The organism is Alteromonas sp. K632G (assembly GCF_017653625.1).
Classification (GTDB): domain Bacteria; phylum Pseudomonadota; class Gammaproteobacteria; order Enterobacterales; family Alteromonadaceae; genus Alteromonas; species Alteromonas naphthalenivorans.
The window spans coordinates 1-57671 of record NZ_JAGGDM010000008.1; the positions used below are offsets into that span (position 1 = coordinate 1).

Sequence of the window (57671 nt, forward strand, 5' to 3'; positions counted from 1 at the left end):
TTTTACTTTTGGCGAAGCAAATTATAACTCTTTACCATGCTGCTCAAAAACCAATCACGAAAGATCAACACGCCTTAGGTACTGGCGTTGAAATTAATTACATCCGCGGAAGCCGAGAAGAAAACTTCTTCATTGAAAAACGCTCCGTGCCTTTAACAAACCAAACAGCAGAGCCCCTTAAGGTTTATTTTGCTTTAGAAGATGCCACGTTTACCTTCAATTTAAAGCCATTAGACACATTGAACACCAATACGCCGTCGGTGTATGAAAGCACTGCGCCTATTTTGGCAATGTCTGACTTAGAAGGGAATTACAAAACCTTCCGTGATTTCCTTATTACCCATAGTGTTATAAATGAAAACCTTGAATGGCAGTTTGGTGAAGGCCATTTAGTGCTAGTGGGCGACATGGTAGACAGAGGATTTTCTACTACCCAATTGCTTTGGTTCATTTATAAGCTAGAACAAGATGCCCAAAAAGCGGGTGGGGTGGTGCATTATATTATTGGCAATCACGAGCTGAAAAACCTTCAAGGCAATTTTAAATCGGCGGCCAATAAGTATATTCCCATTGCGGGCTTAATTGGCAAAAGCCAAGCCGATTTATTCAGTCACAATTCATATATAGGGCGCTGGCTTGCCAGTAAAAATACCATTGAAAAAATTAATGGCCATTTGTTTGTACATGGCGGTATTCATGAAGATATCGCGAACCTTGATTTAAGTTTGCAACAGATAAACAACAAGTCTAAAGCTTATTATCGACAAATGTATTTCCCAGGCGTGGCTGACAAGGTAACAGAATCGTTAATTTCAACCGAGACTGGACTGGCGTGGTATCGTGGGTATTTCAAAGGTGACGCCAGCAATACATCTATAAAGCAAACATTAGATAAATTTGATGCTCGCTCAATAACGGTAGGTCACACCTTGCAGTTTAAGGTAAATAAGCAATTTGATGGCCGGGTGTTCGCGATAGACGTAAAGCACCCTAATGACTATCGAGGAAGTTTTCCAACAAAACATTCTGAGGCGTTATTTATTGAAAGGGAAAACTTTTATCGGCTTACAGAAACCGGCGAAAGAACAGCTTTATAAGTATGTGGGGATAAATAAGGGGGCAGAATACATTTTAAATTCCAAAGTAGTCTGCCCCTTTTTTATATGCCTATTTAATTGTTACCGTTGCGTCACTTACCCATGTTTCGCTGATGGCCTTATCGTCTTTATTTACTAAATATGCCCTTATCGTCACAGGGTTTTCATTAATTTGTTTGTAATCGAACGTTAGGCGCCATTGGTTTGTGCCTAGTACCGGATAAACACCAATAGGTTCAATTATTTCGCCATTGCTCGCTTCAACAATAGGCTTAACGCCGCTATCTCTGTTTAACCCTTCGAATACTGGGCCTTCAAAGTCGATAACCATTTTGTTCACACCTTCGGGAATAGGCTGACCCGGGATTCCGCCCAAACCCTGTCGGGTATTCGTAACTCGGGCTAATTCATTGGATTTTGGATCGAGCTCGCGCCATTCGATATCATAAGAAAAGGTAAACTCATCGCCTTTTTGAGCGGGTTTCTCGGGCACCCAATAGGCAACTATATTGTCAAATGTTTCGTCTTGCGTTGGGATCTCAATTAACTGAACAGCACCTTTGCCCCATTTTCCACGAGGCTTGACCCAAGCTGATGAACGTTTGTTGTAGAATACCCCATCGTCTTGGTAGTTGTTGAAATCACGATCTCTTTGAATTAATCCAAAGCCTTTGGGGTTTTCATCAATAAAGCTATTGGTCGACACCGACTTAGGATTATTGAGAGGGCGCCAAATATGTTGACCAGCGCCAGTGTGAATAGCAACGCCGTCACTATCGTGAATTTCAGGGCGCCAATCTTTAGCAACAGTTTTGTCTTTTTCTGAATACCAAAACATACTGGTTAACGGCGCTATGCCTAAACGTTCCACATCTTCCCGCATGTACAAATTCGCGGTAACAGATGTAACATGACCTTTGGCGTTTTTATTGTCTTTGGTTAGGCCGAATCGGTAGGCGCCCGTGATAGAAGGCCCTTCAAGCAATGCCCATACAGACAGATCTTCGCTGTTGTTTTCTGCCGGACCAACCCAAAATGCTGAAAATCGAGGAAATTCTTCCGGTTCGCTCATTCCAGTATTTATCGCAATACCTCGCGCTGATAACCCATATTGCCCTTGCGGCCCGTCGGTACGAAAATAAGAAGCACCCAGAAAAGATACCCAGTCTGGCTTCATACCTGGTCGCATAACTCTAAAGCCTGCATACCCGAAGCCTTCGGGGAGAGCGTGAGCAGGGCTATCAGCAGGCATATCAAAAAGCGCGTTACTGAAGGGAACCTCTTGAACAATATTTTTACTGTCTCTGATGAAAATTTTGACTGGCTCGGGAAAATATCGTCCAGGGTAGAATAATTGTACCGGTGCTATTTCACCACTCGGGTATAAGGTTTCGTCTTCTTTAAAGCGTATTTTCCAGTGTTGATCGTAAGTGATTTTATTAATTAATTCGGGCGCCGGAACGTCGGGAGGAGTATAGGGTTTACCAGCTGATGTTTTAGCAAGGGTTTTTAAGTCTTCGAAGGTAAATTTTGTCTTGTCTGATGCTTGTGCCGCATGTAACGACATGGAGGCAGAAAAGATAATTGCGATGAATAACATCAACTTCATAAAAATTTTCCAATCTATTGAGTCTAGTAAAATGAATTTGCTGTACGAATTCCAGTGGTAAATTATTCAGCCAGTCCGAAACAGACAACGATAATAAGAAGGAGTTCTTATAATCACCTTTTGCCCTGTCCAGTAAATGCTTGATTGAGTTGAGTGAAACCCGTTCAACACGCACATGTTCCACGAGTCTCAGGTTTTTAGGCGCTAGTGCAAAAGCAATGGTTTCTATTTTATTGATGACTAAGCTGACTGAATAACTACTTCAGCTTCATAATTTAGGATCTTAAATTAAGGGGGCAGCACACATTTTCATTCAAAAATATATTCTTACCTGTTCTATTCCCCATCGTTTACTAACGTAAAGTATTTATAAAGACGATTGTACCTTTGACCTCAGCCCTCATAATCCGTGGTCATGCGTAGCAGGCTAACTGAAAAATTTACGCACATTATCGAACCAGATTTCAAAATTTTTTATTAATACGCACTAACCCGATAAACGGTTAACAAAGGCAGTCGAATGCAATTACAAAAATCTCCTTCTTTTTACTTTTCTATACTGCTCGTTTTGATCACTCTTACCTTATCAGGTTGTAACTCTGACTCGTCTGACAGCACTTCGAGCGAAGAAACGTTAGAAGAAACTTCAACTGACGATACCAGTGATGATACGTCTGACGGTACGACCGACGAGGATGGCTCAGATACTGAAGTAACAGAATACGCGACCTCGAATGCAATTGGCTTGCTGTTGAATTCTGCAGACGCCCAGAATGGCTATACATTGTTTGGCGGGCAGCGCTTCAGTACCACTTACCTAATTGATAACTGTGGTGAAATGGTGCAAAGCTGGTCTTCTGACTACAGCACCATGTCTTCGTACTTACTCGAAAATGGCAACTTACTTCATACAGGGCGTTTGCAAAGCGCTGTGAATTCAGAGTTTTTGAGGGGAGGGGGCGACTCTGGTCGTGTAGAAATTATTAACGAACAAGACGAGCTTCAATGGTATTACGAATTTAACAGTGACACGCAGTTTATGCATCACGATGTCGAATACATTGAAAGTACCGGCACGGTATTGGTTATGGTGTGGAATAAGCATAGCGCTGCAGAAGCTGAAGCAGTTGGCTATTCAAGGAATCATGCGCTGTGGAGTGAGCAGATTATTGAGCTAGATCCAACAGTAGAAGATACCGAAGACGCTATTGTTTGGCAGTGGGATTCATGGGATCACATTGTACAAGATGAAGATTTAACGATTGAGAGTTACGGTGTTATTTCAGAGAACCCACAGTTAATTGACATTAATTTTACCGGCATAGACGTTGAATATGAAGCCGACCCTATTCATATGAACGCTGTTACCTATAACGAGAAGTTCGATCAGATCATGATCAATAGCCGTAACTACAGCGAGTTTTGGATTATTGACCATTCGACCACTACCGCTGAAGCGGCTTCCCATTCAGGTGGAGCTAGAGGCAAAGGTGGAGATATTTTATATCGTTGGGGAAACCCTCAAACTTACGACATGGGCGACGCCGACGACCAAAAGCTGTTTTTACAACATGATGCTTATTGGATAGATGATGACTATACCGAAGGTGGTCAAGTCATGAGCCTCAATAACCAACCAAACTATTACGGTAATAGCAATTATTCCACAATTAACGTGGTGGATACGCAAGTGAGTGATGCCGGCGATTACACCTTAAATGACGATGGAACTTACGGACCTACAGATTTTACTTGGACATATGAAGCTGATAATCCTACCGACTTCTACGCTACCAATATTTCCGGTGCGCAGCGATTAGATAATGGCAACACAATAATAGATGAAGGTACCACAGGCACATTTTTCGAAGTGACTTATGATGGCGAGGTTGTCTGGAAATATGTTACTCCCGTGGATGAGACCGGTGTACTTACGCAAGGCGATACACCAGGAAGTAACTTTGTTTTTCGCATAAATAAGTATCCTACGGACTACATCGGGCTTTCTTACTACAGCTTAAGCCCCAGTGGCGCGATTGAAAATGGCTCTGACTATTCGTGCGAACTGTTTGAATAAAGCGCTGTATTTACACAGATTGGGTCAAAGTACATTGGTAGTTTTTAAAGTACTTTGACCCTTATAGTAGCCCCTTATATTAGCCCCTTTTTTTTAACCTACTCAATCTATACACAGAAGACCTTATTGTAAGGCACGATTACCGTCACCCCTATCATCAAATACCTCATCGAATAGTCTATCCACACGTGATAGATGAAGGCTAGTACGCCGAACAAAGTTTCAAAATTCGATATTTACATAAATCAATGAAGTCAAAAAGACAGCCGCTGCAGAAAGCTAGTAAATAGCTTTAATTCTTCCTATACTCATTTTTTGGGCTTTTTCCGCAGTAGTTTTCAGGGAGCATTACCGCCTAAAAGCGGTAATTTATAATACGGGCCGTCAGATCAAAAGCCTGACGATGCTCTAAAAATCAATCTAATCTCGAAAACGGAGTTTCACCCATGAACAACCCTCGCCATCTGTTTATTGGTACTGCCATAGCAATATCACTCTTACTGGGCGCCTGCGCCCAAAAACAGGAAAATCCGGCTCCACACACCGCTGAACTAAAGGTTACTGACTTAGAAAAGCTAGCGGCCACTGACGCTCTGCGCACCCTAGCCGACGACGTATGGGCCGATTATCTAGAGCAATATACTTACTACCGGTTGCAGGAAGGGTTGCCTATAAGTAGGTTCGAGGACCTGACCTTGCAGGAATACCGCAAGGAATTGCTACAGAGTCAAAAGTACCGTGCAAGATTGGAAGAAATCGACAAACGGGCTTTGTCGGGTGATGATTTGATCACTTACGAAATACTGGCCTTCCAAAATCAAGAAGATGGCGCTAATGACGACGATTACTGGTTGACGTTTGATATAACAGCCTACCAAGCTCCCTATTTGTTTCGAACCGGCCAGCAAGCCTTAGCAGTGCAACCCCTCAACAGCGAATCTGAAGCACAGCATTATCTGAAACTGGTAGGTGAACTCGCCGATATGATTGACCAGCTTGTTGCCAAGGTTGAAGGGCAGGTTGAACGTGGTATTTATTTACCAAAGCCAGCTCTACCTTCCACCCTGCAGATGTGGGAAGGTATGCAGCGTGAGTTACCTGAGACCATCAGAGTTGATGAAGCGCGACTGGGTGGGCTTTCCATGGATGAGAAAGCCCGGTTCAATAAGGCGCTGAAATTGTTAATTGAAACTCGCATCGTGGGCGGTTTCGACAAGCTATTGGCTGCTTTGGGAGAAGAATACGAAGCCAATGCACCTGAAAGTGTAGGCCTCTCTCAATATCCGAATGGTATTGATGTGTACAAAAGGCTGGTGAGACAGATGACAACACTTAATCTTTCTCCAGAAGAAATACATCAACGAGGAAAAGCAGCGGTAGAGGACATCTCGAAACGCATGGAAGCCATTCGAGTGCAGCTTGGATTTGAAGGGACTGCCCAGGAATTCTTGCAGCAACTGAAAACTGACCCCAGATTTATCGCAGCTGATGCCGAAGAAGTTGAACAAAGATACTTAGAGTACATACGCCGGATTGAGCCGATGTTGGGAGAATATTTTAAAACATTACCAAAAGCGCCTTATGGCGTTAAACGACTTCCGCTGGCAGTCGAAGCTGGAATGACCTACGGTTATTACGGTGAACCTAGCGCAGCAGACCCTGTTGGCTACTATTATTACAATGCTTCGAACTTGTCAGAGCGGAGCATGGTATGGGCGGGGGGGCTTATATATCACGAGCTGTTACCCGGTCACCATTTCCATATTGCTACACAGGCAGAAAATAAATCACTGCAGAAATTTCGCCAGAACTCAATAGATAATGCCTATACCGAAGGTTGGGCAGAATACGCAGCCAGTCTGGCAGAAGAAATGGGCCTTTATGCGACACCTGAAGAATTATACGGTCGCTACATCGGGCAAATATTTCTGGCAGCCCGCCTCGTTGTCGACACTGGCATGAATGCGCTTGGCTGGTCATTGGAAGAGGCTCGTGAATACATGGCTCAATACGCTATTCAGTCAAAAACTGAAATTGCTTCTGAGACATTGCGCTATTCAACCGGTATGCCCGCCCAAGCTCTTGGCTATCGTATCGGTTACGAAAAAATTTGGGAGCTTCGTAGACATGCCGAAGCAAGTCTAGGCGACAAGTTTGATATTCGGGAGTTCCACCACATTGTTTTATCGGACGGCTCAAAACCGCTAGCGGTACTAGAAGCCAAAGTAGAGCGCTATATCGCGGCTGCACGATAAATAACGGAGTCTAAATAATTGGGGGGTCGAGTACATTATAAGTTTTTAAAGTACTCGGCCCCTCTTTACGAACCTTTTCTTCGGACTTTACTTTGCTGTTTGCGTCGCTATACCCACTTCACTATTTTCATCGATTTTTCAAAAGATTTAGTCAGCTTCGTACTGCATTGGATTAACTATGATTTGTTGATTGCAAAGGCGTAAAAGGGGGATATCAATTGAACTGTCTGAGTAACCTATAATTGTTTCGTATTCTTCAAGGTTATAGCGCATTTTGATGCGTTCAACTTTATTAGTTTCATAACAATGAAACTTGCTGACCATACCTCCAGCGAGCCGAGTTTCTTCAGAGCAAGCGACCTCCAGCTTTGGGATACAGAGCTTTGCAATAATACGCTTAACCATCCACTCTGATGCACCACTGACAATTACTACTGTGTCATTATGTTGGGTATGTGAAATTAACTTGTCAATCGCGTTTTTATATATGACGGTAGCGTTATTTTCCAAATAACTGTTAATAAAGCGCTTGCGTAATTTAGCTACCTTTTTAGGAGACATGCCACACGTAACTAGCCACAGAAGCACAGAGAAACCAATAAACTTTGTTTTATTCAGTATCAAAAAGGGCAGGGTGTAAGGTAGCGCGAAGAAGCATAATACAAACCGAATAGGATTGCGTTGCACCATGAACTTCATATACTCGGCGCCGGTATCTTTGTTTATTATTGTTTTGTCAAAATCAAACAATATTAAATTCACGGTGCTAAGTATTCCCTTAATTTGACTACATGAGTCTTGGTAGCTATTCCACAAATAACGATATTCCACAGTTTGGACAAGTATAATTTGTGAATGTGAACATGCTCCATAACATTAAACTCAAAACTAATGCGATTATTCCGATACTAAGTCTTATTTCTTTAAGACTAGAAAAGGTAAATAATAAAAGAACAAATACACAGCCTCAGGCAACAAATACTAAGATCCATTTTTTCTTCGTTTTTGAAACTCAATTGCAATTTCAATGGGAGTCAAAACTATATACCTATGACGCTCAAGCTAAACGGAAAATACGACGCGTTTTGGCCGAAGGCCAGCGAGTAATTGCCCTTACTAGCGAAGAGAAGTTTGATGCATCTGCTAGCGGACATTTCTAACATCACCTCTATCTAATTCTTTTTTTTCAACGCGTACCAGTTTTCTTTAAAATATACCAATGAACCCATGGCTACTGCGAAAGGGATGAGCACTGGATTGTTTGATATGTAGCTAAAAGCTAATATAGGGAATGCCGAAGCGATAGCAAAGCCCAAACGTTGGTTCCTTGTATAGCGCACTTTTTTAAACTTATTTGCTTTCAATAGCACCTGCTGAACAAACAGAGCTGAAACGATAACTAGTATTATAATTACTTGAAAAATGCTAATTTCTTCCATGATATCTCCTGTTGATTTGCTTGTTATATGGCAGCTTATTTAAACCACTTTCCTATGTCTTCTTCACTAGCTGATGGATGTGAAAATATACCTTCATCTAGCGCTGCAACAAAAGAGTCAGCATCTTTTGGGGTTAAACCAGTATCTGCATAATTTAACACTTTAATATTGTCGACCAATGCGAAAGGCTGTGTATTATACATTTGGTATAGTTCCATAGGTTCTGACATTCCCTTAGCCCAAGCTTTGATAAAATAAACATCTTGCTTACTGCCGTTTTCTAGGGTTATTAATCCATCTTGAACATATGCCCAGCTATCAGACTTTTGTGACAAAGAATGTAAAAATTCTTGTCCAAGAATAACCGCATTTTGTTGTGTGACAGCTTCAAAGGTTTTAATTTCTCGGTTTTCACCTAGATAGTAAATAACTAAAGGAACTAATAGCTCACCTTCTTGTAAATCACTGCCAATCAAAACACTATGTGCTAATACTAAACCTATAATTTTCCCTACTGCTTCAGATATCAACATGTACCCCTTGCCACATAACAGTTTACTAGACTCCAAACCAGTCTGTTTTAACACACTATTATGGTTTTTTTGATTTTATCTATATTTCCAGATTACCTGCTAACCCCTCAAAACAATAAAGTCGAATGGCGTTTTTTGCTCACGAATTAAAGGTACAAAAACGGTATGTTCGGGGCTGAAGGAGTATTTGACTCATTTACTTTGTATTATGGTGTAGTAAGTTTAATTTAGCTAGAAGACCATAAAAGTACTACAAATTAAGCTCTATAAATAAAAGCGCTTAGGTAAGACAAATGACAAGTGGCATCTATGGCGAAAGGTACGCTAAAACATATTTGTCTAACGCAGAGTGCATAGAACGGTTATATATTCTTCGCGTATGATTGAAGCGTTCCAAAAGGGATAGGGAATCGCTATTAGCAAATAAATAAAGCAGCAAAAAATATAGCTACAATTAACTTACCTGCATCAAATTCACCCAACGCTGTCACCTGCATTATTAACAAGTGCAGCGTTAGGTAAGCCTAAGCAATAAACTTCAGCTAGCTATAAAAACAAAGATAAGCAGTAGGTGTTTCAATTTTTACATCGAAAGAAAGGTTTGCATCAATAGTAAACTCTGTTCCCGTTTTGAACGACTGCCAGTCGCTTGAACCTGGAAGTTTAACGGTCATTTCACCTTCCATTACTTTCATTACTTCGTGCTGACTGGTGTTGAAGGTGTACTCACCTGGCGCCATTACGCCTGAAGTACAGGGGCCATTTGCTGACTCAAATGCAATTGAACGAACCTTGTCATCAAAATAACTGTTTACTGTAAAAGACATATGCGCTTTCCTTTTATTGAAAATAGAAGAGCGAGCATTGTGCAATAATTAAAGCTGAATGGCTAACCTGTGATTTTCTAAGATATTCTCATTCGCAAAATAAGCCGGCATTAAAAAGGCATCCAGTTATATAAAGTGCAAAATTAGTCATTAAAACCACATGAAATATGTGTAATTGGCTAGAGACTCTCAAGCGCTGTGGTTATACTAGCTCACAATCGCATTTCCAGAGGTTTTACAGCAATTGAGCACAATGAGTTTGCCACGTGTGGTGCCCCAGCAGAGTCTTTTAACACATTATCAGACATATCTAGAACAGCTTGCTAGTACCGCTTTTACCGGCGATGTTGAGTACAGCTATGCCAGCCGTCTTGCTGTGGCCACCGATAATTCGGTATATCAAAAACTCCCTCAAGCTGTGGTATTTCCTAAAAGCGTTGCCGATTTGCAAGTATTAGGCAAGCTGGTTAACGACCACCCGCTAGTGAAATTCTCGGCGCGTGGCGGCGGCACAGGCACTAATGGCCAAAGTTTAACCGACGGCATTGTGGTTGACATGTCGCGTTACATGAATCAAATTTTGGAAATCAATGTTGAAGAGCAATGGGTTAAAGTACAGTCAGGCGTAGTAAAAGATGCACTGAATGACGCCCTTCGCCCCCATGGATTTTTCTTTTCCCCTGATCTTTCTACTAGTAACCGCGCTACGGTAGGTGGGATGATTAGTACCGATGCGTCGGGGCAGGGCTCGTTGGTTTACGGTAAAACCAGCGACCATGTATTGGGCTTAACTTCGGTGCTGGCTAACGGTGAAGTATTAAACACCACACCAATTAGTGTGCAAGAAGCGAAAGAAATAGCTGACACAAACGCAGATAACAGCGCCTATGTGGGTATTTTACGCCAAGTACTTGCTACTTGCGTAGATAAACGCGATGCCATTATTGAAAAATTCCCCCGTTTAAACCGCTTTTTAACCGGTTACGATTTAGAGCACGCCTATAATGAAACCGAGCAGCTTATAGATGTGAGCCGCTTGATTACCGGCGCTGAAGGCTCGTTAGCTATGGTGGCCGAAGCTAAGCTTTCTCTTACGCCCATCGCGAAACATAAAGCCTTAGTTAATATTAAGTACGATACCTTTGAATCGGCGCTTCGCCATGCTCCCGAAATGGTAAAAGCAAATGCCACGTCTGTTGAAACGGTAGACTCAAAAGTATTAAACCTAGCTAAAACCGATATTATCTGGCACTCCATTGCCAATTTAATTACCGACGTTCCACACAAGGAAATGTTGGGCTTAAATATGGTCGAGTACAACAGCAACGATGAAGAAGAAATTCGCACCCGCATTGCCGAGCTAGAAGCCAGGCTTACCGCCGCTGCCGAAACCGGCGAGGGTGGGGTAATTGGTTATCAGGTTACGTTTGATAAAGCGGATATTGGTAAAATATACGCCATGCGTAAAAAGTCAGTTGGCCTGTTGGGTAAAACCAAAGGTGTGCAAAAGCCTATCGCTTTTGCAGAAGATACTGCAGTGCCGCCTGAAAATTTGGCCGATTTCATCATGGAATTTAGGGCTCTGCTAGACAGCCATGGTTTAAAATACGGTATGTTCGGGCACGTTGATGCAGGTGTGTTACACGTACGGCCAGCTCTTGATTTATGCGATGTTGAACAAGAAAAGTTGATGCATCAAATATCAGATGAAGTAGTCGCGTTAGTGGCTAAATATGGCGGCTTAATGTGGGGCGAGCACGGTAAAGGTTATCGCAGCGAGTATGGTCCCGCCTTTTTCGGTGACATGTTATTTACCGAATTGCGTAAAATAAAAAGCGCATTTGACCCGCTTAATAAAATGAACCCAGGCAAGGTGTGTACGCCTTTAGATAGTACTGAGAGCTTGGTAAAGGTTAGCGATACGAAACGCGCAACATTCGATAGAACTATTCCTACTACGTTTAAAGAAGCTTTTGCGCCTGCCATGGAATGTAATGGTAATGGCTTGTGCTTTAACTACGACACTACGTCACCTATGTGCCCATCGAGTAAAGTGACTCGTGATAGACGCCATAGCCCGAAAGGCCGTGCGGGCCTTATTCGTGAATGGATACGTTTGCTCGCGAAAGATGGAGTAGACACTAAAACACTAAGTGCTGAACAATTCGATACGTCTTGGTGGCAGCGCTTTAGTAATAGCCGAAACAAACAAGACGATTTTTCTCACGAAGTGCTAGACGCCATGAATGGTTGCCTAGCCTGTAAGTCGTGTTCAAGCCAATGCCCGGTGAAAGTAGATGTACCTGATTTTAGGTCGAAGTTTTTATCTATTTATTACCAGCGCTACATGCGCCCAATGAAAGACCATCTTGTGGGAAACATTGAACGCATGGCGCCAATTATGGCTAAGTTCTCGCCCGTGGTTAATTTGTTTTTGAAACGAAAGTGGATGCAAAACGGTATTGAGAAAACCATTGGCTATGTAGACACGCCTATTCTATCTGAGCCTACGTTGGCGAATAGAGTAAAAGGGAAAGTGGCTACTTATAACCACGACGCGTTATCTAAGCTAAGTGCCCAAGAAAAGCAAAAGACGGTGTTGATAGTGCAAGACCCTTTCACCAGCTATTACGATGCGAGTGTGGTTGAAGATTTTGTTACCTTAGTGAATGCCCTTGGTTTTACACCGGTAATGTTACCGTTTAAACCGAATGGCAAACCAGAACATGTAAAAGGCTTTTTAGCTAAATTTGCGAAGACCGCAAAAAATACCGCAGGCTTTTTAAATGAAGTGGCGCAGCTAAACATTCCTATGGCAGGTGTAGATGCGTCTTTGGTGTTAGTTTATCGTGACGAGTACACCAAAACCTTGGGTAAAGCCCGTGGTGATTTTCATGTGTTGGCAGTGCATGAATGGCTTGAAACGGTACCCAGTGATGTATGGCAATCGACAAGCAAAAAGATAGGTGTGTCAGAGCCTTCAGCGAAGACTTCGGATCAGAATTCAGCGCAGCCTTCAGCTCAGCCATTAGCACTGCTAAGTCACTGTACAGAAAAAACGGCGTTGCCCGCATCTGAAAAGCAATGGCAGGGTTTGTTTGCTAAAGTGAATCAGCCAGTTGATATTGTGGCGGTAGGCTGTTGCGGCATGGCGGGAACTTACGGCCATGAAGCCGATCAAAAAGAAAAGTCGTTAGCCATTTATGGGTTAAGTTGGGAGCAAGCGGTCAAACGTTATCCAGCAGATGCTATTCTTGCCACTGGCTATTCATGCCGAAGTCAGGTAGCGCGTATAGAGCAGTTTAAGCCGAAGCATCCTTTACAAGGTCTGTTGGCCTGTGTTTCATCATCGCAGTAGCCTAAACTCAACATCAACCGACTACGTAAAAACTAAAAATAAAACGAAATAGATCAGAGAATAATATGACAGACAATACACCACAAAATGAAATGACCGATCAGCAACGCAGTGAATGGGTGCGTGAGCAATTTCAAAAAGCAAACAAACATCTCGCCGAAAATGGTGTGCTATACGAATCAGTGGTGACAAACGAAAGCCGTTATTTAGTACCCTATTTAGCAGTATGGAAAATCAAAGATACTAATAATGCATTTTATTGGGTGATGAGTGGCGATTTGCCTACCGACTTTATTCCTGAGGCTACGGCGGCTAATGCTCGCGAAGCGATTAAACACTTTGCAATGTCGTGGCAGTTGAAGGCGGCAAATTTACGCGAGTCAGACAGTGCTGATGCATCGTCGTTGGAGTATGCGGAATTATTAGAAAGTAGAGCAGAAGGCCTGCACGCCATACAAAACCAAGATGAACTATGGCAAGGCGTTTAAGCTAACCTTTATTGATGCAATGGCTAATGTGATAGTTAATGCATTTGTGAAACATCGGGGAATGGAAAACGCTCTACAGGGCATTGCATGCGCTGACGTGCTACGCCACCGTCCATAAACACTTGCCCTTCGGGCTTAAAGCCTAAGCCTTGATGGTACGACACACTATCAAGGCTGCAGCTTACTTTTAAAATAGTGACGTTATGGCGATTGGCGACTTCTATTAAAGCCGCAAACAGCGCACGATAAACAGACATGTTTCGGTAACCGCGCTTCACTGCGATCCTGCCAATTTCTCCACACTGAGTTAACCGCCCCGTTGCAATGGGTTGGTTAGCTTCTTCACCATCTTCCAAAAGCAGTACATGAAAAGCGCTGGCATCGCGCTCATCAAATTCACTGTCTTGGGGTACTCGCCATTCCAAAACGAATACATCTTCCCTGATTGCTTTAAGTCGATGCTTATCCCTTGCCCAATCGACGTTCTCTATCGTATAAGCCATGTGGTTGCGTTACGCTTCTATCCATTCCCAGTAACCCTTATTTACAAGTGTAGTTAATGTTGCTAAAAACGCAAAAGAGGGTAGATCAGGCAGGATTTCGGCAAAAAGTACGTCGTTGTTCAATAAAAGCTGAACCCATTGCTCATCTTCTTTGTTATAACTGAAACGTTCGCCGTTAACATAAAAGAAGCGACCTTGGTGAGAAGGTGTCGTGTTTTCAGTATCTGTTGCAATGAGCGCACGTACTCCAGGGGCGGCTGCAAACTCCACACCTTCTTCAAACCCTGCGGTAATTTGGCTATCAGTATATAAATACTCAGGTGGATACTCTGGAAGGCCTTGTTCACTTAGTGATTCAAGCAATGCATGGGTGAAGTCATCGGAATTAATCGCTGTGATGAGCTGTTGCTTTAACGCGGCAATATCACTAGATTCAACTACTGCCGAAGGCATTGACAACTTTCTACCTGAATCGGTAAATCGCACATTAATGTCGCTGGTTTCTAACATTAACGAAAGGCTATCGGCGAGCTGACTGGTTTCAGGGGCACGAAAGCCTACAGAGTAGGTTAAGCAGTCTTCCAACGCTTTGCCATCATGAGGCCAACCCGGCGGAATATACAGTACGTCACCTGGGTTTAGTACTTCATCAATAATAGGGTCGAAGCCTTCAATTTGACGAAGTTTAGGGTGTGGGAATACTTCTTTGTATTCTCCAGGCTTACCTACGCGCCAACGACGCTGACCCTTTCCCTGCACTAAAAATACATCGTATTGGTCGATATGCGCGCCAACACCTGCATTTTTAGTGGCAAAACTTACCATTAGGTCGTCTAAACGCCAATTTGGAAGAAAGCGGAAGGGTTCAAGAATGTCAGCTACGTCATGTACGTACCTGTCTACACTTTGTACAAGTAGTGTCCATGCACCTTCGCAAACGGCTTCAAAATCATGAATTGGCCCTTGATGAACTTTCCATTCGCCTGCGCCATCCGCTGGGTTGCCACTGGTATTTTCAAAGCTTAGTAGTCGGCTATCTATTTCTTCTTCTTGGGCTAAGCCGGCCAAATCGTGCTCATCGATAGGATCTTCAAAATCTTGAAAAAAGCCACGTAATACAACAGGCTTTTGTTGCCAATAATGAGATAGAAAATGTTCTATATCGAATTCTTTCATTAAGTAATCTCCACGCATCTATGGGGGTATTATCGTTTATTCTATAAAGGGTTACTAGCTTAGTGTGTATTAGTAAGCCGGTGTTCGAAGGCGGCCAATTCACCAATTTTGCTATCAATTAAAATGGGGCAGAATTTAGCTTGGGTTTCAGCGGTTAAATGAGAAAATGTACTATCGCAAACGGTAACAGCATTCCCTTTGCAATGTTGTTCTAGCATAGACGCCAAATTAACCGTGTTGCCCCACACATCGAAAATGCCGTGCTGTCTTCTAGGCATGCCAGCAGTAACAGGGCCTGCTGCAACGCCGATACGAATTTGGCAAGGCCAACCTTCTTTTAACGCAAAGATTTTAAAGGTGGCGGTAACAGCAAGCGCAAACAACACGCCGTTATTTATATGATGTGCACTTTTTTGTTCGCCTTTTTGTTTGCCATTTGAAGCACTTAAAGGAGGAAACATACACAGTTCGCTAACCGCCATGTATTCATCGCCATTCGTTTTTACTGGGTACATTTTATGGGCAGCGGCTAACACATCAATTTGGCTGTAAAAGGCATCCAATGCCTCTATCACTTTTTGTTCTCCAAACAAGGGGGCCAGTGTTTGATAACCTTTTATATCTGCAAATAACACACAGGCCGAGGAGAAGCTTTGCCGCATTAGCCCGGTCGAAAAGCCTGTTGATGCACTACTTGAAAACCTACTTAAAGGAGTATTCGGAACATGGCTCAAAGGGGGAGTAAAAGCGCTTGTAAGCTTGGCGGCAGGGGTTGCTTTTATCAACAATTGCCGTGTATGACGGTAGTTCACAGCAAGGTGATGAAGGTGGCGCCGGCTATGAGCATGCAAGGTCAGTATAAGTCCCACGCTGGCTAGAGTTAGGGTAATACTATTGCTACGACGAATAGCGCCTTGCCAACCGTGAAGTGAGTAGCTAAATAGGCCATCAATAGCACAGAATGTTAGGGCGAAAAGCAACCCCCAGTAAAGTCGTGGACGTTGCTCATGCTGGCTAAATACCCCCACACAGCATAAGCAGCCAATCAATAAAAAGTGCTGAATGTACATGTCGCCACGCCATAGGAATGTCGCTAGCACAATATAGCTGTAATAGCTGGTTAACAGCAGTGTACGGGCCCGCGTTGGCAGGCCTTTGTTGCACAAATATAGCGTGGTAAATGCACAAAGAATATGAAAGGTCAGATTCCACCACAGTGCAATATGGTGTGCGCTGTAGTGAGCATACGCCATCAATAGCGGTGTTTGTAACAACAAGCACAGGGCAAAAAAGCGTGCAGTTGCGTGAATTATTGCCGCTTTTGAATGAAATGTTTTGTGTGTAAGCATGCCTAAATCCCAACCATAAAAAAACGCGGACTGGCCGCGTTTTTAAGTGTATGGAAAAGGCGATGCCTTTATAACTGATCTACTAGCCTGATTGCATCACCAATGTAGCTTGCAGGTGTTAATGCTTTAAGGTCAGCTTTTGCTGCTTCTGGCATGTCTAAGTTATCAATAAACTCAGCCACGATTTCAGCGTTAACCTTTTTACCACGGGTCAACTCTTTCAATTTCTCGTAAGGCTTTTCAATACCGTAACGACGCATTACCGTTTGAATTGGCTCAGCTAGTAATTCCCAGTTGTTATCAAGTTCATTCAACAAGCTTTGCTCGTTAACTTCTAACTTGCTAATACCTTTAAGGGTAGCTTGATAAGCGATTACCGCATAACCTACACCCACACCCAAGTTACGAAGTACGGTGGAGTCGGTTAAATCACGCTGCCAGCGAGAAATAGGAAGCTTCGCGGCCAAGTGATTAAAGATAGCGTTAGCTAGGCCTAAGTTACCTTCCGAGTTTTCAAAATCGATAGGGTTAACTTTATGCGGCATGGTTGAAGAGCCAATTTCACCGGCAATGGTTTTTTGCTTAAAGTGACCTAGAGCAATATAACCCCACACATCACGATCGAAATCGATAAGAATGGTATTAAAGCGGGCTACTGCATCAAACAACTCGGCAATATAATCATGCGGTTCAATTTGCGTGGTATATGGGTTCCACGATAAGCCTAGCGATGTGACAAACTTTTCAGACTCGCTGTGCCAGTCTACATCAGCGTAAGCAGATAAATGGGCATTGTAGTTACCTACGGCGCCATTAATTTTGCCTAAAATTTCAACCTTAGCAATTTGTGCGCGTTGACGCTTCAAACGCATTGCCACGTTAGCCATTTCCTTACCCATGGTAGAAGGAGAGGCGGGTTGGCCGTGAGTACGTGCCATCATTGGAATATGTTGGTATTCCTTGGCAAGTGCTATTAAGGCATCGATAAGTTTGTCACAGTAAGGTAGCAACACGGTATCACGGGCTTCGGTAAGCATTAGGCCGTGAGAAAGGTTGTTAATATCTTCAGAGGTACATGCAAAGTGAATAAACTCGTTCACAGCAGATAATTCGCTGTTGCTAGCCACTTGCTCTTTTAGAAAGTATTCAACCGCTTTAACATCGTGGTTGGTGGTGCGCTCAATATCTTTAATGCGCATAGCATCATCAACACTAAAGTTAGCCACAATAGCATCTAATAATGCGTTTGAGGTATCAGAAAACGCAGGAACTTCTTCAATTTTAGTGTTCGCCGATAGCATTTGCAGCCAACGTACTTCCACTTCAACACGGTATTTCAGTAAGCCGTATTCGGAAAAAATACTACGTAATTCTACGCTTTTTCCAGCATATCGACCATCGACAGGGGAAATTGCAGTTAACTGACTCAGTTCCACCTTCAGCTCCTTAACTAGTTTATCAGCCTGAGCGCCTTTACAGCGCTATTTAAAATTTGTTTTCTGCGAAACAAAATGTTCCGACGTTTACCACCCATTTGACGCCACATTACCGCGGCGCGCACGCCTGCAAGTAATATAGCGCGAACTTTGTGCTGCGTAGCCGGTTGGCCAAGATGATCCGGATTACCCGCAATTTGAATACGCGGTGCTAATGGACTAATAATATCGCTATATATACTGGCCAACGACGACACAATTTGCGGGTTTTGAAAGTCTACATGCGCCAATTGACGCTGCACGTGAGAAATACGCTCTGCCAGTTCTTTCATGGCGGCAGGTTTACGTGCAAGTTTTCTTTCAAGACCAAGAATGCTGGCAATATAACGGGTCAGCTCGGTGTCTTTGCTCTGTTGTTTATCTGATAACTGTGCGAATAAGGTTTTATATCCTACTTCAAGGTTACTTAACTTGCCGAACACTTGCTGTGGATTTTCAGGATCGGTAACCAATATACTGGAAAGACTCGCTTCCACCGCTTCGTCGTTTGCGGTGCCTTTTCTTGCAAGGCTTTGCACAAGCGCCGCCGATTGGCAAACGCCAGCCAAAGCTAAATTATTTTCTACGTCGGTATCTAACATTAACGGATATAGCTCTCAATAATTCCGCCGCCTAAACACACTTCATCTAGGTAGAAAACGGCAGATTGACCAGGTGTAACCGCTTTTTGCGGCTCATCAAAAATAACTTCAATCATATCATCATTGATTGGCGCGATTGCGCAGGGGATATCAGTTTGACGATAACGAGTTTTTACCACTGCTCGCATAGGTTCTGTAATAGTAGTACGGTCTACCCAATGCAGTTGTTTTGCCACCAAGCCTTTAGAGTATAGGCGAGGGTGGTCGGCACCTTGGCCTACAATTAATACGTTGCGTGCTACGTCTTTATCTACCACATACCAAGGCTCTTCACCGTATTTAGCATGGCCACCAATGTGCAGCCCTTTGCGTTGTCCTAGGGTGTGATACATCAAGCCTTCATGTTTACCAATTTCTTCCCCTTCCGCGGTTTCAATAATGCCGGGTTGGGCAGGTAAGTAGCGGCCTAAAAAGTCTTTGAATTTACGCTCACCAATAAAACATATGCCGGTAGAATCTTTTTTATCGTGGGTGATTAGCCCTTGTTCTTCTGCAATTTTACGTACCAGTGGCTTTTCAATATCGCCCACAGGGAACAAGGTTTTCGCTACGTGTTCTTCACCTAGGGTATAGAGGAAGTAGCTTTGATCTTTGTTTTCATCCAACCCGCGCAATAGCTGCCACTTGCCATCTTGATGGCGGCGACGCACGTAATGACCGGTAGCAATATAATCTGCACCTAAGTCTTCGGCAGCAAATTCAAGGAACGCTTTAAACTTAATTTCCTTGTTGCACATGATATCGGGGTTAGGCGTTCTGCCTGCTTTATATTCTTCTAGGAAATACTCAAATACGTTGTCCCAGTATTCAGCGGCAAAATTGATGGTGTGAAGCTCAATACCTAGTTTGTCAGCGACGGCTTGTGCATCTTTTAAATCTTCGGCGGCTAAGCAATATTCATCATTATCATCTTCTTCCCAGTTCTTCATGAACAGGCCTTCCACCTGATAGCCTTGCTGTAACAACAAGTAGGCAGAAACGGAAGAGTCGACGCCGCCGGACATTCCGACGATTACTTTTTTGCTCGCGTTTGATTCAATATCAGTCACAACGTAGATAACACTCATTTAGGTTGATTTCAGGGTGGCGGATTTTACCAGATAAAGCCCACCAATTCACATAATAAAGCGATTGTGTTCAATCGTTTTGCTTTACCGACAGATTTTAGTGTCGGGAAGCGTAAATTGGTCGTTTAAAAGCGTATTTCAAGCGCCGAGTTTAAAAATTCAATAAACCAAAAAGCTATAACTAATAATGAACGTAATCATAGTGAGGTCTCATCGTTATATTGGTCTATTAAATAGCGAAACACACAATTGGGCGTTTGAATAAGCGTTTGAAGAAATCGGCATTGTTTTAGCGTCAATGTTAGAAACACACGTATTTGCCATTATCGATGCCATCAATGGTCCAATTGCCCACGCGATGGCGCACTAAACGCAATGTAGGAAAACCAATGTGGGCGGTCATACGCCTAACTTGGCGGTTCCTGCCTTCACTGATTGTGATAGATAACCAGCTAGTCGGGATAGCTTGACGAAAACGAACTGGCGGGTTTCTGTCCCATAATTCAGGAGGATCTATAGCTACAACTTTGGCTGGTTTGGTCATGCCGTCTTTAAGCTCTACCCCGTTACGCAAGGCGTCTAGCGCAGCCTCGTTAGGAATGCCTTCCACTTGCACCCAATAGGTTTTGCTGGTTTTGGCCTCGGGGTGTGCCAATTTATGTTGTAGCTTTCCGTCGTTAGTCAGCACCAATAACCCTTCGGAATCTCTGTCTAGTCGACCGGCAGCATATACCCCTGGTACATCAATATAATCCTTAAGGGTTTCTCGGCCGTCTGCATCAGTAAATTGAGACAGTACTTGAAAAGGTTTGTTGAAAAGTACGATTTTGCTTTCGTTTGCCATGGTGTGAATAATTACTCTTATTCTTAGGATGCCTTCTATCGCTAAAGCCTACCACAATGCGCGAAAAACTGCCCGAGTAAGACAAAGCTAAAACAATAAAGGGCATAAAAATGTGCGGGAAATTCGGCGAAATTCAGGCAAGTCGTCGGTTAAGACAATGGTATGACTTGTAACTAAAAGTTTCGACCTTATACTAATGTTCGCAGTTATAAAAATAACAGACTGCCCATTCGTGTTGAGTGCATGAAGGTTGCGTTAATCTCAGCACGAGGACGAAAACAACAAGTGGTTCTGTTGTTAAGTGCAACAGAACATAAAACATCAATTACGTATCGTAGTGACCGAAGGCTTTCCACATGCTTTGTGTTAGTGCGACTAATGGACTAAAACGGTAGTACGCTACCGACAACATTGAGGTACATAATGACCAAGTCTAAGATCATCTATACTAAAACAGATGAAGCGCCAATGCTGGCGACGTACTCGTTGCTTCCTATTATTAAGAAGTTTGCTAGTGCTGCTGATGTTGAAGTAGAGCTAAGCGATATTTCTCTTGCGGCCCGTGTGTTGGCTACTTTTCCCGAGTTTCTTTCTGAAGAGCAACGTGTAACCGATACGTTATCTGAACTTGGTGAAATGACGCAAGATCCTGAAGCTAACATCATTAAGCTACCAAATGTAAGTGCGTCTATTCCTCAGTTGCGCGCCACTATCGCTGAGCTAAACGAAAAAGGCTTTAACGTACCGGCTTTCCCAGATTCGCCTAAAACTGACGAAGACCAAGAGATTCGTGAGCGTTACGGCAAGGTTCTAGGTAGTGCAGTAAACCCTGTATTACGTGAAGGTAACTCAGACCGCCGCGCACCTACTGCGGTTAAGAATTTTGCGCGCAAGCACCCGCATTCAATGGGCGAGTGGTCACAAGCATCACGTACTCACGTAGCGCACATGCGCGGTGGCGATTTCTATTCAGGTGAAAAATCAGTAACTGTAGAAAAAGAAGGTTACGTAAGCATTGAGTTCACCGGAAAAGACGGCAGCAAGAAAACGCTTAAGCCTAAAGTAAGCTTGCTTGCTGGTGAAGTTATTGACGCTATGTACATGAGCAAAAAAGCCTTGTGTGAATTCTTCGAAGAACAAATTGAAGATGCGAAAAACACAGGCGTTTTATTCTCGCTACACGTTAAAGCAACAATGATGAAGGTGTCTCACCCCATCGTATTCGGTCACTGCGTTAAAGTATTCTACAAAGACTTGTTCGAAAAATGGGGCGACTTGTTTGAAGAGCTAGGCGTTAACGCTAATAACGGTCTTGGTAGCGTATACGATAAAATTGCTAGCCTTCCTGAGTCTCAGCGTTCTGAAATTCAAAAAGACATCAATGCTTGTTATGCCGACCGCCCACCTATCGCAATGGTAAACTCAGACAAAGGTATTTCTAACCTACACGTACCAAGTGACGTAATTGTAGATGCTTCAATGCCTGCAATGATCCGTAACTCAGGTCAAATGTGGGGACCGGATGGAAAGTCGCACGATACTAAAGCGGTTATTCCTGAAAGTACTTATGCCACTATTTACCAAGAAGTGATTAACTTCTGTAAAACTCACGGTGCATTCGATCCAACTACAATGGGTACAGTACCTAACGTTGGTTTGATGGCGCAGAAAGCTGAAGAGTACGGTTCACACGATAAAACGTTTGAAATGGAAGCTGACGGTACAGTACAAGTTGTCGATCAAGACGGTAACGTATTGATGGAGCATGCTGTTGAAGAAGATGATATCTGGCGTATGTGTCAGGTGAAAGACGCACCTATTCAAGACTGGGTTAAGCTAGCAGTTACCCGTGCACGTCAATCTGGTATGCCAGCTGTATTTTGGTTAGATGATGAGCGTGCTCACGATGCACAGCTGATCACGAAAGTAGAAACCTACTTGAAAGACCACGATACGTCAGGTTTAGACATTTCAATTATGGCACCTGTTCGCGCGATTCGTTTCAGCATGGAACGTGCAATTCGCGGACTAGATACTATTTCAGTAACTGGTAACGTACTGCGTGATTACCTCACTGACTTGTTCCCAATTCTTGAGCTCGGCACCAGTGCTAAAATGCTTTCAATTGTGCCTCTAATGGCAGGTGGCGGTTTGTATGAAACTGGCGCAGGTGGTAGTGCACCTAAGCACGTTCAACAATTCGTTGAAGAAGGTCACCTTCGTTGGGATTCATTAGGTGAATTCTTGGCGTTAGCGGTTTCACTTGAAGACGTGGCAATTAAGCACGACAACAAGAAAGCTAAGATTATCGCTACAGCGTTAGACAAAGCGACAGAGACACTGCTAAACAATGGTAAGTCACCAATGCGTAAAGCTGGCCAATTAGATAACCGTGGTAGCCACGTTTATCTTGGTTTGTACTGGGCAGAAGAAGTGGCTAACCAAACTGAAGACGCTGACTTAGCGGCGCAGTTTAAAGCGGTATATGACGAACTATCGGCTAAAATCGATACAATCATTACTGAGATTGATGAATCTCAAGGTAAGCCTCAGGATATCGGTGGTTACTACTACCCTGATTCAGAGAAACTAGAGGCCACTATGTCGCCTAGTGAAACCTTGAAAGCGATTCTAAACGCTTAATAAAACTAAATAGGTTACTGATTTTTTAGTCACCTGTTTTAAAAGCGCCCCTGACCAAATAGTCAGGGGCGCTTTTTTTATATTTATTAACATTTAAAACAATCCTATCGGAGTAAATTTTTAAAAAATTTACTTATCTTTATGCTAATTAATTTTGGTTTTTTGCTGGTTAGTGCAATTTAATCTAACAATGTGAGTGAGCAGAAAGGCAATTTATCTGAATTAAACTCAGAATATTTAAAAATAAGTAATAATTAAAAGAAGCGTTGCGAGGAAATAAAGAAAATTTAATAAAAAGAGTAGAGCAGACTCATCTATGAGAGTGAACGATTGTCGACTCCCTAAGAAAAAACCCACTGCTGCCTAAGTAGGCAACAACAGGCTTCTGTAGAATTTGTTTGGTGTTACTTAACGCTCTGGTTCTTCTTTGAAGCCTATGTTTTCAGCGTGCAGGCCTTTAGGGCCCTGTTGCACGTCATAAGTGACTTCCTGACCAGCTTTGAGTGAGCGATATCCTTCCATTTGGATAGTAGAATAGTGAGCAAAAATATCTTCGCCACCATCTTCAGGTACAATAAAACCAAATCCTTTCGCGTTGTTAAACCATTTAACTTTGCCAATCGCCATACTACGACTTCCTCTTAATCCTTGAACTAACACGATTATGCCCCCACAATATAATTGAAGGCAGAGTGACTTGTTTTCAATGCAACAATGTCACCTCTAAAATGTAGATTTTTTAACCATATTATGTCAAGAGCAAATGTAAATTAATTTTATCCTAAAGTTAGTGAGACATCTGCCAACAAAGCACTATTATTAATTATGAGTAGAGACAACGCCATTAGCATCGAACGGGAAAAACTGAAAGACGCGCAGCGCCAAAAAACGCAGCCGCCGCCAATGTATAAAGTGTTGTTGAACAACGACGATTACACGCCAATGGATTTTGTAATTGAAGTGCTCATGCAATTTTTCAATATGGATGCTGAGAAAGCGCATCAAATTATGCTAACAGTACACTACCAAGGTAAGGCAGTTTGTGGCATTTTTACTGCTGAGATAGCAGAGACCAAGGTGATGCAGGTAAATCAGTATGCACGTAAGCACAGTCATCCGCTTATGTGTACTATGGAACAGGCGTAAGTCAATTTGTAGAGGGCGAGCGATATGTTAAATAAAGAATTAGAACAGACGTTGAATGATGCGTTTGTATTTGCCAGAGAACATCGCCATGAGTTTATGACGGTCGAGCATTTATTGCTGGCGCTACTTGATAACTCGGCAGCCCGTGAAGCACTGCATGCCTGCGGTGCGGATATTGAAGCAATTAAAAGTGAGCTGATTTCTTTCGTTAAAGACACTACCCCGTTGATTCTTGACGAGCAAATGAACGAACGAGAGACACAGCCTACCTTAGGTTTTCAGCGCGTGCTCCAACGTGCAGTTTTCCATGTGCAATCATCTGGTAAAGAAGAAGTCACTGGTGCCAACGTACTCGTGGCTATTTTCAGTGAGCAAGAGTCTCAAGCCGTTTTCATTCTCAAAAAGTCTGATGTAACCCGCTTAGATATTGTTAACTTCATTAGTCACGGTGTGAGTAAAGCCGAAGATGATGCGCCACTTAACCCAGAAACGGGTGAAGAGGGTGAAGGCGGTGAAGAAAGCGGGTCGGCACTAAGTAAATACGCGACAGATTTAAATCGCCACGCCAAAGAAGGCAAGGTAGACCCATTGATTGGGCGCGATAAAGAAGTCGAGCGCACGATTCAGATTTTGTGTCGCCGTAGAAAAAATAACCCGCTGCTTGTGGGTGAAGCTGGCGTAGGTAAAACCGCTATTGCTGAAGGGTTAGCCTATCGAATTGTAAACGAAGACGTGCCTGAAGTTATCAGCAACAGTACCGTTTACTCGCTAGACTTAGGTGGCCTACTAGCCGGCACTAAATATCGTGGTGATTTCGAGAAACGCTTAAAAGCGATATTGAAAGAATTGTCGAAAGACGAAGACGCCATTTTGTTTATTGATGAAATTCATACCATCATTGGTGCTGGTGCGGCATCTGGCGGTGTTATGGATGCATCTAACTTGCTGAAGCCTAAGCTTTCAAGCGGTGAACTTCGTTGTATTGGCTCAACAACTTATCAGGAATACCAAGGTATTTTTGAAAAAGACAGAGCCTTGGCCCGTCGTTTCCAAAAAGTGGATGTGACTGAGCCAAGCGTAAGCGACACTACCAAAATTCTACTTGGCCTTAAAAGCCGATATGAAGATCATCACAACGTACGCTATACACAAAAAGCTATTCAGGCTGCAGCTGAGCTTTCGGCTAAGTACATAAACGAACGTCACTTGCCTGATAAGGCTATTGACGTGATGGACGAAGCCGGAGCAAGCCAGCGCTTGTTGCCGCAATCGAAGCGTAAGAAGACGATTGGGGTAGGGGATATTGAGCAGATTATTGCGAAGATGGCTCGAATCCCTGAAAAGTCTGTCTCCGCGTCTGACAAAGAAGTACTTAAGAACCTTGGCCGCAACCTTAAAATGATGGTGTTTGGCCAAGACAAAGCCATAGAGACGCTTAACGACGCTATTTTGCTATCGCGTTCAGGGTTGGGTGCGGAAGAAAAACCAATTGGTAGTTTCTTGTTTGCAGGGCCTACCGGTGTGGGTAAAACCGAAGTCACGCAGCAACTTGCTAAAATAATGGGCGTTGAGTTGGTTCGTTTCGATATGTCTGAGTACATGGAACGCCATGCGGTTAGCCGTTTGATTGGTGCGCCTCCAGGTTATGTAGGTTTTGAGCAAGGTGGATTGTTAACCGATGCGGTTATTAAAAACCCATACTCAGTGGTACTGCTAGATGAAATCGAGAAAGCGCACAGTGATATCTACAACATTCTGTTGCAGGTCATGGATCACGGTACGCTTACCGACAACAATGGCCGGAAGGTAGACTTCAGAAATGTAGTATTGGTAATGACGACCAATGCGGGTGTACAAGAAACTGTGCGCAAGTCTATTGGCTTTAAACAGCAAGATCATAGCCACGATGCGCTATCTGAAATCAACAAGGTGTTTACCCCTGAATTCAGAAACCGCTTAGACGGCATTATCTGGTTTAATCACCTTGATGCCGAGGTTATCTTGCAGGTTGTTGATAAGTTCATTATCGAGCTTCAGGCGCAGCTGGACGTTAAAGGAGTATCTTTAGAGGTTACCCCTGCAGCACGTGCTTATTTAGCCGAGAAGGGCTACGACAAGTCCATGGGTGCCCGTCCTATGTCTCGCTTAATCAAAGAAGAGATTAAGAAAGAACTGGCGAATGAATTGCTGTTTGGTGAATTAACGAAAGGCGGCGACGTTAAAGTAGATTTGAACGACGATAAGTTGGAGTTTGAATATTCGGGCGTTGATGCAGTTAAAGAAGAAACAGAGTCTAGCTAACACCTAGTGATCTTGTTGCACTAGACGTGTAATGTTGAATAAAAAATGCTGCGCCTGAAAGGGGGTGGCATTTTTTTTGTTTTTAAAACCTTGAGCCTCTAACGCGATAAACGCGATAAACGTGAAAGGGCTAGGCAGTTTGATTGCCTGTTGATGCAAAGTGCCAAATTCTAAGTGTCAAATACTAAGCGCTAAACCCAAACCCCAAATGCAAACCCAAACACTTTAATGCTAAACCCCAAGCGTTAGGGTACTGCCAAATGCCTTCGCGGGGCTTAACTCTACACATACAAAAAAGCCCAATGATTTACATTGGGCTTTTTTTTGGAATGCGTTGACCGCTAAATGGCTCATTATCTGGCGCGATAAATGATACGACCTTTTGTTAGGTCATAAGGAGTCATCTCAACAGTGACCTTATCGCCAGTAAGAATTCGGATATAGTTTTTACGCATCTTACCAGAAATATGTGCTGTCACTACGTGACCATTCTCTAGTTCAACACGGAACATAGTATTAGGTAGGGTGTCTTGAACCGTACCTTCCATTTCAATACAATCTTCTTTTGCCATGTAAAGCAGTTACCTCAGTAATTCAAATTTTTTGCCGCGCAGACATTAACCAATCTTGCGTTGCGTGTAAAGCGATTAAGCAGGTTTTTTATCAAAACGGTGCCATTTGTTGCCAGAAAATTGCTCATAAGGGAAAAATTTATGCTTATAAGACATTTTTTGGCATTCTTCTACGTAATATCCCAAGTAGACAAAATCTCGTTCTTGTTGCTTTGCCTGCTCGATTTGCATCATGATCATCCACGTCCCAAGAGACGATGAGTGATAATCAGGATCGTAAAAAGTATAAAGTGCCGATAAGGCTTGATGCTCTTCGCCATTGTCGATGGTGTCTGTCACTGCTACTGCAATCAACGTATCGCCATCGTAGGCTTCAATAAATTGGGGGCGTTTCCACTCGCACAAAATAAAGTTTTCAAACTGTTCGCTAGAAGGCGGATACATACTACCATCGGTGTGCCGGGCGCAAATATATTTCTCGTACAATGGGTAATATAAATGATTGGCGCTCTTGGCGCTGGTTACTACAAAATGTTGGTTGCGATTGAGTATACGCTTTTGACTTTTAGAAGGACAAAAAGTAGCCACCGGTATTCTTACCGATTCACAGGCATGACAGTCTGGACAGTGTGGGCGGTAGATTTGCTCACCGCTGCGTCTAAACCCTACTTGAATAAGTTGACCGTAACGCCACGCAAGCTGGTTATCTGATTCGGCATAAACCAGTAATTGTTCTTGTTGATTGGGCAAATAGCTACAATCAAAAGATTGCGTAATTCCAAATCTCACGGTGTGATAACCTGCGGATGCCACTGATGCATGTAGTCGGTAGTTAAAGAGCCTTCATCGGTTAGAGTGTGGTTGCTAGTTTGCAGTTTTTCAATAAATTCGTTACGGAAAATTGTTTTCGCACCCAGTGAGGCAAGATGATCCGTTGGCAGCTGACAATCAATGAATGCCATCTCGTTACGCTTCATGTGCTCAACTAACGCTAGCATAGCCAATTTAGAGGTGTTGCTTTGTTTGTGAAACATAGACTCACCGCAATACACTTTCCCTACACCTACGCCGTATAAGCCTCCAACAAGCGCATCACCGTCCCACACTTCTACCGAATGCGCTAAACCAAGCTGATGCAAATAACTGTAAGCTTTTTGCATATCTTCTGTTATCCAGGTGTCTTGACTGGGCGCTTGTGAATTCGGATTCTTACGTGGAATATTGGCACAGGCATTAATCACAGAATCGAAGGCGTGATTTAACGTCACCTTGTAGCGCTTTTGTCGAGCCAGTTTGCGTAAACTTTTCGAACACACAAAATCATCTAACTCGATAATAGAACGTGGATTGGGCGACCACCACAACAAGGGTTCATCATCGCTAAACCAAGGAAATATTCCGCTAGAATAGGCAGAAAAAAGACGCTGGGCGCTAAGATCTGCGCCAAAGGCTAGTAGGCCGTTTGGATCGTCAAGTGCTTCAGATACAGGAGGAAAGGGTGTATCAATGTCTAAATAAGGCAGCGCTATCATAAAAGGAAAGACATCAAGCCCTGAAAATGGCAGGGCTTGAAATCGAACAAGGCTTAGCCTTGCTCAGGCATAAAGCCATCTAAGTATTTTTCTGCATCTAACGCAGCCATACAGCCTGTTCCCGCAGACGTTATTGCTTGACGGTAGATATGGTCGCTCACATCACCGGCAGCAAATACACCTTCAACACTGGTTTGCGTTGCATTGCCATGCAAGCCGCTATTTACCACAATGTAGCCGTCTTTCATTTCAAGCTGTTCAGCGAAAATGTCAGTATTAGGCTTGTGGCCGATAGCCACGAAAAGACCCATTACATCAATTTCTTCGGTGGCTTCACCATCGGTTTCTTTAATACGAATTTTCGTTACACCCATTTCGTCACCCATGACTTCATCAAGGGTATGGTCTAAGTGTAATACCACATTGCCATTTTCCGCTTTGTCGCGAAGACGCTGTTCAAGAATTTTTTCACTACGGAAAGTATCACGGCGATGCACAACGTGAACTTCAGACGCAATGTTAGATAAATACAAGGCTTCTTCCACTGCGGTATTACCACCGCCAATGACCGCTACTTTTTGGTTACGATAGAAAAAGCCGTCACAGGTAGCACAGGCCGAAACCCCTTTACCCATAAACGCTTGTTCAGATTCCATACCAAGATATTTAGCAGATGCACCTGTGGCAATAATTAAGGCGTCACACGTGTATGTGCCACTGTCACCATAAAGAGTGAAAGGACGCTTGGTTAAGTCTGTTTTATTAATATGGTCGAAGATAATTTCAGTATCGAACTTCTCTGCATGCTTTTGCATACGAACCATAAGGTCAGGACCGGTTAGTCCTTCAGGATCGCCTGGCCAGTTTTCTACTTCTGTGGTCGTAGTAAGCTGTCCGCCTTGCTGGATCCCCGTCAAAAGCACAGGTTCTAGGTTTGCTCTAGCTGCATAAACTGCCGCTGAGTAGCCTGCTGGGCCCGATCCTAAAATAAGTAGGCGAACATGTCTGTTATCTGCCATTTGTATCTCCAACTAATGCCCATTTATCCGGGCTGAATTCTGCTATAATTTTGAAGCGAAGCTTGCCAACTGTCTGTCGCGCTGTCACTACGCTATAGGTAGCTAGGTAAGGACTGTACCTTGCTTTTTCAACTGCTAATCGGCCAATACCTTTGAAAAACACGATACCTTCGCACAATAGCACTGAAAGAAGGGCATTATGATGCCTTCATGATGATGAAAAGTCACCCATCTGATGTACTTGGTGATAATTAATTATGCAATTAAGTCTGTTTTTAAATTATTTATAATAAAAGGCGGCGATATTGCGACGAACTTGCGTTGTATTAGGCGAAATTCGTATTACAATTCATGTTGTAGCAATACGTTAAATCTGTGCTTTAGAAATCATGTTTAGACACCATATTAACCTTGAGCGCTGGGGTAATAATTAAGTGTTTGTATTATCACTGAGCTTTATGGCAAAAACAGCGTTTAAATATGCATAGCGTTTTAATTTGCGATAGTCACGAGCCAATACGGCGTTAAAGCGGCGCCAACTGGCTATTAGTGAATAAGAACAAGTATCCAGAGTGCGCTACTTACTGAAGCGAAATGAGGTGGTTTATGTCACAGTCTGTGATAACAATGCTAAAAGATGGCCAGCACTACATGAAAACCTGGCCCGTCAAAAAAGAACTGTATGCCTACTTCCCTGAATGTAGGGTGGTTGCAGCCACGCGTTTTGCTATAAAGACCATGCCACCTGCGGCGATACTCTCTTGCGCACTGTTACTTCAGAACATGGGCACAGACTATTTCCCCCAAACTATCACTATAGGTGCATTCTTTCTCAGTATTCCGCTTCAGGGATTATTGTGGTTGGGTCATCGTTCAAACCAATACTTACCACCGCAGTTAAATAGCTGGTATCTAGATATTCACAGCAAGATGCGCTCTGAAGGTTGTAATGTATCGTCGGTCAAATCGAAACCGAAATATAAAGAATTGGCAGCGTTGCTCAAAACTGCTTTTAATGATTTAGATAATGTATTTACTAAACATTGGTTCCGCTAAAATACGGTTGCTTGTTACTTTGTCGAAGCACGTTCGCGAGCTAGCGAATTAACCAACTAATTAACTAACTTTTCTTCTACAAGTACGCCATTGCATTTTCGGCACTTGTACTGCGCCCCTTTTAAAATTTTGTTGTGTCGTCTTATTGTCAGTTGGTGTGAACTGCAAAGGCAGGCATAGTTGAACAACTTACCAATCACGCCTTTTACATCAAAACTGTGGGTAGCGTTAGCCGGACGCTTAAACACATCAACCATAATCGCCTGCCATTCCACACCGTGGGGTTTTACCTTTTTGAATAATTGCCAAGTAAGTAAATGGCTCACTTCATGGGGAATGACATCTTCGATAAATTCGTGTTCATTCTGTTTGAATAGTTCGGGGTGTAAGTTAATGCGATTTTGTTGAAGAAACGCAGTGCCTGCATTTTTACCAGAGCGTCTAAAGGTAAGCGCAGGGCGGGGGAATGTGCGCTTAAAATATTCATCAGCGCGTTGGTAGCAGCCTTCTACAGCATCAGCAATGTGCTGACGCTGTAGAGAGGTTAAATCATGGTTTGCTATAGTAGTACCTTACCTACGTGACTAATTATTCTACTTGGCACTGCAGGCAAAGAATATAGGTACCCATCGGGTCGTTCAGTTCGTTGAAAATACTGAACTCGCCTAATACACGTTTAAATTCATTAATTAGCGCAGAGTCTGAGTTAGCAAACTGCCACTTTCCAACAAACGTAAAGGCTTGACCGAAGAACTCTTTCCAAAACAGTTCTTGTGCTGAAAGTGTACGTTGAACATAGAATGTATCGTAGTTTTCTAGTGCAGCGAATTCTGCCGCGGCATTAACAGCGTCTTCTAGCGTGCCCAGTTCATCAACTAGTCCAAGTTCTAAGGCGTCGGTACCAATCCATACACGGCCTTGTGCAACGTCATCTACTTCATCTACCGTCATATCTCGAGCGTTCGATACCAAAGATAAGAAGTTACCGTAGCTAGTTTCAACATTACGTTGCAAAATTTGACCAAATTCTGGTGCTAAAGGGCGTACTGCTGAGAAACCCGCTAGCTCATTCGAGCCAACACCATCACTATGAATGCCTAAGTAATCAAGTGAGTTTTCGTATGTCATAAACATGCCGAATACGCCGATAGAGCCAGTAATAGTGCTTGGGCTGGCAAAAATGCGATCGGCGTTTGCTGCAATCCAATAACCGCCTGATGCAGCGTAAGTACTCATAGAAACCACCACCGGTTTACCTGCGTTTTTCAACTCAAGTACTTCTTGGCGGATAATCTCTGAACCTAACGTACTGCCCCCTGGGGAATCTATTTGCAGTACTACTGCTTTAACGTTTTCATCTAGACGTGCTTTACGCAATAACCGTGCAGTACTGTCGCCGCCAATGGTGCCCGCTTTTTGATTGCCATTTAAAATAGTGCCCTTCGCTACCACAATAGCCACCTTATCGATGTCACTATTGATAGACGGTAGGGGAGGATTAACGACTTTCAAGTAGGTGTTAAAGTTAGTCACGTTAACACCGTGATTGTCTTCGTTTTCGCCCACAAGACCGGTAAGTTCAACGCGAACCTCTTCTCGGGTTTTTAGTGCATCTACCCAATTATTTTGTAATGCGTAATTTGCAAAATCCCCACCAGCTTGTTCAAACTTAGCCAGTAAGCCTTCCAAGGTTTCATCAAAGTTGGAAAGTGGGATGCCACGGGCCGCAGCAACGTCTTCTTTATATTGCTGCCAGTAACCGTCTAACCATTTACGCTCAGCTTCTTTGGCCGCTTCAGACATATCGTTGCGAATAAGTGGTTCTACGGCAGATTTATAAGTACCCACGCGGAAAATATGTGTAGTAACTTTAAGTTTTTCCAGGAAATCTTTGAAATACATGCCATAACGACCATAGCCATCTAGCAGTAATGAACCCATAGGATTGAGATAAACGTGATTCGCATGAGACGCAAGGTAGTACTGCTCTTTAGTGTAGTAGTCACCAATAGCGTAAACAGGCTTTTCAGAGGTTTTGAAATCGTTGATGGCGCGCGCAACTGTGCGAAGTTTGTCTAAACCGCCGCCAGATAAACCTTGAAGGTCTAAAACTAACGCTTTAATCCGTCTGTCTTGCTTAGCGTTTTCGATAACCTTTACGACATCACGCACTAGCACTTCTGGGTTATCAGGCTCTGACCCCATGGCATCTTGTAAAAACTGTTCAAAGGGATCGACAGACTCTTTTTCAATAACAAGTTGTCCGTTCAACGTAAGTAAAAGCGCACTATTCGCTTTAACCGTAAGTTGGTCGTCTTCTTGAGAGGTAATCGCAATGATTATGCCAACAAAAATCACCAGAAAAATGACATTGAAAAAAAGCTTACGGGTGAAGTTTAAAACCGTCCACAGGCCAATAAATAAGGATTTAGTCCAGTTTCCTTTGGCAGCCATAAATTACATTACCTTCTGTTTGTTTAACTCTATTATGTTACCGAATCGAAACTAGATCGCTAACTTATTTGTAATTGTTTGTGATTGTACCGCAAAGTCACTCACTTATGGGCATTCTCGTCATCTGTTAGCCATTGCGCAATCACTTCAGCGATGTGCTTATGATCATTCGCGCTTAGTTGCATCATTAAGTCGCCAGTGGTCTTTTTATAGCCTACTTTTTTGTGGCCACGCACAAACAACCGCTTAAGCGGTGATGTTTTTTGCGTATCCCGTGGTTGTTTTCTATTGTTAAGTGAAAGTTTATTCACTTCATCACGTTCCTATAACAATACGTTAAAAACCAAACTCCATTAACAAGGCGCTTGATAATGATAAAGCAATTATACGCGAACCTCTTTAAAAAACTAAGTGTGGCAGATGGAATACCATTACTGTTGTTAAGGCTTTATTTAGCCCCTGTCATGATTCAAGCTGGTTGGAATAAGGCGAGCAGCTTTTCGTCCATTGTTGACTGGTTTGGTAATGAAGACTATGGATTGGGATTGCCATTTCCGCTCGTGCTTGCTTTTCTAGCCACTGCTGCTGAGTTAGTAGGCGGTATATTCTTATTACTCGGTTTACTTACTAGGTTGGTGGCTATTCCGTTGATGGTAACCATGTTAGTGGCCATATTCACCGTGCACATCGACAACGGGTGGTTAGCCATTGCCGATGCATCATCTTGGCTAGCCGATGGCACTATTTTGATGAACGACAGTGTCATGGCGGCACCTGAGAAATTAAGTGCTGCTAAATCTTTACTGCAAACGTATGGCAACTACGATTGGCTTACTTCCAGTGGTAGTTTAGTGGTGCTAAATAATGGTATTGAATTCGGTGCTACCTATTTTGTGATGCTGCTGGTGCTATTTTTCTATGGGGGTGGTCGCTATGTAAGTATTGATTACTTCTTTCGCCCTAAGTTGCGAGATAACAACTTTAGGTAGCCTGCCCCTAAAATAGACCCGCTATGCTGGTCTTTTCTCATAATAGAACGTAGGATCTTCATAACGCTTTGTTCGATAATAGGATACTGAAATGGATGCACTTACGTTACTGCTTAACAGAAGCTCTCAACCTAGACTTACTGCGCCTGCTCCGTCAGGTGATGCGCTTGAAAACATTATGCAAGCTGCACTTCGTGCCCCTGATCATGCGTGTTTAACGCCGTGGCGTTTTATCGTTTGTGAGGGTAAAGGGCTAGATAAACTAGGCAGTTTATATGAGCAATCTGCTATCGATAACGATAAGTCTGAGAAAGAAATTGAGCGGGCAGTGCAGTTACCTCGTCGAGCACCTATGATTGTGGTGGCGATTGCTAAGCATGTTGAACATGAAAAAGTCCCCCGTGTAGAGCAAATTGCTTCTGCATCGTGTGGGGTGATGGCTATGCAAATGGCTGCAGTAGCCCAGGGGTTTAATGGCATGTGGAGAACGGGAAGTTATGCCCATTGCGATACGGTAAAGCGTGGTTTTGATTTAAACGATGACGACGAGATAGTTGGGTTTTTATATTTAGGTACGCCAGCGTTTGAACCTGCGGCGAAACCCGAACGTGATACTTCTGACTACTTTGAATATTGGCGCTAACCCCCTAGCTTTTTGAATGCTGGACGGCAGTTTCACGCTTTATGCTATAGGGTTGGTGCTAAGAGGTTTATGTGACGAGCTTTGCATTACAAGGTTATTGCTAAGAGATTAACGCTACGAGATTAGCGCTACGAGATTAACGTTACGAGCTTTGCGTTACAAACTTTATGTTACACGCTTAGGCAGAAAGCTAACCGTGCAGACAAAGTATAGGACAACATTATCTGCACGGATTGCGCGGGAAGGGGCGGTGTTACAATTTGAGCCACCTCTTATCCCAAACTTTATCCTACATGCAGATTTACATTGTATCCGGCGTATTTACGGATATTGATAACACGGTCGCCATCCAGCATCCAATACTGGCCTTTAATTCCAGTGAGTACGCCTTCAAATTCTGGGGTTTTATCTAAGTTAATCGATTTGATTTTTTCAGGATAAGTATCAACAGGGTAGTGAATGTTATGCACTTCACCATCGGCTTCAGACACCGCTTGTATCCCTTTTGTCTGCTGAATTTGAGCTAATCCATCAGCAATTTTCGACAATATAGTGGCTTTTACCTCAAGTAAATCAACCTGTTCTGGTGCACTTTTCAACATAGTGCGCCAATTGGTTTTATCGCCAATATGCTCTTTGCAAAGCATTTCCACTAGGCCGCTGGTGAGCCTGTCTGTTACGCGTAACATGACCGTGGCTTGGGTCGCACCCTGATCCATCCAGCGGGACGATACCCCATCAGTAACGTGGCGAGTGATGCCGACTTTTACATTGCCGGTGTTAGCTAAGTACACAAAGTGCTCGCTAAAGCAGTGTTCTTCGCCCCATTGCGGTTCTCGACATGTTCCTTCGTGGTAGTGACATTTTTCAGGTTTAATAATACAGCTATCGCATTGGGCTAATGAAATTAAGCAAGGGTAGCAATAGCCTTGGCTAAAGCTTTTTTTGGTCTTTCTATTGCAATGTACGCAGTTAATGTCGCCCGTAAAATCTAGGGAAACCTTTTGGCCGATAACTGGGTTTATATCTACCTTGTGTTCTCCAATAGGAAGCTGGTAGTTTACCGTGTTGTTGTCGTCAGCATGAGTGCGCATTTTTCTAAGCGCACCGCTATAAGATGTGGTCATGGTGTATTCCTATTCGCTTAGCTCGCCGCAGAGGTTTTGGGTAAGCTTGGCTTTAATGGTTTCAAACGGCAGATTCTTACTTAATAAATAATGTAATTTTGCCAATGCTGCTTCGGGGGTCATATCGCTGCCAGATAACACGCCCACTTCTTGTAAACCATGCCCAGTGGCATACCCGCCCATGTTGACGCGACCGCGCATACACTGGGTGCAATTAAGCACCGGTATTTGCCTGTCCCTTGCATATTCTAATTGAGCAATTAGGGCTGGGCTTTGGGGGGCATTTCCCACGCCGTAACTTAATAAAATGAGTGCATTTACCGGTTGTTGTAAGGTATTTTTAAGCACTTCTGAAGAAATGCCAGGGTACAAACTTACCATACCAATGGGCTGAGCTTTTACACTCGAAACCTTCAGGGGTTTATCTGACTTAGTGGCAAGTTCACCGGCTTTAAGGCGGATGTTAATACCTGCTTCAAGAAGTGGTGGGAAGTTAGGTGAATCGAAGGCACTGAATCCATCGGCATCTACCTTACGACTGCGATTTCCCCGTAATAAGCGGTTATTGAAAAACAAACCGACTTCTGCAATGGGGAAATTAGCCGCAACGTAAAGCGCGTTTAGCAGGTTAACTTGACCGTCAGAACGCAGCTCTGCAAGAGGAATTTGTGAACCAGTAACTATCACAGGCTTGGTTAAGTCTTCCAGCATAAAGCTCAATGCCGAGGCTGTATACGCCATGGTATCTGTGCCATGCAAGATGATGAATCCGTCGTATTTATCATAGTTTTCTGCAATATCATCGGCAATGCGCTGCCAATCAGAAGGGTCCATATCCGATGAATCAATCAGGTTATCGTACTCATGCAGTGTGAATAATGGCATTTCACTACGATGAAACTCAGGCATGTCATTCAATGTATCACCAAGGAACCCAGCTGCAGGAATATAACCATGATCTGATGGTTTCATCCCGATGGTGCCGCCTGTGTAGGCAATATAGATATGTTTACGCATTGCGTAACCTCACTTCTTTTGTGGGTTTAGGCAGAATGACGGCATTCTAACAGCACATAAAGTAAAGTCATCCTGTTCGCGCAAAAACCTTGTAATCAATAGGCGGTAACAGGCAATATTAGGCCGTAAATCAATAATAAATATACGACAGGTTATTTTTATAATGAAAACAATGAAGATAAGTTTACTTAGTGCTGCCATAGTGAGCGGCTTAATGGCTGCATCCGCATTAGGGCATCAGCAAGACAATGACAATACAGCGGTTTCTACACAACTGCAGTCTGCGGTTAGTGAAACTAAAGACATCATGGAAGTGGATGCAAATAAAACCGAGGCAGAAAAATTAGCCGCCTTAACGCTTAAATATTTCAACGAGTCGTTGGAACAAAACCCAGTAATGGCGACATTTTATGGCGTGAGCGATTATAACGATAAGTTTAACGAGCCTTTAAGCGAGGCGTCTATCGCAAAATCAAAGGCGCACGAGCAAACGTATTTAGCAGCCATTAATGCTATTGATGCGTCTAAACTTTCTGGGCAAGACTGGATCAGCTACCATATTTTCAAAAACGACAGAGAACACCGCATTGCGGGATACGAGTTTGGTAGCCAGTACATGCCAATTAATCAAATGTATGGTGTGCATACTTTTTTCCCCATGCTGGGCTCGGGTCAATCTGCCCAGCCGTTTGTTACGGTAAAAGACTACGAAAGCTTTATTTCACGTACTAAAGGCTACGTAGCGTTTATCGATAGCGTAATCCAGTATATGAAAAAAGGCATTGAGGAAGGCGTGGTTTTACCGACTGCTATCACCGAAAAAATGGTGCCGCAGTTAAGTGCTCACGTTGTTAAAAAGGCCTCTGAGAGTGTGTTTTACGGTCCAGTAAAACAGCTTGAAACAAATGAAAACATTAGCGACGATGAAAAAGCGCGTTTAGCCGCAGCCTATGAAGGAATGATCACTGAAATGATTGTACCTTCGTATCAAAAATTGCACGACTTCGTAGTAGAAGAATATTTGCCCCACACTCGCGCTACCGTAGGTTACTCAGATTTACCGAACGGAAAGGCGTGGTACGAGTACAAAATTAAAGACAATACTACCTTACCGCTGAGTGCTGACGAAGTGCACGAGTTTGGGTTATCTGAAGTGTCGCGCATATTAGGTGAAATGATAGCGGTTAAAGAAACCGTGGGCTTTGAAGGAGACCTAGCGGCGTTTTTCGATCATCTTCGTACTGACGATAAATTCTACTTCGAGTCTGATGAAGCTTTGATTAAAGCGTACACCGATGTGAAAAAGGATATAGACGCCCGTTTGCCCAAGCTTTTCAGCGTATTTCCGAAAGCTGATTATATTGTAAAAGCGGTAGAACCTTATCGTGAAGCGTCATCGGCAGCAGCTAGCTACATGTCTCCTGCCCCTGATGGCAGTAGACCCGGCATTTTCTATATCAACACTCGTGATTTAAAAGCGCAGCCAAAGTTTAGTTTGGAAACCCTTAGTATTCACGAAGCGGCGCCTGGTCATCACTTCCAAATAGCTATTCAGCAAGAAGTGGAAGGTTTACCTTTGTTTAGAAAATTCAACGGCTATACCGTGTTCAGTGAAGGCTGGGCCTTGTATGCGGAAAGCTTAGGAAAAGAGCTTGGCATGTTTACCGACCCCTACATGTGGTACGGACGACTAAACGACGAACAGCTTCGTGCTATGCGCCTGGTGGTTGATACAGGGCTGCATGCTAAGGGGTGGAGCCGCGAAAAGGCCATTGCGTATATGCTTGATAACTCATCAATGGCTGAGTCTGATGCGGTGGCAGAAGTAGAACGTTATATTTCTATTCCTGGTCAAGCGTTAGCGTATAAAGTGGGAGAACGTCATATCAGACATTTACGTAATCAAGCCACAGAAGCCTTAGGTGACGACTTCGATATTAAAGCGTTCCACAGCAATATACTGACCGATGGGGCAATGCCAATGCCTATCTTGAGTGACAAGATGTCGATGTGGATAGACGAAGTAAAATCTAAAATCTAAATTCTAAAAGCTAAGGCGAGTAAGTTGATAGCTTAGCTTAGCGAAAAGAAAGGCAAATAAAAAAGCGGCTGTGAAAAGCCGCTTTTTTTATATTTATTTTACTTCTTTACCCGCTGCCTGTTGGTCGGCATGGTAACTAGAGCGAACCATTGGGCCACTAGCTGCATGAGTAAAGCCAATGTCTTTGGCGTAAGCGCCTAGCGCATCAAATTCATCAGGGTGAACATAACGCTTAACAGGGAAGTGATGGCGACTTGGCTGTAAATATTGGCCAAGTGTTAACATGTCCACATCGTGAGCACGTAAATCGCGAAGTACGCCTTCAATTTCCACATTTTCTTCGCCCATACCCATCATTAAGCCAGACTTGGTCTTAACATCTGGATGCTGCGCTTTAAATTTCTTGAGCAAGTCTAGTGACCACTGATAGTTAGCACCAGGGCGACACTCGCGGTATAAGCGCGGAATAGTTTCCAAGTTGTGATTGAACACATCAGGAACACCATTTTTGAAAATTTCTAATGCGCGATCCATACGGCCACGGAAGTCCGGTACTAGCACTTCAATTGTGGTCGTCGGGCTGTGCTCGCGAATCGCGTTGATACAATCAACGAAATGCTGTGCACCACCGTCACGCAAGTCATCGCGGTCTACCGAGGTAATTACCACGTAACGAAGATTCATTTCAGCAATGGTTTTCGCTAGCTTTTCTGGTTCTTCTGCACTTGGCGGTAGTGGTTTACCGTGGGCAACATCACAGAACGGACAACGACGGGTGCAAATGTCACCCAAAATCATAAAGGTTGCCGTACCATGGTTGAAGCACTCAGCTAAGTTAGGGCAGCTGGCTTCTTCGCACACAGAATGCAGTTTATTCTTTCTTAAGGTCTTCTTAATATGGTCAATTTTATCGGTGCTGCGTGGCAGCTTAATTTTGATCCACGAAGGCTTGCGCAGCATTTCTTCCTTTTCAGTAGGAATAATGGTGACAGGAATGTGTTTTACTTTTTCGTCGTCGCGGAGTTTAACTCCAGCTACAGGTCGTGCGTTACTCATCAAAACCTTCTTTATGTCGTTTTTCCGTAATGGAAAGCGCTTCAAGTAGTAAGTCGGTGAGAACTTCACCGGCAACACTTATCGAATCTGGGCCATTCAGACTGGCGGTATCAATCATTTCCATACCTGCATAACCGCATGGGTTAATGCGCTGAAACGGTGACAAATCCATACTAACATTTAATGCCAATCCATGAAATGAGCAACCGTGACGAATTCTTAACCCTAGTGAGCAAATTTTTTTCTCATCTACATAAACCCCTGGTGCATCGGGTTTAGGGTAGGCGGTAACACCGTATTTGGCCATTAAGCCTACCACAGCATCTTCCATCGCAGTCACTAAGTGACGTACACCTAGCTTGCGTCTTCGAATATTAATAAGAAGATAGATAACCTGTTGGCCTGGGCCGTGATAGGTTACCTGACCGCCTCTGTCGACTTGCACCACGGGAATGTCACCGGGCATCAAAATGTGTTCAGCTTTGCCTGCTTGACCTTGTGTGAATACAGGGTCGTGCTCAACCAGCCAAATTTCATCTTCAGTCGTATCATCACGTTCATCCGTGAACGCTTTCATGGCAGCCCATATGGGCTCGTAGCTTTGTCTGCCAAGTTGCCGAATAATGACAGAGTCGGTTAGGGTGCTCACTTATAGTACGACTCTTACAAGTTCTAACTTAGCAAGTTCAGTGTAAATAGTTTCCATGTGCTCTTTGCTGGTCACTCGTACACTTACCGATACAGAATGGTAATTACCTTTGCTGCTTGGCTTCACTGCGGGTGAATAATCACCTGGCGCGTGCTGCTGTAAGCACTCAATTACGTGATTAGGTAAATCGTCATGGGCGATGCCCATTACTTTAAATGTTTGATTTGTCGGAAAATCTAGAAGTTCATCGAAACGGGTATCCATGCGATATCCTTTTTATACAGTCATTAAATACAAAAACGGCCCGATTATATCAATCAGGCCGCCCTTGAACTAGTGTAGCGAGGCGTAATGTTACGCTTCGTCGAAACCCAGTTGCAGCATAATGTAATCTTTAATGCGATTAAACATGCTGCCTTCTTTCACTTCTTGTAAAGTGACAAGGGGGTAGCTGGCTACATCTTCGCCTTCAAGTTGAAGGAAAAGTGTGCCTACAACTTGGCCTTTAGCCAGTGGCGCTTCTAGTTTTTTGTCTAGTTCAAAATTGGCTTCCAAGTTAGCCGCTTGGCCGCGTGGAATGGTAATGGGGGTAGATTGGTTAATACCAAGGTCTACGGTTTCTCTATCGCCCATATAAATGCGGTGTGCAACAAAACTGTCGCCAGCTTGGTATGGGGTTAGCGTTTCATAAAAACGGAAACCATATTTAAGCAGCTTCTTGTTTTCTACTTTACGGGCTCTTTCACTGTCGGTACCCATGACCACAGAAATCAAGCGCATGTCGCCTTGAGAGGCTGAAGTAATAAGGCTGTATCCAGCATCTGACGTATGACCCGTTTTAATACCGTCAACGTTTAAGCTTTTGTCCCATAACAGGCTGTTACGGTTATATTGCTTGATGCCGTTAAACGTGAATTCTTTTTCGCTGTAAATTTTGTACATTTCAGGGGTTTCAGCAATAAGTGCGCGAGACACTATCGACATATCACGAGGTGTCGTGTAATGGTCAGGATCGTGAAGCCCATGTGCATTTACAAAATGCGAGCCAGTCATACCAAGTGCTTGGGCGTGGGCGTTCATCATGCTAGCAAATGCCGCTTGTGAGCCAGCTACGTGCTCGGCCATGGCAACACAGGCATCGTTACCTGATTGCACTACAATACCGCGTAATAAATCGCTTACCGATACTTGCGTACCCACTTCGATAAACATCTTTGATGAATCTGGGAATTTTTTGGCCCATGCATTTTCAGAAATGGTTACTTCGTCAGAAAGGCTAATGTTACCAGCTTGCAGTTCTTTACCAATCACATAAATGGTCATGATTTTAGTCAAGCTGGCTGGTGCCAATTGCATATCTGCGTTTTTCGACGCGATAACGTGTCCGGTTTCAAAGTCGGTTAAAAGAAAGCCTCCCGCTGCTACTGATGGAGCCGGTGGGGTAACCACTGCTGCATTTGCTGACAGCGCTAGTGCACTGAAAAGCATAAAAGCGAAGGAGAGAAAAGACGGTTTAGCGCGTTGAATTATTCTGAGCATGATTTTATTTTCTTTGACCGTTTATTATCCGTTTAAAACTGAACAGCAGGCACGCTACACAGTTAATACTACTACTTGGTTTAGAATTCTAACGTAAGGCGCATAGTTCGACTAGGGTTAAACCGAAAAGTTTAGCTGTTAATGGAGATTAGGCTACGAAACAACGAAAAAGCACCATAAATGACAGATTTGAAACGCGTTTCGCCACATTATTGCCATAGTTGTGACGGTTTTTTGAGCGAGTCGTTAGAGGGTTTGTTTTATCTTATAAGCTTGGGGGTAGCCGTTTTGTTTTAACTGCTCTAACAATTCGTGAGCAAGCGCTTCATCTTCAATCGGACCAAGTTGAAGTTTATATACATTGCCTACTACAGGCATGTGTGTTGGCACCTGATAAAGCGCAGAAAGTACATTTGAAATAGACTCTGCTTTCTTCTGATTTGATAGTGCTGCCACCTGAATAAAATAACCGTCCAGAGAGATTGAGGTTTGCTGAAGACTATCGCTTTGCGCTGAGGTGCTCTCGGCGACCTCAGATGATGGTGTCACTGGTGATGTTGATGCTAGTGCTGAGGGAAGGGGAGCAATACCAATGTATTCGTCGTAACTAACGGTCGGGTTAATACCAACTGTTACATTGTTTTCGGGGTCGAAGTGAATGACTTCAATTTTTACCTTTGCCGTACCTTTGTTGTGATAACCCAACTTTACCGCCGCAGCGTACGACAAATCGATGATACGGTTATCGTGAAAAGGGCCACGATCATTCACTCGCACAATCGCTTGTTTATCGTTGTCTAAATTAGTCACGCGCACGTAAGAAGGAAGCGGTAAGGTTTTGTGGGCAGCCGACATAGCAAACATATTGTAGGTTTCACCATTTGACGTTAAATGGCCATGAAACTTCTGACCATACCAACTGGCGTAACCTACTTCTTCAAACCCTTTACCTGATGTAAGCGGTGTATAATGTTTGCCTAGCACCTTGTAAGGGCGGCTGTTAAACATTCTATATGCTTCATATTTAGGAACGGCATCCAAAGTCTCAGGCACTTTCGCTACATGATTCGGGGCAGTGTCTTGATGCTGAGTATAGCGTCCACTAGGCGCTGACTTACACGCGGCGAGTATAAATGAAGCAAGCAGTATTAACAGTAGTGTGCGCATGTTATCGAGACATTAATCGTTTTTGAGTGGCAATAGACATTAGCATGCCAAAGCCTGCCATTAATGTCACCATAGAAGTGCCTCCATAACTGACTAAAGGCAGTGGCACTCCTACCACAGGCAGTAATCCAGATACCATCCCCATGTTTACAAACACGTAAACGAAGAAGGTTAACGTAATACTGCCTGCCAGTAACTTAGAGTAGGCGTCTTGAGCTCGACTCGCAATAATAAGCCCACGTAAAATAACGCAAAGGTAAATAATCAGCAGAACAATAACCCCAGTAAGGCCAAATTCTTCACTGAAAACCGAAAAAATAAAGTCGGTGTGTCGTTCAGGTAAAAATTCTAATTGTGATTGGGTACCTTGCAACCAGCCTTTTCCATCTACACCACCTGAACCTATCGCAATTTTCGACTGAATAATATGGTAACCCGAACCGAGTGGATCGCTCTCTGGGTTTAAAAACGTCAACACCCGTTGCTTTTGATATTCCGCCATCAAAAAGAACCACATAATAGGCGCGAAACCACCGAGTAACAGCGCAACAAATCCGATAAGCCGCCAACTCATACCGGCGAGGAATATCGCGAAGATGCCGGAGCTGGCAATAAGCAGCGATGTCCCTAAATCGGGTTGTTTAGCAATAAGTACCGTTGGGATAGCCACCATTAGAAAGCCAACCACAATATTCATGGTGCGAGGAGGTAGCGTAAACTTGCTAATATACCAGGCGACCATCATAGGCACCGCGAGCTTCATTAACTCTGACGGTTGAAAGCGAATAAACTTTAAGTCGAGCCAACGCTGAGCGCCTTTACCCATGTCGCCAAATAACAATACCGCGATAAGCATTAGCAGCCCGGCAATATAAGCGTAAGTCGACAGGCGACGAAATGCGCCTGGGGGAATTTGTGCGATACCAAACATGACCGCTATACTCAGCGCTAGGCGCGTAACTTGACGTTCTACTTGACCGCTGTCTTGTCCTGATGCTGAATACAGCGTTACTAGTCCCACTGACATAAGCACTAAAAGGCTTAAAAACAGCCAACCATCAATATGAATACGCTGTAAAAAACTGGTTTTATTTGGGTTGAGCGTGTTCTTTTTCATTATTCGTCAACCTTGCTAATTTCGGTGTCGAAAACCCGATCACGAAAATAGAAATCCATGATTTTCTTGGCCACAGGAGCGGCATTTTTACTACCGCCACCGGCGTTCTCAAGCACGACGGTTACTGAAATTTCTGGGTTTTCAAAGGGGGCAAAGCCTACATACATGGCATTGTCTCGCAAACGCTCATCTATTTTTTCAGCATCGTATTTTTCATCTTGCCCCACGGAAAATAGCTGTGCAGTACCGGTTTTGCCCGCAGACTGATAGGAGGCGTCAGCAAACGTATGGCGAGCACCACCTTCTTTACCATGCACTACGTCGTGCATCGCATTCAGTACAATATCGACATTATGCTGGTTTTTAATCTCGATAGGTCGAAGGGTTTTAAGTGGAATAATTTCTACCGAGCTATCTTCATGCATAAACCCGCGAATAATTTGCGGAATTATACGTTCGCCACGATTAACCAATGTGTTCACTGATTGCGATAACTGAATAGGGGTGGTAGACCAGAATCCTTGACCAATACCGACAGGAATGGTGTCACCGATATACCAAGGCTGGTTGAATCGTGCACGCTTCCAGCCTCTGCTAGGCATATTCGCATCAGATTCTTCGTATAAATCGATACCGGTAAAATCACCAAATCCAAATTCGTACATGGCTTCACTGATTTTATCTATCCCCAACTTATAAGCTAAATCGTAGTAATAAATGTCGCAGGAGACTTCTATTGCTTTTGCGATATCTACCTCGCCGTGGCCCCACTTTCGCCAGTCCCGCCATGTATGCGATACGTTGGGTAACTGATAGCGACCATTATCTTGAATCGTATACTCTTCGGTGACTATCCCCTCTTCAAGTCCAATTAAGCCAAGGTGAGGTTTAATGGTAGATGCAGGTGGATACTGGCCTTGAGTGGCGCGGTTTATTAGGGGGCGATCGGGGGAATTTAACAGGGCAGAGTAATTCTTTCTGCTGATACCGTGAACAAACAAGTTCGGGTCGTAACTGGGGTTTGAAAATAACGCCAATACCCCTCCCGTTTTTACATCACTCACGATCACCGCGCCGCGCTGACCTTCCAGTGCTTGCTGGGTGGCAATTTGTAGGGAAAGGTCGATGTTTAATACAATGTCTTTACCGGGCACGGGTGGGTCGACGTTTAACACACGAATTATCCGGCCCTGGTTATTCACTTCCACTTGTTGGTAACCCACTGAACCGTGCAATAGCTCTTCGTGGTATTTCTCTACCCCCAATTTGCCGATGTCGTGGGTGGCAGCATAGTCATCTTCTTGCCCTGCTTCTACCAGCTTTTGGAGGTCTTTCTTATTAATACGCGCCACATAACCTAATACATGGGTAAGGGCTTCTTTATAAGGGTAATGACGAGCTAGTCGCGCTTCAATTTGTACCCCGGGGTACAAATGTTTGCTGGCAGAAAATAATGCAACATCCTCTTCGGATAATTTAGTCCGCAGGGCAATAGGTTTAAAACGTCGTTGGCCTTTTAAGCTGCCATTAAAGCTTTCACGTTCTTCTGGGGTAATGCCCATCAATTGGGTTAAGCCATCTAAGGTGGCGTCTAAATCGTTAGTTTGCTCAGGTGTGATCTCTAAGCTAAATACAGGGCGGTTTTCCGCAAGCAATATGCCGTTTCTGTCATAAATTAACCCACGGTTTGGCGCAACAGGTAATACCTTAATGCGATTCCCGTTTGAGCGAGTTTGGTAAACGTCGTGTTGTTCAACTTGCAGGGAATAAAGGTTATTCAGCACCACGCCTAGCATCATAACAACAATAATAAAGGCGATAGACGCACGTCTGGCAAATAAGTTTGCTTCAGCCGAGTGGTCTCGAATTGCTTGGCGCTTGCGATGCATAAAAGGCTATTCTCTCACTCGCGATGATACGGGTGGTTCTGAGTAACAGACCAAGCGCGGTATAGACTTTCAGAAAGAATAATTCTTACAAGCGGATGAGGAAGCGTAAGTGCAGACAGTGACCATTTTTGTTCAGACACGGCAATACATTCAGGTGCTAAACCTTCAGGTCCGCCAATCAAAAGACTGACATCACGGCCATCCATTTTCCAATTATCTAACTGTTTAGCTAATGTGGGGGTGTCCCAAGGCTTACCAGTGACTTCTAATGTCACTACGCGGTTACCTTTAGGAATAGCGGCGAGCATTTGTTCGCCTTCTTTTTCTAAAATGCGTTTAATATCAGCATTTTTGCCGCGTTTACCAGCGGGAATTTCGGTGAAACTCACCGGTAAATCGGCGGGGAAACGGCGAAGGAATTCATCTACCCCAGTGGTGACCCAGGCGGGCATTTTTGTACCTACGGCGACAATTTGTATACGCACAGTGGGTAAATCCTTTAGAACATCAAACTACCAACAAAGTTAACCGCAGCCCTTTTTATAAGTCTGCGGTTGGCTTTGTTATGACCACAGCTTCTCTAACTGATAGAAATCGCGGGTTTCGTCTTGCATTACGTGCAAAATAACGTCGCCAAAATCTACTAATACCCATTCGCCAGTTTCTTTGCCTTCCACGCTTGTTGGTGCTTCGTCTGCGCTTTTAGCTTCTACTATTACATTCTCAGCAATAGCAACAACATGGCGCTTAGAGTTACCAGAGCAAATAATCATGGTGTCGGTAATGGTTGATTTGCCACGAACATCCAGTTCTATAATATCGCGGCCTTTCATGTCGTCTACTTTATCTTTTACGAACTGCTTGAGTTGTTGACTCTCCAAGTGTTTCCTCACTTATTTGATAATTCTTGGTATAACCGATGTGTATAAATATAGTCTGAGACTGCCTGAGGCAGCCACTTTGCTATTAATGTCGTGGCTTGAAACTTTGCGTCATGCAATGCTGTTTCGTTCATATATGTTTCTTGCAATGTCGATGATGCATCCGTTTGAACGGCGCTGCGCAATTGCGTTGATGAAACAGGGTGTAATGGGGTATCTGCAAGAAATACTAAGCCATTAGGCTGAGCATGTAGTTGCAGAACGTCCTCTGTTTTGTTGGCTTTTAACCACTCAACCAAGTCATCAGGTGGTGTAAATGTATCGCTGTCGCGACGCATTACCACTAGGTGACAGAAATCAAGCAAACGCTCCCACTCAAACCAAGACTTAAGATTATACAGGGAATCGGCGCCAATGAAAAAACAGATTGTCTTATTGTCTCTTTCTTTTAATGCCCGAAGGGTTTTTACCGTGTAAGAAGGTGAAGGTAACGAGAGTTCGATTAGCTCGGGGTACAAGCGTTTATCTTGCTCACAACACAGCTTCACCATGTTGACCCGGTGTTCTTCGCTAACGGCCACTGATTTGTGCGGCGGTAATTTACAAGGCATTAAACCGAGGGCGTCGATATTCAGCGCAGACAATAAATGGAGCGCAGGTGATACATGACCTAAATGGGGCGGGTTAAACGTCCCCCCTAAAATGGCGCGAATAGCCAAAATGTTAGGCTTCCATCAAAGGAAGGTGAAAAATACCCATCGCCATAAACATCATGCATAAGTGGCAAAGCTTCACGAAGGGGCGAGAAATAACGTTTTGTTTAAACGCTAAATCAGCTTGGGTGAGGGCATCCTGAATTTGTAGCAGCTGTTCTATGCTAAGGCGATTTAACGCACTTTGATAGAAGCCCTGCCTGTTGCGCCAAATACCAAACTTTTGCCATTGAATGGCTTCACCATTAGCGGTAGCACTTTTCAATTTCCATAAGACTTCCCATTCACGAATCAGGGCCCAAATAATAATATTTGGCTCTAAGCCTTCACTTTCTAATCGGTAAAGCATTTTCACGCAGCGATTGGCATCGCCGCTTAGCATGACATCTACTAACTGAAACACGTTGTAGCGAGATTGATCTACCATCGCCCGTTCAATCTGTGCTTCAGACACGGACTGTTGAGGGTAAAGTAGGGCAAGCTTATCTATTTCTTGTTTTGCTGCTAGTAAATTACCTTCGCAAAAATCGGCAATCATTTTCATTCCAGCTGCATTAATAGTCAGCTGATGTTGTTTTACTTGATTGCTGATCCATGCACTAAGTTGCCTGCCTTCTAAAGGGTAGCAGAGTACAGAAACGCCCATGTCATCGAGTACTTTGAACCACTTCCCACGCTGTACGTCTTTGCCAATTTTAGGACCATGCACTAGAAGAAGAGTATCTTGAGTTAACCCTTTAGCCACTTCTTGCAGCATTTTGCTGCCTTCTGCGCCGGGTTTTCCTGTAGGAAGTTCTAATTCAATAAACTGTTGGTTTGAAAACAACGACATGCTTTGGGTTGCTTCAAGCAGCTGATTCCATGAAAAGCCAGTGTCGGCCACAAGCACTGTGCGCTCATCAAAACCGTTGGCTTTTGCCGTGGTGCGGATTTGCTCTATCACCTCAAACTTCTGCTGAGGCTCATCACCAAACACCAAGTAACAGGATGCTAATCCTTTACCTATCTCACTGGAAAATTGGTTTGGGTAGACTTGCATGCTTAATTAATCAGCTTAGCAGCAGAGGCTTGGCTTGAAAGCCTACGGATAATAATGTCCGCTGCCTCGGCACGCATTTCATCGAGTACTAATTCGAGTTCTCTTGATTTCGCCAATACTTGATCGGGATCATCTTGATAATCACGCATTACATCGAAGGTAGCCATAATGGCTTCCTCGTCAGGGAATTGAACCCGATAACGCACGGTATAAATCAGTTCGTATTCAGCAACTTGACCCGAAGCGTAAACCGAAAGCAGTCTGCGCTCTAATTTTTCAGGCAGTAAATACAAAGATACGCCGTCGTTAGACGACGTACTATCTTGTTGGTAGACGCCATTTAACCCGTACACAGTAAGGCGGTTGTGAAGCGCTCTTGCAAGAGGTGCATGAGCGCGAGCACTGGTGATAAGCACTGATTTTACATTTTCAGGAAGGCTAGGGGCACTTCTTAAATGAAATCCACAACCGCCAAGTGCAAAAAGTGCACTCAATACCACTGTGTAACGAAGTAAACGGCGCATATTAGTTAGCCACTATGTTGACAAGTTTTCCTGGTACCACAATAACTTTACGTATTGTTTTACCTTCAATAAACGGTTGCACGTTATCTTGTGCTTTGGCCGCTTCTTCAATGGCGTCTTTGCTGGCATCAGCAGCTACGGTCATCTTAGCGCGAACCTTACCGTTAACTTGCACGATAATAAGCTTTTCGTCTTCAACCAAGGCTGCTTTATCGGCGACAGGCCAAGGGGCATGATCGATATCGCTTGTCTGGCCCAATACTTTCCACAATTCATGAGAAATGTGAGGGGTAATAGGGTTAAGTAGCAAGACTAATGACTCTGCAGCTTCACGCATAATGGCAATATCTTGCGCATCTTCTTGTGGTGCTTTTTGAAGATGGTTCAATAACTCCATAATAGCGGCGATAGCGGTATTGAACGTTTGGCGACGACCTAAGTCATCAGAGACTTTTTCAATAGTCTTGTGCACTTCGCGGCGTAATGCTTGTTGGTTCTTATTCAGCGCTTTTGCGTTAAGGGCAACAGGCGTACCTTTTTCAACGTGCTCGGTTACCAGCTTCCAAATACGACGTAAGAAACGGTTAGCACCTTCTACGCCCGAATCTACCCACTCTAGTGTTTGCTCAGGAGGCGCAGCGAACATCGTAAATAAACGCACCGTATCGGCACCATATAGGTCGATAACTTCTTGTGGATCAATACCGTTGTTTTTCGACTTCGACATTTTAGTCATGCCGCCATGAATAACCGGTTCACCATCGGCGGTTAGCCATGCTTTTACAATACGGCCTTTCTCGTCTTTTTCGGTAGACACTTCAGTGGGTGAGTACCAAGTTTTCTTGCCAGCATCATCTTCGCGGTAGTAAGAATCTGCTAGCACCATGCCCTGACACAACAAACGCTTAAACGGTTCATCAGAATTTACCAAGCCTTCATCACGCAATAGTTTGTGGAAGAAGCGAGAGTATAATAAGTGCAGGATGGCATGTTCGATACCACCGATATACTGATCGACAGGCAGCCAGTAGTTCGATGAAGTAGGGTCAAGCATTGCATCGTGATTTGTAGCGCTTGCATAGCGAGCGTAGTACCACGACGATTCCATAAAGGTATCGAAGGTGTCAGTTTCGCGAAGTGCAGGTTCACCGTTGTAGGTGGTTTTCGCCCATTCAGGATCGGCTTTAATCGGCGATGTAACACCGTTCATTTCCACATCTTCAGGAAGTACTACCGGCAATTCGCTTTCTGGGACAGGAACCGATTCACCATTTTCCAAGTTAAGCATGGGAATAGGTGAACCCCAGTAACGCTGACGGCTTACACCCCAATCTCGTAAACGGTAGTTTACTTTGCGTTTACCAAAGCCTTTTTCTTCCAGTGCGGTTGCGATGTTATTAAACGCATCGTCAAACGCTAGGCCATCGAATTTTTCAGAATTTATTAAGGTGCCTTTTTCGGTATACGCAGAGACGGTTAAATCACATTCTTCTTTTGCATCTGCATTTGGCGCGATAACTTGCTTAATGGTTAAGCCATATTTGGTCGCAAATTCCCAATCACGTTGATCGTGACCTGGTACAGCCATTACTGCGCCTGAACCGTAATCCATCAATACAAAGTTCGCCACCCAAACAGGTAACAATTCACCCGTTAAAGGATGTACTGCTTGAATGCCCGTATCACAGCCTTTTTTCTCCATGGTAGCCAATTCTGCTTCGGCTACTTTGGTATTTTTGCACTCGTCAATAAAGGTAGCAAGTTCAGCATTCGTCTTTGCTGCAAATTCAGCTAATGGATGCTGAGCAGCGACTGCCACGTAGGTTACGCCGTAGAATGTATCAGGGCGAGTGGTGTAAACGGTTAAATCGTTTATGTCGCTGCCGTTTTTACCTAAGTTAAAGGTAATGTCTACCCCTTCAGAGCGACCAATCCAGTTCGCCTGCATGGCGCGCACTTGATCAGGCCATTCTTCAAGCTGTTCTAAGTCAGCCAACAACTCTTCGGCGTAGTCGGTAATTTTAATGAACCATTGTGGAATCTCTTTTTGTTCCACTAATGCGCCAGAGCGCCAACCGCGACCGTCAATAACTTGTTCATTAGCCAAAACGGTTTGGTCTACCGGATCCCAGTTAACGGTTGAGTTCTTTTTATAAACCAAGCCTTTTTCGTAAAGACGAGTGAAGAACCATTGTTCCCAGCGGTAGTAGTCTGGCTTACAGGTTGTTACTTCGCGATCCCAGTCGTAACCAAAACCCAAAGAGCGAAGCTGAGTTTTCATGTAATCAATATTGGAATAGGTCCAATTGGCAGGCGCAGTATTATTATTAATCGCGGCGTTTTCTGCTGGAAGACCGAAAGCATCCCAACCCATTGGTTGGAGAACGTTTTTACCCTGCATGCGCTGATAACGGCTAATAACATCACCAATGGTGTAGTTACGCACGTGACCCATATGCAAGCGACCACTTGGGTAAGGGAACATAGAGAGGCAGTAGAACTTCTCTTTTTCTACATCATCATTTGCTTGAAATGAGTTGTTTTCTTCCCAGTATTGCTGAACACGTTGTTCTATATCTTTCGGGTTGTACTGATTTTCGGCCATGAAACTTAGGCTTCCGCATTATTAGAGTTAAAACGTTCATGAAACCTGCTCCCCCAAATTTCATCGTGGGGTGTGAGTCGTCGTTGGACAGAATCACAATATTGCAGGTTTAACTTGCATGTAGCCGCATAGAATAACCCAGCGCTACACTTAGCCTCAATAGCTAGTGCTAGGTTAGCACGACTTTTTTGTGACTACTTGTTGAAAAAGTAAGCGTATTGGCAAAGGTTTCACTTGATAGCGGTTTCGTACATAAAAATTAATAGCCGCGATTGTTCGTTAATTCATCGATTAGAGGCCCGAAACAGTGCTTTACGGCATAAGGGTTTGACACACTACTTAAATAGGGTTTCACTTACCCTAAAGCCCAATAAATAGAACACTATGCCAGGCGAAAGCACCACTATGGCCCTAGATCCAGTTGACCTAACCCCAACCATCAATCGAAAAGCAGTGAATGCTGCCTTAAAAGACGATGAAGCCCTAAATGCCACATTTATAGGGCAGGAGCGCGCGCGAGAAGCGTTAACCTTCGGTCTTGGCATTAACGCGAAAGGTTATAACCTTTATGTGATGGGTGAACCGGCTACGGGTCGCTTTACCTTGGTAAAAGATTACATTGAACGCCAAGTAGCCGTGCTGCCTGCACCAGATGATTGGTGTTATATCAATAACTTTGATGAAGAGCGCGAGCCAGTTGCTCTTCGTTTTCCGCCTGGTGGCGGCAAAGCATTTCAAAAAGACATCACTAGTTTAATTGATGATGTGCTAGATACCTTTCCGGTGGCATTTGATAACCCGGGTTATCAGCGCCGTAGAACCAGCATTTCTCGTGAGTTCGATCAAAAATATGATAGCGCCATTGATGCGGTAGAACGTTTTGCAAAAGCTAATGAAGTGGCAATGAGCGAAGATGGAGGCACTATCACGTTTTCACCTATTGTTGATGGTAAACCCATTAGCGATGCTGAATTTGCGACCGCTAGCGACGAAAAGCGCCAATTCTTTTATAACTTGATAGACGAGCTAGAAAATAGACTAAGTGAAAGTTTATTAAGTTTGCCTTCGTGGAAACGTGAAAATTCAGAGCGCTTGCGTGAGCTAGATAAGCAAACTGCCGAGCAAGGCATTAAGCCACTTTTAAAGGTACTAGAGCACAAATACGCGTCAGATTTAGGCATTTTAAAATACTTAAAGCAGCTTAAAACTGCACTTGTGAATGCTATTTTACTTATTTTGGCTGAAGAGCAAAAAGACGAAAAAAGTGATGAATTCGATAAACGCTTATTCTTAGAAGAGCAATTTCTGCCTAATGTATTGGTTGCGAATCGTCTAGATGACTCCGCGCCAGTAATCTATGAGCCAAACCCAACGTATCAAAACCTGTTCGGGAAAATTGAATACACTAATATTCATGGCAGTGTTTACACTAATTACCGAATGATTCGCCCTGGCGCATTACATCGTGCCAATGGCGGTTATTTGCTGCTTGATGTCGACCAGTTAATAGAACAGCCCTATGTGTGGGATACCCTTAAGCTGGCGGCGAAATCGGGTAGTTTGAAAATGGATTTACCCCAGCAAGATGTCGGTATGGTAAATGCGATTACCCTAAACCCTCAACCTATCGATTTGAACGTAAAGATAGTGCTGCTAGGGTCGCGAGAATTGTATTACACCTTGCAAGATTACGATGATGAATTTGATGAGCTGTTTCGTGTGCTGGTCGATTTCGATTTAGAAATTCAGGTGACTCGACAAGCTTTGTTCGATTTTGTGGGCAAAGTGCGCAAACACATTTTAGCGCTTAACTTAACCGGTATTACCGCCAATGCTATGTGCCGCTTAGTCGAATATTCATTGCGCATGGCTGAACACCAAGAAAAGCTTTCAGCACATTTTGCTGAAGTGATTGAGTTGGTGAATGAAGCCCATTATTTTTGCGTAAAGTCAGGTAGTGAAACCCTAGAGCTTGACCATTTGCGCACCGCACTTAGTGCTAAAAAACGCAGAACCGGGCGAGTAAGCCAAACTCTACTTAATGATATTAAAGAAGGGCATGTACTTATTGCTACCGATGGCAAAGCCATAGGTAAAGTGAATGGACTTACGGTGCTAGATATTGGTGACACTGCTTTTGGTACGCCTGCGCGCATTACCTCTACGGTATTTGCTGGCGCAAGTGGCGTGGTTGATATTGAACGTGAAGTAGAGCTAGGCCAACCGATTCACTCAAAAGGCGTGATGCTATTAACAGGGTATTTAGGTTATAAATACGCTCAGCACTTCCCGCTAACCTTGTCGGCTAATATTGCGTTGGAGCAGTCGTACGGGCACATCGATGGTGATAGTGCGTCATTAGGAGAATTGGTGGCGTTAATTTCTGCGTTAACCGAAATTCCATGCGTACAAACCCTCGCTATTACAGGCTCAATTAACCAGTATGGCGAAGTGCAAGCGGTGGGTGGGGTGAATGAAAAAATTGAAGGCTTCTTCGACTTATGTCAGCACCGCGGCTTAACGGGTACACAAGGTGTGGTCATTCCTAAATCGAATGCAATCAACTTGGTATTAGATGCCACTGTCATTGATGCGGTGAAAAAAGGCTTGTTCCACATTCATACTGTAGAAACGGTAGATGATGCCTTGACCGTATTGATGGGGCAAGATGCCGGTACATTAAGTAGCCGAGGTCGTTACCCCAAAAACACCATTAACTATCATGCAGTGAATCGTTTATACAATATTGCACTCATGGTTAACGGTGGCGACGGCGAATAAGCGCTTTCATTCGCCGGTCGCTCAATGCTGCACCCGTTCAGGCTGCTCGGTCTTTGCATAAGAAAATTCGAGCATCAATTTGATGCTCTTTGTTGATATAGCAATACAGCCAATTATTTTGGCGGCATTCTTAAGCCGCCGTCTAAGCGAATAGTCTCACCATTTAAATAGTTATTTTCGGCAATATGCAGCACCAATTTACCGAACTCTTCAGGCAAACCTAAGCGTTTAGGAAATTGAACGTTACTAGAAAGAGCGTCTTGTACTTTCTCTGGCATGGCAAGCAGCATAGGTGTTCCCATTACCCCTGGCGCGATAGTGTTAACCCGAATACCTAGCGGGGCAAGATCTCTCGCCATAGGTAGGGTCAGCGCAATAATGCCGCCTTTGCTTGCTGCGTAAGCGGTTTGTCCTATTTGCCCTTCATAGCCTGCTACAGAGGCTGTATTAATGATAACGCCTCGCTCGCCTTCCTCATTCAATGCGGCTTGTTCCGCCATGGCTGCCGCCACAAGACGCGCCACATTAAAGCTACCTACTAAATTAATATCAATCGTGTTTTGAAAGTCACCTAAGGGGGCTGGATTACCATCTCGGTCCAGTAAACGCTTTGCAGGGGCAATACCGGCGCAGTTTACGCACAGAGAAAGCGTGGAAAAACGAGAAAGGCATTTATCTATCGCATGGGTAATGTCGTCTTCGCTTCTTACGTCAACCTTAACAAACAAGGTATGTTCAGCACCGAGTTCTTCTACACGTTGCTTACCCATGTCTTCATTTAAATCGAGCAAACACACATTGGCACCAGCAGCACGAAGGGCAATGGCAGTAGCATGACCAAGACCGGAGCACCCACCAGTAACTATGGCAGTTCGGTTTTCAAGTGACTTTTGTTGCAAATAGGGAGTTTTAAGCGAGTCGGGAATAGGCTTGGTTTCTGTCATAGGGCTTCCGTGTAGATTCCGTATTATTGTTTGTTAATTTATGTACACAACGACATTATCATGTTTGTTAACATAATATTAACGGCAATACGGTACGAAAACTATGGTGCCAGCAAAAACCGGCACCACGGCATGACTTATTTTGGCAACTGAATTTTACGCTCTTCACTCGGACGGTAAAGAATAAGCGTGTGACCAATTACTTGTAGCTTTTCTGATTTCGTTTCGCGAACAATCGCATCCATGATGAGCGATTTTTCTTCACGATCATCAGTGGGAACTTTAACTTTAATCAGTTCATGGAAATTTAATGCGTTGTCGATTTCCGCAACAACACCCTCAGTAAGGCCGTTTGAACCTAGCTGTACGATAGGCTTTAGCGGGTGCGCTAGGCCTTTTAAAAATTGTTTCTGTTTATTTGAAAGTTTCATGTAGTCAATTTTCTTACAATTAATCTATAAATTTAAGCTTGAATTAACGTATTCTAACGCCATCTTCTCTACAATCCTAATGACAATGTATTGGAATGACAAAAAAGAAGCACTCTGCCAGCAGTAAACGCTGGTTAACAGAACATTTTAACGACCATTATGTGCAAAAAGCGCAGAAGCAGGGTAAGCGATCGCGTGCCTTCTTCAAATTGGAAGAAATTCAGCAAAAAGACAAACTTATCAGCAAAGGTAACACAGTAGTGGACCTTGGGGCTGCGCCAGGAGGCTGGTCACAACTCGCTTCTGAACTGGTAGGAGACAACGGGCAAGTTATCGCATGCGATATTTTACCGATGGATTCTATTGTTGGCGTTGATTTTTTGCAGGGTGACTTCAGAGATGAAGCTGTTTTAAATGCGTTATTGAACAGAATTGGCGGGAACACCGTAGATATAGTGTTGTCTGATATGGCACCGAACTTGTCTGGAAATGCAGCGGTAGATCAAGCTGGCTCGATGTACTTGTGTGAATTGGCGCTGGATATGTGTCATCAAGTACTGAAACCAGGTGGAGGTTTTATGATTAAAGTCTTCCAAGGAGAAGGCTTTGATACCTTTCTACGTGCATTACGTGACTCGTTCACAACCATAAAAACACGTAAGCCCGATTCATCACGATCACGGTCTCGTGAGGTGTATTTGGTGGCTCTTGGGTACAAAGTGTAGTACGCTTTGAGTAAGCGATTTTCGTTGCGAAAGTTTATGTGTGTAAGGGAAGCACTCGTGGTTTTATCTTTCACAAGTATATTCTTTCGGATTTTTAGAGGTTAGTAGCATTGAGCGATATGGCAAAAAATTTAATCTTATGGTTGGTTATCGCCGTTGTGTTGATGTCTGTATTTCAGAGCTTTTCACCTGGTGAATCGTCGAAAACACAGACCGATTACACAACTTTTTTAAGAGAAGCTGAGCAGGGTAACATCCGTGAAGTTCGCATTGATAATAGCGGCGAAATTCGTGGTACCCGACGTTCAGGCG

Annotated in this window: 51 protein-coding genes and 1 pseudogene (1 of these 52 running past the window's edge); 15 read left to right on the forward strand and 37 right to left on the reverse strand. The window is 43.7% G+C overall.

Translation table 11 applies throughout. From position 1 onward, the window contains the following. The coding region (locus J5X92_RS09325) for a metallophosphoesterase (RefSeq protein WP_208805674.1) at nucleotides 1-1097 on the forward strand (1097 nt) is incomplete at its 5' end. A gap of 70 nt (nucleotides 1098-1167) precedes the next feature. Here J5X92_RS09325 and J5X92_RS09330 read toward each other — a convergent pair. Then, a complete protein-coding gene (locus tag J5X92_RS09330) occupies nucleotides 1168-2706 on the reverse strand; it encodes a glucan biosynthesis protein (protein WP_126872205.1) in 1539 nt (512 codons plus the stop codon). Nucleotides 2707-3226: 520 nt separating this feature from the next. Between J5X92_RS09330 and J5X92_RS09335 the strand changes: the two genes are divergently transcribed. Together J5X92_RS09335 and J5X92_RS09340 are read left to right on the forward strand one after the other, a co-directional pair. Further along, nucleotides 3227-4783 (forward strand): aryl-sulfate sulfotransferase, encoded by a 1557-nt coding sequence (locus tag J5X92_RS09335; protein WP_208805581.1) that lies wholly within the window; start codon nucleotides 3227-3229, stop codon nucleotides 4781-4783. A gap of 446 nt (nucleotides 4784-5229) precedes the next feature. After that, nucleotides 5230-7038 (forward strand): DUF885 domain-containing protein, encoded by a 1809-nt coding sequence (locus tag J5X92_RS09340; RefSeq protein ID WP_126872207.1) that lies wholly within the window; start codon nucleotides 5230-5232, stop codon nucleotides 7036-7038. Nucleotides 7039-7185: 147 nt separating this feature from the next. Here the strand turns inward: J5X92_RS09340 and J5X92_RS09345 are convergent, their stop codons facing one another. The 4 genes from J5X92_RS09345 to J5X92_RS09360 all read right to left on the reverse strand — a co-directional run bounded on the left by J5X92_RS09345 (nucleotide 7186) and on the right by J5X92_RS09360 (nucleotide 9837). Beyond that, the gene (locus J5X92_RS09345) at nucleotides 7186-7869 is read right to left on the reverse strand and encodes an HAD-IB family phosphatase (RefSeq protein WP_348272391.1); all 684 of its coding nucleotides are present in this window, start codon (nucleotides 7867-7869) and stop codon (nucleotides 7186-7188) included. 341 nt (nucleotides 7870-8210) lie between these two features. Continuing rightward, nucleotides 8211-8477: a hypothetical protein gene (locus J5X92_RS09350; protein ID WP_126872208.1), complete on the reverse strand. Its 267-nt coding sequence runs from the start codon at nucleotides 8475-8477 to the stop codon at nucleotides 8211-8213. A gap of 35 nt (nucleotides 8478-8512) precedes the next feature. Beyond that, complete coding sequence (locus J5X92_RS09355) at nucleotides 8513-9010, reverse strand: hypothetical protein (RefSeq protein WP_013784407.1); 498 nt, start codon at nucleotides 9008-9010, stop codon at nucleotides 8513-8515. 542 nt (nucleotides 9011-9552) lie between these two features. Next, nucleotides 9553-9837: a pyrimidine/purine nucleoside phosphorylase gene (locus J5X92_RS09360; RefSeq protein WP_126872209.1), complete on the reverse strand. Its 285-nt coding sequence runs from the start codon at nucleotides 9835-9837 to the stop codon at nucleotides 9553-9555. 253 nt (nucleotides 9838-10090) lie between these two features. Between J5X92_RS09360 and J5X92_RS09365 the strand changes: the two genes are divergently transcribed. Both J5X92_RS09365 and J5X92_RS09370 read left to right on the forward strand, forming a co-directional pair. Continuing rightward, nucleotides 10091-13195 (forward strand): FAD-binding and (Fe-S)-binding domain-containing protein, encoded by a 3105-nt coding sequence (locus J5X92_RS09365; protein WP_208805583.1) that lies wholly within the window; start codon nucleotides 10091-10093, stop codon nucleotides 13193-13195. A 65-nt stretch (nucleotides 13196-13260) separates the two neighbouring features. Next, nucleotides 13261-13683, forward strand: a complete 423-nt coding sequence (locus J5X92_RS09370) for a DUF4826 family protein (RefSeq protein ID WP_126872211.1) — start codon at nucleotides 13261-13263, stop codon at nucleotides 13681-13683. A gap of 35 nt (nucleotides 13684-13718) precedes the next feature. Here J5X92_RS09370 and J5X92_RS09375 read toward each other — a convergent pair whose 3' ends face one another. From J5X92_RS09375 to J5X92_RS09405, 7 genes and pseudogenes are all read right to left on the reverse strand, one after another. Beyond that, a complete protein-coding gene (locus J5X92_RS09375; RefSeq protein ID WP_063458464.1) occupies nucleotides 13719-14186 on the reverse strand; it encodes a GNAT family N-acetyltransferase in 468 nt (155 codons plus the stop codon). A 9-nt stretch (nucleotides 14187-14195) separates the two neighbouring features. Next, nucleotides 14196-15362 (reverse strand): cupin domain-containing protein, encoded by a 1167-nt coding sequence (locus J5X92_RS09380; protein WP_013784401.1) that lies wholly within the window; start codon nucleotides 15360-15362, stop codon nucleotides 14196-14198. Between the two features lie 59 nt (nucleotides 15363-15421). Beyond that, entirely contained in the window at nucleotides 15422-16711 is a 1290-nt protein-coding gene (locus tag J5X92_RS09385; protein WP_013784400.1) for an adenylate/guanylate cyclase domain-containing protein, read from the reverse strand. A gap of 68 nt (nucleotides 16712-16779) precedes the next feature. Continuing rightward, nucleotides 16780-18147 carry an adenylosuccinate lyase gene (gene purB, locus J5X92_RS09390; protein WP_013784399.1) on the reverse strand — a complete coding sequence of 456 codons (1368 nt, stop codon included), beginning with the start codon at nucleotides 18145-18147 and terminating at the stop codon, nucleotides 16780-16782. A gap of 14 nt (nucleotides 18148-18161) precedes the next feature. Further along, the gene (hflD, locus tag J5X92_RS09395; RefSeq protein ID WP_013784398.1) at nucleotides 18162-18788 is read right to left on the reverse strand and encodes a high frequency lysogenization protein HflD; all 627 of its coding nucleotides are present in this window, start codon (nucleotides 18786-18788) and stop codon (nucleotides 18162-18164) included. A gap of 2 nt (nucleotides 18789-18790) precedes the next feature. Then, nucleotides 18791-19915, reverse strand: a pseudogene (gene mnmA, locus J5X92_RS09400) (tRNA 2-thiouridine(34) synthase MnmA); the annotation flags it as partial. 301 nt (nucleotides 19916-20216) lie between these two features. Further along, the gene (locus tag J5X92_RS09405; protein WP_208805584.1) at nucleotides 20217-20759 is read right to left on the reverse strand and encodes an rRNA large subunit pseudouridine synthase E; all 543 of its coding nucleotides are present in this window, start codon (nucleotides 20757-20759) and stop codon (nucleotides 20217-20219) included. Between the two features lie 423 nt (nucleotides 20760-21182). Here J5X92_RS09405 and J5X92_RS09410 point away from each other — a divergent pair, with 423 nt between their 5' ends. Then, complete coding sequence (locus tag J5X92_RS09410; RefSeq protein ID WP_208805585.1) at nucleotides 21183-23402, forward strand: NADP-dependent isocitrate dehydrogenase; 2220 nt, start codon at nucleotides 21183-21185, stop codon at nucleotides 23400-23402. 408 nt (nucleotides 23403-23810) lie between these two features. Here the strand turns inward: J5X92_RS09410 and cspD are convergent, their stop codons facing one another. Further along, nucleotides 23811-24029, reverse strand: a complete 219-nt coding sequence (cspD, locus tag J5X92_RS09415; protein ID WP_013784394.1) for a cold shock domain-containing protein CspD — start codon at nucleotides 24027-24029, stop codon at nucleotides 23811-23813. A gap of 198 nt (nucleotides 24030-24227) precedes the next feature. Here cspD and clpS point away from each other — a divergent pair, with 198 nt between their 5' ends. Further along, entirely contained in the window at nucleotides 24228-24548 is a 321-nt protein-coding gene (gene clpS / locus J5X92_RS09420) for an ATP-dependent Clp protease adapter ClpS (RefSeq protein WP_129737954.1), read from the forward strand. A gap of 24 nt (nucleotides 24549-24572) precedes the next feature. Beyond that, nucleotides 24573-26849 (forward strand): ATP-dependent Clp protease ATP-binding subunit ClpA, encoded by a 2277-nt coding sequence (clpA, locus tag J5X92_RS09425; RefSeq protein WP_013784392.1) that lies wholly within the window; start codon nucleotides 24573-24575, stop codon nucleotides 26847-26849. Nucleotides 26850-27202: 353 nt separating this feature from the next. Here the strand turns inward: clpA and infA are convergent, their stop codons facing one another. The 4 genes from infA to trxB form a co-directional block, all read right to left on the reverse strand. Then, the gene (infA, locus tag J5X92_RS09430) at nucleotides 27203-27421 is read right to left on the reverse strand and encodes a translation initiation factor IF-1 (protein WP_013784390.1); all 219 of its coding nucleotides are present in this window, start codon (nucleotides 27419-27421) and stop codon (nucleotides 27203-27205) included. Between the two features lie 75 nt (nucleotides 27422-27496). After that, nucleotides 27497-28210 carry an arginyltransferase gene (locus J5X92_RS09435; protein WP_013784389.1) on the reverse strand — a complete coding sequence of 238 codons (714 nt, stop codon included), beginning with the start codon at nucleotides 28208-28210 and terminating at the stop codon, nucleotides 27497-27499. Beyond that, a complete protein-coding gene (gene aat, locus J5X92_RS09440; protein ID WP_013784388.1) occupies nucleotides 28207-28953 on the reverse strand; it encodes a leucyl/phenylalanyl-tRNA--protein transferase in 747 nt (248 codons plus the stop codon). Before aat ends, J5X92_RS09435 begins: the two co-directional genes overlap by 4 nt. 53 nt (nucleotides 28954-29006) lie before the next feature. Next, the gene (gene trxB, locus J5X92_RS09445) at nucleotides 29007-29972 is read right to left on the reverse strand and encodes a thioredoxin-disulfide reductase (RefSeq protein ID WP_208805586.1); all 966 of its coding nucleotides are present in this window, start codon (nucleotides 29970-29972) and stop codon (nucleotides 29007-29009) included. 606 nt (nucleotides 29973-30578) lie between these two features. Here trxB and yfbV point away from each other — a divergent pair. Next, the gene (gene yfbV / locus J5X92_RS09450; RefSeq protein WP_013784385.1) at nucleotides 30579-31028 is read left to right on the forward strand and encodes a terminus macrodomain insulation protein YfbV; all 450 of its coding nucleotides are present in this window, start codon (nucleotides 30579-30581) and stop codon (nucleotides 31026-31028) included. 56 nt (nucleotides 31029-31084) lie between these two features. Here yfbV and J5X92_RS09455 read toward each other — a convergent pair whose 3' ends face one another. The 3 genes from J5X92_RS09455 to J5X92_RS09465 all read right to left on the reverse strand — a co-directional run bounded on the left by J5X92_RS09455 (nucleotide 31085) and on the right by J5X92_RS09465 (nucleotide 33793). Next, entirely contained in the window at nucleotides 31085-31591 is a 507-nt protein-coding gene (locus J5X92_RS09455) for a SprT family zinc-dependent metalloprotease (protein WP_083820145.1), read from the reverse strand. Nucleotides 31592-31616: 25 nt separating this feature from the next. Next, nucleotides 31617-33482 carry a signal peptide peptidase SppA gene (sppA, locus tag J5X92_RS09460; RefSeq protein WP_013784383.1) on the reverse strand — a complete coding sequence of 622 codons (1866 nt, stop codon included), beginning with the start codon at nucleotides 33480-33482 and terminating at the stop codon, nucleotides 31617-31619. Between the two features lie 101 nt (nucleotides 33483-33583). After that, nucleotides 33584-33793 carry a hypothetical protein gene (locus tag J5X92_RS09465; protein ID WP_013784382.1) on the reverse strand — a complete coding sequence of 70 codons (210 nt, stop codon included), beginning with the start codon at nucleotides 33791-33793 and terminating at the stop codon, nucleotides 33584-33586. Nucleotides 33794-33853: 60 nt separating this feature from the next. Between J5X92_RS09465 and J5X92_RS09470 the strand changes: the two genes are divergently transcribed. Together J5X92_RS09470 and J5X92_RS09475 are read left to right on the forward strand one after the other, a co-directional pair. Beyond that, nucleotides 33854-34471, forward strand: coding sequence for a DoxX family protein (locus J5X92_RS09470; protein ID WP_126872215.1), 618 nt, complete (start codon nucleotides 33854-33856; stop codon nucleotides 34469-34471). A 91-nt stretch (nucleotides 34472-34562) separates the two neighbouring features. After that, nucleotides 34563-35114: an NAD(P)H nitroreductase gene (locus tag J5X92_RS09475; protein WP_126872216.1), complete on the forward strand. Its 552-nt coding sequence runs from the start codon at nucleotides 34563-34565 to the stop codon at nucleotides 35112-35114. A 284-nt stretch (nucleotides 35115-35398) separates the two neighbouring features. Here the strand turns inward: J5X92_RS09475 and J5X92_RS09480 are convergent, their stop codons facing one another. Beyond that, entirely contained in the window at nucleotides 35399-36241 is an 843-nt protein-coding gene (locus J5X92_RS09480) for a DUF2797 domain-containing protein (RefSeq protein WP_126872217.1), read from the reverse strand. Nucleotides 36242-36250: 9 nt separating this feature from the next. Next, the gene (gene ansA / locus J5X92_RS09485) at nucleotides 36251-37258 is read right to left on the reverse strand and encodes an asparaginase (RefSeq protein WP_013784378.1); all 1008 of its coding nucleotides are present in this window, start codon (nucleotides 37256-37258) and stop codon (nucleotides 36251-36253) included. A 163-nt stretch (nucleotides 37259-37421) separates the two neighbouring features. Here ansA and J5X92_RS09490 point away from each other — a divergent pair, with 163 nt between their 5' ends. Continuing rightward, nucleotides 37422-39299 carry a DUF885 domain-containing protein gene (locus tag J5X92_RS09490; RefSeq protein WP_208805587.1) on the forward strand — a complete coding sequence of 626 codons (1878 nt, stop codon included), beginning with the start codon at nucleotides 37422-37424 and terminating at the stop codon, nucleotides 39297-39299. A 93-nt stretch (nucleotides 39300-39392) separates the two neighbouring features. On the opposite strand, the gene lipA is transcribed toward J5X92_RS09490, so the two are convergent. The 13 genes from lipA to leuS form a co-directional block, all read right to left on the reverse strand. Then, the gene (lipA, locus tag J5X92_RS09495) at nucleotides 39393-40355 is read right to left on the reverse strand and encodes a lipoyl synthase (RefSeq protein WP_013784376.1); all 963 of its coding nucleotides are present in this window, start codon (nucleotides 40353-40355) and stop codon (nucleotides 39393-39395) included. After that, nucleotides 40348-41004, reverse strand: coding sequence for a lipoyl(octanoyl) transferase LipB (lipB, locus tag J5X92_RS09500; RefSeq protein ID WP_126872220.1), 657 nt, complete (start codon nucleotides 41002-41004; stop codon nucleotides 40348-40350). The genes lipA and lipB overlap by 8 nt, the downstream gene beginning before the upstream one ends. Continuing rightward, nucleotides 41005-41268: a DUF493 family protein YbeD gene (ybeD, locus tag J5X92_RS09505; protein ID WP_013784374.1), complete on the reverse strand. Its 264-nt coding sequence runs from the start codon at nucleotides 41266-41268 to the stop codon at nucleotides 41005-41007. Nucleotides 41269-41358: 90 nt separating this feature from the next. After that, the gene (locus tag J5X92_RS09510; RefSeq protein WP_172602865.1) at nucleotides 41359-42543 is read right to left on the reverse strand and encodes a D-alanyl-D-alanine carboxypeptidase family protein; all 1185 of its coding nucleotides are present in this window, start codon (nucleotides 42541-42543) and stop codon (nucleotides 41359-41361) included. Nucleotides 42544-42789: 246 nt separating this feature from the next. Beyond that, nucleotides 42790-43710, reverse strand: coding sequence for a septal ring lytic transglycosylase RlpA family protein (locus J5X92_RS09515; RefSeq protein ID WP_208805588.1), 921 nt, complete (start codon nucleotides 43708-43710; stop codon nucleotides 42790-42792). Nucleotide 43711: 1 nt separating this feature from the next. Further along, nucleotides 43712-44827, reverse strand: a complete 1116-nt coding sequence (rodA, locus tag J5X92_RS09520; protein WP_129737976.1) for a rod shape-determining protein RodA — start codon at nucleotides 44825-44827, stop codon at nucleotides 43712-43714. Beyond that, the gene (gene mrdA / locus J5X92_RS09525; protein WP_013784370.1) at nucleotides 44827-46716 is read right to left on the reverse strand and encodes a penicillin-binding protein 2; all 1890 of its coding nucleotides are present in this window, start codon (nucleotides 46714-46716) and stop codon (nucleotides 44827-44829) included. Before mrdA ends, rodA begins: the two co-directional genes overlap by 1 nt. Before the next feature lie 14 nt (nucleotides 46717-46730). After that, nucleotides 46731-47201: a 23S rRNA (pseudouridine(1915)-N(3))-methyltransferase RlmH gene (gene rlmH / locus J5X92_RS09530; protein ID WP_013784369.1), complete on the reverse strand. Its 471-nt coding sequence runs from the start codon at nucleotides 47199-47201 to the stop codon at nucleotides 46731-46733. 78 nt (nucleotides 47202-47279) lie between these two features. After that, entirely contained in the window at nucleotides 47280-47597 is a 318-nt protein-coding gene (gene rsfS / locus J5X92_RS09535) for a ribosome silencing factor (RefSeq protein ID WP_013784368.1), read from the reverse strand. An 8-nt stretch (nucleotides 47598-47605) separates the two neighbouring features. Further along, nucleotides 47606-48316 (reverse strand): nicotinate (nicotinamide) nucleotide adenylyltransferase, encoded by a 711-nt coding sequence (gene nadD, locus J5X92_RS09540; protein WP_013784367.1) that lies wholly within the window; start codon nucleotides 48314-48316, stop codon nucleotides 47606-47608. Nucleotides 48317-48320: 4 nt separating this feature from the next. Continuing rightward, on the reverse strand, nucleotides 48321-49349 hold the full coding sequence (gene holA, locus J5X92_RS09545; RefSeq protein WP_041452538.1) for a DNA polymerase III subunit delta: 1029 nt from the start codon (nucleotides 49347-49349) through the stop codon (nucleotides 48321-48323). Nucleotides 49350-49351: 2 nt separating this feature from the next. Next, nucleotides 49352-49873 (reverse strand): LPS assembly lipoprotein LptE, encoded by a 522-nt coding sequence (gene lptE / locus J5X92_RS09550; protein WP_126872224.1) that lies wholly within the window; start codon nucleotides 49871-49873, stop codon nucleotides 49352-49354. Between the two features lies 1 nt (nucleotide 49874). Beyond that, the gene (gene leuS / locus J5X92_RS09555; protein ID WP_208805589.1) at nucleotides 49875-52478 is read right to left on the reverse strand and encodes a leucine--tRNA ligase; all 2604 of its coding nucleotides are present in this window, start codon (nucleotides 52476-52478) and stop codon (nucleotides 49875-49877) included. Nucleotides 52479-52883: 405 nt separating this feature from the next. Here leuS and J5X92_RS09560 point away from each other — a divergent pair, with 405 nt between their 5' ends. Further along, a complete protein-coding gene (locus J5X92_RS09560) occupies nucleotides 52884-55259 on the forward strand; it encodes an ATP-binding protein (RefSeq protein ID WP_244360546.1) in 2376 nt (791 codons plus the stop codon). A gap of 113 nt (nucleotides 55260-55372) precedes the next feature. On the opposite strand, the gene J5X92_RS09565 is transcribed toward J5X92_RS09560, so the two are convergent. Together J5X92_RS09565 and yhbY are read right to left on the reverse strand one after the other, a co-directional pair. Continuing rightward, nucleotides 55373-56203, reverse strand: coding sequence for an SDR family NAD(P)-dependent oxidoreductase (locus tag J5X92_RS09565; RefSeq protein ID WP_208805591.1), 831 nt, complete (start codon nucleotides 56201-56203; stop codon nucleotides 55373-55375). A 137-nt stretch (nucleotides 56204-56340) separates the two neighbouring features. Further along, nucleotides 56341-56634 carry a ribosome assembly RNA-binding protein YhbY gene (gene yhbY, locus J5X92_RS09570; RefSeq protein ID WP_013784361.1) on the reverse strand — a complete coding sequence of 98 codons (294 nt, stop codon included), beginning with the start codon at nucleotides 56632-56634 and terminating at the stop codon, nucleotides 56341-56343. Nucleotides 56635-56729: 95 nt separating this feature from the next. Between yhbY and rlmE the strand changes: the two genes are divergently transcribed. Together rlmE and ftsH are read left to right on the forward strand one after the other, a co-directional pair. Then, nucleotides 56730-57359 (forward strand): 23S rRNA (uridine(2552)-2'-O)-methyltransferase RlmE, encoded by a 630-nt coding sequence (rlmE, locus tag J5X92_RS09575; protein WP_208805592.1) that lies wholly within the window; start codon nucleotides 56730-56732, stop codon nucleotides 57357-57359. Between the two features lie 110 nt (nucleotides 57360-57469). Continuing rightward, on the forward strand, nucleotides 57470-57671 hold the start of the coding sequence (gene ftsH, locus J5X92_RS09580) for an ATP-dependent zinc metalloprotease FtsH (RefSeq protein ID WP_208805593.1). 1745 nt of this gene lie beyond the right edge of the window; only the first 202 of its 1947 coding nucleotides appear in the window; it begins with the start codon at nucleotides 57470-57472; the stop codon falls past the right edge of the window.

Coding starts and splice junctions, on each gene's coding strand:
- J5X92_RS09330 (WP_126872205.1), bottom strand. CDS start 2,706: ATGAAGTTGATGTTATTCATCGCAATTATCTTTTCTGCCTCCATGTCG.
- J5X92_RS09335 (WP_208805581.1), top strand. CDS start 3,227: ATGCAATTACAAAAATCTCCTTCTTTTTACTTTTCTATACTGCTCGTT.
- J5X92_RS09340 (WP_126872207.1), top strand. CDS start 5,230: ATGAACAACCCTCGCCATCTGTTTATTGGTACTGCCATAGCAATATCA.
- J5X92_RS09350 (WP_126872208.1), bottom strand. CDS start 8,477: ATGGAAGAAATTAGCATTTTTCAAGTAATTATAATACTAGTTATCGTT.
- J5X92_RS09355 (WP_013784407.1), bottom strand. CDS start 9,010: ATGTTGATATCTGAAGCAGTAGGGAAAATTATAGGTTTAGTATTAGCA.
- J5X92_RS09360 (WP_126872209.1), bottom strand. CDS start 9,837: ATGTCTTTTACAGTAAACAGTTATTTTGATGACAAGGTTCGTTCAATT.
- J5X92_RS09365 (WP_208805583.1), top strand. CDS start 10,091: ATGAGTTTGCCACGTGTGGTGCCCCAGCAGAGTCTTTTAACACATTAT.
- J5X92_RS09370 (WP_126872211.1), top strand. CDS start 13,261: ATGACAGACAATACACCACAAAATGAAATGACCGATCAGCAACGCAGT.
- J5X92_RS09375 (WP_063458464.1), bottom strand. CDS start 14,186: ATGGCTTATACGATAGAGAACGTCGATTGGGCAAGGGATAAGCATCGA.
- J5X92_RS09380 (WP_013784401.1), bottom strand. CDS start 15,362: ATGAAAGAATTCGATATAGAACATTTTCTATCTCATTATTGGCAACAA.
- J5X92_RS09385 (WP_013784400.1), bottom strand. CDS start 16,711: ATGCTTACACACAAAACATTTCATTCAAAAGCGGCAATAATTCACGCA.
- hflD (WP_013784398.1), bottom strand. CDS start 18,788: ATGTTAGATACCGACGTAGAAAATAATTTAGCTTTGGCTGGCGTTTGC.
- J5X92_RS09405 (WP_208805584.1), bottom strand. CDS start 20,759: ATGGCAAACGAAAGCAAAATCGTACTTTTCAACAAACCTTTTCAAGTA.
- J5X92_RS09410 (WP_208805585.1), top strand. CDS start 21,183: ATGACCAAGTCTAAGATCATCTATACTAAAACAGATGAAGCGCCAATG.
- cspD (WP_013784394.1), bottom strand. CDS start 24,029: ATGGCGATTGGCAAAGTTAAATGGTTTAACAACGCGAAAGGATTTGGT.
- clpS (WP_129737954.1), top strand. CDS start 24,228: ATGAGTAGAGACAACGCCATTAGCATCGAACGGGAAAAACTGAAAGAC.
- clpA (WP_013784392.1), top strand. CDS start 24,573: ATGTTAAATAAAGAATTAGAACAGACGTTGAATGATGCGTTTGTATTT.
- infA (WP_013784390.1), bottom strand. CDS start 27,421: ATGGCAAAAGAAGATTGTATTGAAATGGAAGGTACGGTTCAAGACACC.
- aat (WP_013784388.1), bottom strand. CDS start 28,953: ATGATAGCGCTGCCTTATTTAGACATTGATACACCCTTTCCTCCTGTA.
- trxB (WP_208805586.1), bottom strand. CDS start 29,972: ATGGCAGATAACAGACATGTTCGCCTACTTATTTTAGGATCGGGCCCA.
- yfbV (WP_013784385.1), top strand. CDS start 30,579: ATGTCACAGTCTGTGATAACAATGCTAAAAGATGGCCAGCACTACATG.
- sppA (WP_013784383.1), bottom strand. CDS start 33,482: ATGGCTGCCAAAGGAAACTGGACTAAATCCTTATTTATTGGCCTGTGG.
- J5X92_RS09470 (WP_126872215.1), top strand. CDS start 33,854: ATGATAAAGCAATTATACGCGAACCTCTTTAAAAAACTAAGTGTGGCA.
- J5X92_RS09475 (WP_126872216.1), top strand. CDS start 34,563: ATGGATGCACTTACGTTACTGCTTAACAGAAGCTCTCAACCTAGACTT.
- J5X92_RS09480 (WP_126872217.1), bottom strand. CDS start 36,241: ATGACCACATCTTATAGCGGTGCGCTTAGAAAAATGCGCACTCATGCT.
- ansA (WP_013784378.1), bottom strand. CDS start 37,258: ATGCGTAAACATATCTATATTGCCTACACAGGCGGCACCATCGGGATG.
- J5X92_RS09490 (WP_208805587.1), top strand. CDS start 37,422: ATGAAAACAATGAAGATAAGTTTACTTAGTGCTGCCATAGTGAGCGGC.
- lipA (WP_013784376.1), bottom strand. CDS start 40,355: ATGAGTAACGCACGACCTGTAGCTGGAGTTAAACTCCGCGACGACGAA.
- ybeD (WP_013784374.1), bottom strand. CDS start 41,268: ATGGATACCCGTTTCGATGAACTTCTAGATTTTCCGACAAATCAAACA.
- J5X92_RS09510 (WP_172602865.1), bottom strand. CDS start 42,543: ATGCTCAGAATAATTCAACGCGCTAAACCGTCTTTTCTCTCCTTCGCT.
- J5X92_RS09515 (WP_208805588.1), bottom strand. CDS start 43,710: ATGCGCACACTACTGTTAATACTGCTTGCTTCATTTATACTCGCCGCG.
- rodA (WP_129737976.1), bottom strand. CDS start 44,827: ATGAAAAAGAACACGCTCAACCCAAATAAAACCAGTTTTTTACAGCGT.
- mrdA (WP_013784370.1), bottom strand. CDS start 46,716: ATGCATCGCAAGCGCCAAGCAATTCGAGACCACTCGGCTGAAGCAAAC.
- holA (WP_041452538.1), bottom strand. CDS start 49,349: ATGCAAGTCTACCCAAACCAATTTTCCAGTGAGATAGGTAAAGGATTA.
- lptE (WP_126872224.1), bottom strand. CDS start 49,873: ATGCGCCGTTTACTTCGTTACACAGTGGTATTGAGTGCACTTTTTGCA.
- leuS (WP_208805589.1), bottom strand. CDS start 52,478: ATGGCCGAAAATCAGTACAACCCGAAAGATATAGAACAACGTGTTCAG.
- J5X92_RS09560 (WP_244360546.1), top strand. CDS start 52,884: ATGGCCCTAGATCCAGTTGACCTAACCCCAACCATCAATCGAAAAGCA.
- J5X92_RS09565 (WP_208805591.1), bottom strand. CDS start 56,203: ATGACAGAAACCAAGCCTATTCCCGACTCGCTTAAAACTCCCTATTTG.
- yhbY (WP_013784361.1), bottom strand. CDS start 56,634: ATGAAACTTTCAAATAAACAGAAACAATTTTTAAAAGGCCTAGCGCAC.
- rlmE (WP_208805592.1), top strand. CDS start 56,730: ATGACAAAAAAGAAGCACTCTGCCAGCAGTAAACGCTGGTTAACAGAA.